Genomic DNA, 57,671 nt, shown 5'->3' on the forward strand with positions numbered 1-57,671 from the left:
GCGGCAAACCTTGGCCATGCACGACGGTGCGCATCATCAATCAACCAGGCAACTACTCCCCGCAAACCGCTGTCATAGACCTGATTCTCGCGTAAACAGCGCACCAACAACTCCAAAAAGAGATCACCCCAATGACTCCCAGACTCTTGCCATGGCTGGTCCTCGCCAGCAGCCTTACCGCCCTTTCCGTTCAGGCCAAACCCATGACCGACTACGACGTACTGGTGGGTGCCTACACCGCTGGCGCCAGCGAAGGCATTTACCGTTATGGCTTCAATACCCAGACCGGCCAGCTCGAAGCCAAGCCTCGACAGGTCATCAAAAGCGAAAACCCCTCTTGGCTGACGCTCTCCAAAGACCAGCGCCATCTGTTCGCGGTCAACGAAAACGGCCCCGGCCAAACCGACGTGGTCGGCAAGGTCAGCAGCTTTGCCATCGATCCCAAGACCCACGTCGTGTCATTCATCAACCAGATCGACAGCAAAGGCGAGGAGCCGACCCACTCCAATCTGAGCCTGGACGGGCGTTTCCTGTTCGTCGCCAATTACGCCGTGCACCCCGATCCAGGCGGCGTGCTGGCCGTGGTGCCCGTCGGCAAGGACGGCAAGCTTTCCCCCGTCGTTCAGACCGCCACCCACGAAGCCAGCAAGGTCAATCCTGAACGTCAGGCCTCGTCCCACGTTCATTCCGCTGTGCCGACCCCCGATGGCAAGTACCTGATCGCTATGGACCTGGGCGCCGACAAAATCTTCGTGTTCAACTACGACGACAAGAAAACCCAGCCTCTGCAACCGGCCAAAACGCCATTTGTGGAGCTGCCGCCGGGCAGTGGTCCGCGTCACTTGCTGTTCAGCAAGGATGGCAAACACGCCTGGCTGACCCTGGAAATGGGCGGTCAAGTCGCCGCGTTCGACTACCACGACGGCGTGTTCAAGCGCACGCAGTTGGTGGACCTGGCCAATAAAGACGGTCAGCAATACCGCGCTGGCGGCGGCCTGCATACTTCGCCGGACGGCAAGTTCCTCTACGTCGCCAATCGTGGCGATGCCAACGAGCTTTTGGTGTTCAGCATCAATTCGTCCAACGGTCAGCTGAAGGAAATCCAGCGTCGCTCGGTTGAAGGCAAGGAGCCACGGGAATTCAACTTTGACCCAAGCGGCCATTTCGTGCTGATCGCCAACCAGAAAAGCAACCAGATTGTTACCGTCCGAGTCGACCCGAAAACCGGGATGCTGGGTGACACCGTGCAGAAAGTCGACTTCGATTCCCCTTCGGATTTCCGCTTTCTCGGTTTTTGAAACGTCACAAGTGACACATTGACGCAGGCTGCAGCCCTTGAATTATAAGGGCTGAGGCCATCTATTAATTGAATTGATAAGGGCTAGTGGTAGAAAAGATTTTTTCTGAAAGCTCCTCGGGCGTAACTTTCATTCCACGGCCACGACGGTCAAGACTTGAAACGAAACAACACCGAGGTACGCATCATGAACTTCAATATCTTCTCCATCATCGCCGCGTCTGCCATCTCCGCCACCGTTGCATTGCCAGCCAGTGCCAGTGGCGAAGCCACAGACAGAAAAATCAGCTCGACCCAGAGCTACACCCCGAAATACCTGCAACAAAGCGCCAACTTCTACGCAGCTCTGGATCACAAGACCCAGCAATGAATAGAACTTTCGACGTAAATCCATTCCCCGTTAACGCAGTGCGCGGTCAATGCGTTATCGCTACCGGGGAATGGATTTGTAAGCGCCAGGTTTTAATTGCTGTCACCGCTCCGATTGAAAGAACGCTTTCGCGAGCAACTTCGCCGTATACAGGTTGATACGACCCACTGACCACTGCGTGTCAGGCCATGTATCAAATGTAGGCGAGCTTGCTCGCGAAAGCGTTGAATTTCCTCCCCTTGATCCCCGTCTGCTGAATAAGCGATGGGGATTTTTTTGCACTTCATTCTTTTGCAGGAGCGCGCTTGCCCGCGATTGCGTCGTGTCAGATGACGCATAGCCCAGATACATCAATCGCGGAAAAGAGCGCTCGTGCATCTTCGGCAGAAGTGGTCAATGCTTTGCCATGGCGTTCATGAACAACGTCGATTCCAGAAACCGCTTCAGCCATCCCCGCAATTTCGGATACGGGCTTTGCCAGAACCAGCCCGGGTCAACGAAGCAGAATTGCCGCACGAACGGCGCCAGGGCGGTGTCGGCCAGGGTCAGGTGATCAGCGAGCAAACACTCGCGTTCGCTCAGCAGCGCCTCCAGCTTGCGCAGAAACACCTCTCCTCGGGCACGATATTGCTGCTGCGTGAACTCGGGATAGCGCACTGCATATTTGTAGCGATCCAGATCGGTCTTGAACGTACTGTCGTTTTCCGCGATCAATTCGGTGATCTGCCGCTGGCCATCGGGATCAGCGGTCAGAGACCAGTCATCCGGGTCATGCTGCTCCAGCGCCCAGTGCATGATGTCCAGACTCTGTTCCAGCACTCGGTCGTCCAGCACCAGAACCGGCACTGTGCCTTTGGGTGAACACTCAAGCATTTCCGGCGGCTTGGCCTTGAGGCTGACTTCCACCGTTTCGACCTGTGCGCCGGAATAAGCCACGGCCATACGCGCGCGCATGGCGTAGGGGCAGCGGCGGAAGGAGTAGAGCAGAGCGGGCATCAGTTGACCTCCAGGGTGCTGAGGCCATTGCCTTGACGACGTACCTGAATCTGCACCGGAATCCGCTCGTGCATTTCCTGCACGTGGGAAATCACCCCGACCTTGCGCCCTTGGGCCTGCAAGCCGTCCAGCGCATCCATCGCCAGTTGCAGCGACTCAGGGTCGAGGCTGCCGAAGCCTTCGTCGATGAACAGCGACTCGATCTTCAGCGTGCTCGAGGCCATGGACGCCAGCCCCAGCGCCAGGGCCAGCGACACCAGGAACGTCTCGCCGCCGGACAGCGAATGCACCGAGCGCAGTTCGTCGCCCATTTCCGTATCCATCACCAGCAGGCCGAGCATGCTGCCGCCGCGCTTGAGGCGATAGCGGCGCACCAGTTGCTTGAGTTGGGCGTTGGCGTGATGCACCAGCAAATCGAGGTTGTAGGCCTGGGCGATCTTGCGGAATTTATCGCCTTCGGCCGAGCCGATCAGGGTCGCCAGTCGAGCCCAGCGCAGGTATTGGCCATGGGCCATCTGGATGCGTTCCTGCAGGTCGCTGTTGGCGTCGCGGCGGCGCTGATCTTCGCTGATTTGCGCCCGCAGGTCGGCGCACAGTTGGTCGTGGGTCGCCGACTGGGCCTGGGTGTCGCTCAATGCTGTGGCCAGTTGCTCGGCGTCGCTGATATCGCTGTGTTGCGCTTGATGTTGCTGCAGCTGGGCCTCGCGCTCCTGCACCAGCACTTTGGCCTGCTCGAGGGCTTTTTCACTGTGTTGCAGGCGCTGACGCAATTGGTTGACGCTGTCATCACTCAGGCCAAGCAGCGCGTCGAGGGCGGCATCGTCCAGTTCGCTGTGCTCGCTGCGCCACTGGCTGATCTGTCGATCCAGATCGGTCACTTCCTGTTGCAGCGCGCGCAAGCGCTGACGCTCACCCTCAAGCTCAGTCGCCAGTTTGATCAGCTCGCTGCGCGCCTTCTGCAAGGCCTCGGAAATGCTGGCCTGAGCCTGACGCGCTTGCTCCACAGCTTGCTCCAGCTGTTGCTGCCAATGCTCGGCGCTGTCGTGTTCGCCGAGGATTTCCCGCAAGCGCTGTTGCACCGCGAGCTGCTTTTGCTGGCTGCCTTCGAGGCGTTGTTGCAGCTGTTGATGCTGCTGTTGACGTCCCTGCTGGGCGATTTGTTCGCGCTCGATTTTCAGCGCACGTTCGCTGTGTTCCTGCCGCTCGTCTTTCTGTTGATCGAGTTGCTGGACGCGCAGCGCGATGTCGTTGTCCAGCTGCATGAAGCTTTCGGTGGCCGATTCTCGCCATAGCGCCAGGCTCTCGGCGGGCAGCAGCGGTTCGAATTCCTGCAGCGCGGTCTCGAACGCCTGGTTGTCCAGCGAGATATTGCGCTGTTGATCGTCCAGCAGTTTCATCGCCTGCTGGCTCGCCTCACGGGCGTCCTGCACCTGTTGCTGCAAGGATTCGGCGTCGCGCTGTACCTTCAGCAGGCGCGTCTGGCGTTGCTCGGTGCTGAGGATTTCCTGGGCCAGCTGATGCAGCCGCTCGCTGAGCCAGTCGCCGCGCAGGTGCTCGGGCTGTTCCAGCAAACGCGGATACAGCCCATGGGCTTCGAGATCCGGCGTGAGTTTTTGCAGCTGCTCGGCCAGTTGGTCCTGCTGCGGCTTGGACTGCTTGAGCTGGTTGTTCAGCTCGGCGACTTCGGCACGCAGCTCGGCAAGTTTCTCGCTCAGTTGGCTGACCTTCAGCCGCGCAGCGGTTTCTTCACCGTCGTCGTGTCCGGAGAGTGCTTCGAGCAAGGCGTCGGACTGGTGATACGGATGTTCCTCGCTGCCGCACACCGGGCATGGCTGCTGATCCACCAGTTGTTCGCGCAATTGCTCGACACTGGCGCTGCGGGCCAGACGCTGGCGTTGCAGCAACTGGACCGTCACTTTCAGCGCTTGTTCGGCAGCTTCGTGTTCGCCCTTGAGTTGCAGCCCCATGGCGATGCTTTGCGCGCGGCGTTCGGTGGCCCGTTGCTGCTGCGCCTGCACCTCCTGCAAGCGACTGGCGACGTCCTGATGCCGCTGCCACAGGCGCTCCAGTGAATCGCTGGCGCTGTGCTGCTGACGATTGTCCTGCAACAGCTGGCCGAGCCGTTCGATTTCCTGACTGACCGCGTCGGCCTTGACCTCGGCGTCGTCATACAGCGCCTGCAACGCACTGCGACGTTCGCTCAGGGCCTGTTCGGCGCGGGTCGAAGCCTGTTCCAGATCTGGCAGTTCTTCGCGACCTTTGTTCAGTCGCGAACTGACCAGCACCACCTGTTGCAGGCGCGGACGATAGGCCGTCCACGACTGGCTCAGGGCATCCAGCGCCGCGCTGTTTTGCAGTTGTTCGGCGATCGATTGCAGGCGTGTTTCGACCTGGCGTTGCTGCTGACCCAGTTGATCGAGCGCAGCCTGACCCTCGTTGCTGGCTTGCTCGGCGATGCGTGCCTGTTCGCTGACCTGCTGCCTTTCGTTGTTCAGGTGATTGAGCTGGATCTGTTGCTCGAACGCCTCGTTTAACCCTGGTCTGGCGTTCTGCTGGTTGTCCTGCGCCTGCTGCAGAGTGCTCTGCGCTGCGACGAGCTGGCCTTCCAGATCGGTCAAGCGGGCCTGGGTCTGCGTGTGTTGCTGAGTCTGCTCCTCGATGCGTGCAGCCAACGGCTTCAGTTGCCCGTCGAGCTTGTTGCGCTGGCCGAACAGATGCCGCTGCGGCGCCAAGCGTTCCAACTGGCCCAGCTGTCGACGTTCAGTGTCTTGCTGATCCCAGGTCTGCTGCGCGCTGCCGAGCTGTTCGCTGGCCGCCAGGTGGCTGTCGCGCAGACGATTCAATTCACTGAACCACTGCTGTTTCATCTCCAGTTGACGCAATTGCGCCTGTGCCAGCTTCAATTGTTGCTGCGCGTCGGCGAAGCGCTGTTCGAGCTCGGCGCGCTGATCAGGCTCAAGAGGCGTCAGGTGACCGGCCTGGGCGTTGAGGGCTTTGAGCGCCTCTTCCGCTTCCTTGCTCTTGCTGTAGGCGCGACGACCCAACTGGCTGTAGATCGCGGTGTCGGTGAGCTTTTCCAGCAGCTCGCTGCGTTCCTTGTCGTCGGCCTTGAGGAACGCACTGAACTCGCTCTGGGCCAACATCACGGCGCGGGTGAACTGTTCGAAATTCAGGCCCAGTCGCGCTTCGAGCAGGGTCTTGTATTCGGCTTTGTTCTGAGTGCTGAGGATCTGCTCGCTGTCCAGGTCGGTCAGCGTCTGGCGGCTGGCCTGGAGTTTTTTCGCGGCGTTGTCGCGGGCGCGGTTGGTTTCCCAGCGAGCACGATAACGGCGCTTGTCAATGCCGACGAAGTCCACTTCGGCATAGCCGCTGCCGGTGCCGCGACGCAGCAGGTTGCGCGGGTCATTGGTGCTGATATCGCCATCGACCTCCGGGACTCTGGACTGGCCGATGTTATTCAGCCTGGGGATCGCGCCGAACAGCGCAAGGCACAAGGCATCGAGCAGCGTGCTCTTACCCGCGCCGGTGGGGCCGGTGATCGCGAACAATCCAGCACTGGCCAGGGGTTCTGCGGTGAAATCCAGCTCGAAGGGACCTGCCAGGGAGGCAAGGTTTTTCAGGCGAATGGCGAGAATCTTCATGGCTGTTCGCCCTCCAGTTGCACGTCCTGCAAGAGGCTCGCGAAGTCCTGCATCGTTTGCTCGTCGACCTCCGTGCCGTAGTTGTCGAGCCAGGCGCGGCTGAACAGTTCCTGCGGGCTGAGTTGATCCAGCTCGATCAGGTCGCGATCATCTTCGTCATCGCGGCTGCCTTTGCCTGCGTATTCCGCGGCAATACGCACCAGACGCACGGCCTTGCCTTCCAGCGCGGCTTCAATCTGGTTGCGCAGGTCCGGCTGCGGCTCGTCCAGACGCACCCGGACTTCCAGCCAGGGCTGGCGGTCGACATCGGCCAGCAGATCGATGTCCGGCAGGTCCTTGAGTTGCAGTAACAGCTCCACAAACGGCGCCGGGCCGATCCGTTGCAGATTGACAGCGCGAGGGATCAACAGTGGTTTGACGCTGACCAGTTTGTCGCCTTCGCAATCGATTTCGAGGATCTGATGTTGGTAGCCGATTTCCGAAAACGACAACGGGATCGGCGAGCCGCTGTAGCGAATCCGTTCTTCGCCATTGACCTTCTGCGGCTTGTGCAGGTGGCCGAGGGCAACGTAAGTGATGGTCTGGCCGAACAGGCTGGCCGGCAGCGCTTCGGCATTGCCAATGATCAGGCTGCGCTCGGAGTCCTCGGAAACCGAGCCGCCGGCCATGTGCGCGTGGCTGATGGCGATCAGCGGCTGGCCTTTCTTGCGCTTCTGATTGGCCGCGGCAATGAGCATCTCGTGAACCTGGCCGATCCCGCGCAGGTAGTTGTCGCCCAGGGTCAGGCCGGTGACTTCGGCAGGGCGCAGGAACGGCAGCGCCAGGCACCAGCCGAGCACCTTGCCTTTGGCGTTGGTCAGCGGCAGCAACAGGCGCTCGACGTCGAGCACGCCGTCGTCCAGCCACAACACGCGGCCCAGGGCATGGGTGCGCAGACGGCGCATCAGCGGCGCAGGCAGTTCGATGCGCGAGCCGGAATCATGGTTGCCGGCGATCATGACGATGGTCAGTTGCGGGCTTTGATCGTGGGCGCTGACGATGAAGTCGTACAGCTGTTCCTGGGCTTTGACCGACGGGTTGACGGTGTCGAAGATGTCGCCGGCGATCAGCAGCACATCGGGTTTGCGCTCGGCCAGGCGGGCCAGCAGCCATTTGAGAAAACTCTCGTGTTCGAAGTCCCGCTCCTGGCCATGGAGGTTCTGGCCCAGATGCCAGTCGGAGGTGTGGAACAGACGCATTGGGATACCTTGGTTCTGAATAGGTGTATGGCCGAATGGGCGGTCTTACATGGCAAGTCACCTAGGACCACTGTGGGAATGAGCTTGCTCACCAAGACTGAGTTTCAGACGCTGAATATGTAGCGTCCTCCCGGGCCTCTTCAGCAAGCTCACTCCCCACGAGTCATCGGGGCGCCAATGGCTCCCGGCAGGCTGCGCATACAGTCGCCGCGCAGGAGTCCGGTTCACTTCGGATAAAGCGGCGGCAGGCTGTCCGCGCCATTCGGGTCTACGGGTTTTTCAACGGCGGGCAGTGCCCTGACTGCCTTCCATAAATCTTCGCCCAGCCACAACTTGCCGGTTTCGCTGTACAGCGCGCCGTTCAGGCCATCGAGGGCATCGGACAGCGGCACGAAGCGCGCAGCCATGTCGGCCAGGGTTTCCGGTTGCTGACGGGCCCAGGCATCCAGTGCCTGACGGGTGGCGTGAGGGTCGTTGGCAAGACTGGCACGTTTCAGGTCGTCGAGCACGGTGCGCGGGCTTGGCCCGGCCTGTGCCACGCGGGTCAGAGCCGGTTGCCAGCGGGCACGCCACCATAGACCGAAGCCCAGCAGCGTGGTGAAACTCAGCAGCACCGTACTCAATTGCCAGGGCCACACAGGCGGACCGAGCACCGTCAGGCCCGAGTCGTCACTCACCGGCATGTCCACGGACAGCGCCGGGTTGATGCTCACCTGCAAGGTTCGGGCGGGCAGGGCGCTGTGCTCCAAATGATCTTCCAGCGTGTTCCACCACACCAGATCCACAGCGGGAATCTCGATGGCGCCCGGACGATTGGGCACCAGGGCTTCGCGTTCTTCGCGGCTGCCCACCAGCCCGCGCTCATTGGCCTGATTGCTCAACTGAGGCTGGTCGGGATAGCGTCGCAGCGCACTGACTTCGGTCGCGGGCAGTGGCGGCAGTTGGGCACTGGACAGGCCCTCGGCCTTGACGACGAGAGTGCGGGTCAGCGAATCGCCGAGCTGCGTATGGGTCGGGTCCGGGCTCCAGTTTTCGCTCAGGCTGATGCTGCGCGCCGGCAGCCACGGGGTGTTGGCCGGGTAATTCGCCGGTTGCGGTTTGACGTTGAGGGGCAGGGGATCGGACATCACGCGCATCAGCTTGCCCGGTTTCGGGCTGGTGGCCACCGCGGGTTGATTGGTGGCGGCGACCTGGCTGACTTGCGGGATGTCCTGCACCATCGTCGCGCTGAACTCCTGCGCCGGGATGGTCATGTCGCCGCTCTGCTGCGGATACAGCGCATAACGCATCTCGATCACGCCATGCCGGATGCCGTTGATCTGCTTTTCATAGGTGCGGGTGTCGCCGAGCCTCTCGATGCGCGCATCCGGCACTTGCAGCGGCGTCAGGTTGCTGTCATCGAACAACGATACCGAATGGTAGATGCGAACGGTCAAAACCGCCTGGGCCTGCACGTATACGGTGTCCTGATCCAGGCTGGCCTCCATGAACACAGGCGCCAGTTTCTGTTCCTGAGACTGCGCGGACGGCTCGACTTCCACCACCTGCAGGGCAATTGGCTGGCTGATCAGATCGCCCAGTTTCAGCGACGGAATCTCGATCGAACCACTGTGGCGCGGCATCAGGGTGATCAGCCAGCGAGTGGTGGCGTGGACGTTGCCCTCAAGGGTGGTCAAGCTGTTGAGCTGGCGGGTGTCGCGGACTTCGAAATCCGCATCCAGGGCACTCATGTCCGGCTTGCCGAACAGGGTCGCGTCGTCGGATTCCAGGGTCAGCTCGATGGTTTCTCCGGTGTTCACGCGGGTGCGGTCGACGCTGGCCTGCAACGTCGAACTGGACGAGTCGGCCTGCGCCGCCAGGGCGAACAGGCACAGCAGCCACGCAATTACCACAGTGTGCACACGACTCATCGGGCTTTTTCCTGATGCTGCTGTTGTTCGTACCAGAATTTGCGTCGCAGCAGCTCGCCGGGCTCGTCCGGGATCTGACGCAACCATTGTTCGAGCGCCTGACGTTGTTCGCCGTTGATCTGACTGTCGGCGGGGCGCCTTGGTGCGCGGGTGGCTTCATCTTCATCCGGCGACGGGCCATGGGCGTCGCTGGCCCCCGACATCGACTGCGAATGGGTGTTGCTGTTTTCCTCGTCGCCCTGTGCCGACGGCTGCTGGCCCGACGGGTGCTGTTCGGCACTGCCGCTCTGAGGTTTGCCCGTGTCGTTGTCGCCTTCGGTCTTGCCTTCGCTGGCGTCTTCGGCTGCGGCCTGTTTGTTCTGTTCCTGCATTTGCTCGATCAGCGCCTTGTTCGCCGCGGCGGCGGGGAAGTCGGGTTGGCGCTCCAGGGCCTGCTCATAGGCATCGATGGCCGCTTCCAACTCACCGCTTCTGGCCAGCGCATTACCGCGATTGTAATGATCGGCGGCACTGTCGCCCTGGGCGAAACGCTGAGCGGCGCCGGCATAATCACCTGCTTCATAGAGCGCGATGCCTTGCCACTGGATGTCCTCGAAGTGCTGCGCGGCTTCGGCGGGGCGATGGTGCGCAAGCAGGTGCTGGCCTTGCTGATCGGGACGTTGGAACAGGTCCTTGAACTCGAAGGCGTAGCTGTGTTGGGGCACCAGCATCAGCAGCGGCAGGCACAACAGCCAGCCGCGACGACCGGCACAGGCGGCCAGTAACAGAAGCGGCAACAGCAACCAGTAACCTTGATCGGCCCAACTGTCGAGCTGCACGGTTTGGCCTTCACTGCGCAGGTCTCGCGGGCTGTCTAGCAGACCCAGTTCATGCAGGTCATCGTCGGCCAGGCGCAATTGGGTGAAATGGCCGCCGAGTTCCTCTGCGAAATCCTTGAGGCTGGCGCTGTCCAGACGCGGCACCAGAATGCCCCCCTGGGCGTCCTTCAGGAAGCCGCCTTTTTCCTGCGCCACGGGTGCGCCCTCGGCCGTGCCGACTCCGAGCATCAACAGCTGCGGCGGGTGGTCGGTCATGGCCTGGCGAATCCCCTGGCGCTCGGCGTCGGTCAGCGAAGAGCCGATCCACAGCAGACGCCCAAGGCCCAGGTCGCTCTGTTTGAGCAGATCGCGGGCCTTGCGCACCGCCAGATCGGCGCGCTGGCCGGCCTCCGGCATGATCGAAGGCTTGATCGCATCCAGCAGGTTCTTGCTGGTGCCCAGATCATCGGACAAGGGCACCAGCGTGTGGGCGCTGCCGGCATAGACGATGATCGCGGTCTGCGAGTCGCCACGCGCCTGCAACAGGTCCAGCAGCTTGCGCCGTGCCTGCTCCAGCCGTGACGGCGGGCTGTCGGCGGCGAGCATTTCCGGGGTCAGTTCAAGCAGCACCACCAGCGGGTCCACCGGTTTCTGACGGGTCTGTTCGACGCGTTGCCAGCTCGGGCCGAGCAACGCGAGCAGTGCCAACAGCCAGCCGAAGCTCAGGGCGATCCAAGGCAACTTGCTTTCCCGGCCACTGCCGCCGCTGAGCAATACGGAATGGAAGGCACCCGGCAGAATCATCTGCCAGCGACCGACGCGTTTCTGCCGATTCCAAAGGCGCCAGATCAACCAGCCGAGCAATGGCACAAGCAGCAGCCACCAGGGGCGCAACCAGTGGGGCCATGCGAATAGCGACGAGTTCATCGAGGCCTCCGCAAACGCTTGAACCACTGACGCCATTGCGGCCCTTGATGCAACGCAGGCTGGCGAGCGAGAAAGCGATATAGCGGGTTGTGCGGCCAGCGCTCATGAATCACCAGCAGCACGCTCAGCAGCAACGCCAGCGCCAGCGGCCAGTGATAGAGCGCCAGGACAGGGCGGGCCTGGGTCGGCTGCTGGGTTACCGGTTCAAGGGTGTCGAGGGCCTTGCCGATCTTTTCCAGCTGCGCACCGTCGCGGGCGCGGAAGTATTGGCCGCCGGTGATGTCGGCGATTTCCCGCAGCGCAGGCTCGTCCAGATCCAGGCTCGGGTTCAGGCCCAGAATGCTGGTAGCGCCCTTGTCCGGGTCAGCGCCGATGCCGATCGGATAGATCTTCACGCCTTCGCCCGCCGCGAGTCGTGCGGCAGTGGCAGGGTCGATCTGGCCGGCGTTGTTGGCGCCGTCGGTCACCAGAATCAACACCCGACTCTGTGCTGGGCGCAGCCGCAGCCGCTTGAGCGCAAGGCCGATGGCATCGCCGATGGCCGTATTTTTACCGGCAATGCCGATCCGCGCTTCATCCAGCCAGACGCGTACGGTCCTGCGGTCGAAGGTCAGCGGTGCCTGCATGTAGGCTTGGCTGCCGAAGAGAATCAGGCCGACACGATCGCCCTTGCGGTGTTCGAGAAAATCGCCGAGCAGCTGTTTGACCAGGGTCAAGCGGCTCACTTCATCGCTTTGCCAGACCATGTCCGGGTAATCCATCGACCCGGAAACGTCCACGGCCACCAGCAGATCCCGCCCGCTGGCGGCGACCGGCAAGGGCTCACCGAGCCATTGCGGGCGGGCCGCCGCCACCAGCAGCAACAGCCACAACACCACGAACGGCAGTTGCCGACGCCAGCCAGGCAGGTGCGCGCGGGCGCGACGACCGGCCAGACCTTCCAGTTCGTTGAGGAAGCTGACCTTGAGCGCGGCCTCGCCACTGTCGGCCACCGGCAGCACGAAGCGCAGCAGCCAAGGCAGTGGCAGCAACGCGAAGACCCACGGCCAGGCGAGCTCAAACATGTTTGCGAATCCAGGTTTCGACCGACTGCGTCAGACCATTGATGGCCTTGTCGTCGAGTTTGCATTCGGGTTTGTAGGCGCCTTCGACAAGGATCATCCAACGCGTGAGGCCGGCCGCCGGGCAGCGGTTGTCGAGAAACGCCAGCCATTTGCGGCCGTTGAGGGTGTGGCTCTGGCTGTAGGGGTAGTCGTTACGGCACAGGCGTTTGAGCAGGCCGTTGATCTGTTGCAGCCAGGCACCGGCCGGGGCGCCGTCGTAGGGTTTGGGCAGCTGCGCCAGTTCGATCAGCGCCGACTGACGCAGCGGGTCCAGCGGCAGCTCCGTCGCTTCGTCCGGCGCGCGTCTGGGCAGCAGCACCCGAGCGCGCCACAGGCCGTAACCCAGCACTGGCAGCAGCGCCAGCAGCAGCCACCAGCCTGGCGCGGGCGGCCAGAGGCTTATCGGCGCGGGCAGGATCATCGGCTGCAGCTGATCCAGCAGGCTCATTTGTGTTTCACCGGTTGCTGCGCGTTCAGGTAGTCGCGCAGTTGCTCGACCATTTCCTGTTGGGTGCTCAGCGGTATCATCAGCACGCGCAGCTTCTTGGCCAGCAACTCCCAGCGCGCCTGACGCGCTTGGCCCTGGGCGCGGTAAGTCTGGCGCAGATCGGGGTTCAGGGTGTCCAGTTCCAGCTGCGCGCCGCGATCATTGAATCTGAGCAACCCCGCCGCAGGCAGCGCGTGATCCAGCGGATCGGATAGCGGCAGCAGCAACAAGTCGCAATGACGCGAAAGCAGGGCCAACTGCTGCTCGGCGGAGTCGGAAAGGGCGCGCTCGTCGCAGAGGATGAACACCAGGCTGCCCGGGCGCAGCACTTCTCGGGCGCGGCGCAGGGCCACGCCAAAGGTGTCGCGATCGGCCACGGCTTCGCTGTGCAGCGACTGATTGACCCGCACGAGGCGGTTGAGCAATTGCAACAGGCTCTGTTTGCTGCGTCGTGGCTTGATTTCGTAGTGCTCGTTGTCACCGAACACCAGCCCGCCGACCCGGTCGTTGTGTCCCAGGGCTGCCCAGCCGACAAGGGCTGCGGCCTGCGCGGCCAGCACCGACTTGAACATCAGGCCCGAGCCGAAGAACAGGCGGCGGCTTTGCTCGACCATGATGAAAATCGGCCGTTCGCGCTCTTCATGAAACAGTTTGGTGTGCGGCTCCTGGGTCCGCGCGGTGACACGCCAGTCGATGGTGCGCACATCGTCGCCAGCCTGATAGACCCGCACCTGATCGAAGTCCACACCACGACCGCGCAGCTTGGAGTGGTGCAGGCCGATCAGCGGGCTGCGCCGACCGGGGGAGGAAAACAGCTGCACTTCCCGCACGCGATGGCGCATCTCGATCAGCTCGGTAAGGCTGATACGGATGCCCGGTTGGGAAATCAGATAGGGTTGCATGGGGTCAGGCGACGGCAACGACGTCGAGAATGCGCTGGATCACGCGGTCCTGATCGATGCCCGCGGCCTCGGCTTCGAACGACAGAATGATGCGATGACGCAGCACGTCGAAGACCATGGCCTGAATGTCTTCGGGGCTGACGAAGTCACGGCCGGCCAGCCAGGCATGGGCGCGGGCGCAGCGGTCCAGGGAAATCGAACCCCGTGGGCTGGCGCCGTAGCCGATCCACTCGGCCAACTCGGCGTCGAACTTGGCCGGGGTGCGGGTGGCCATCACCAGTTGCACCAGGTATTCCTCCACGGCGTCGGCCATGTACAGCCCGAGGATTTCCTTGCGCGCGGCAAAAATGGCCTGCTGGGTGACGCGCCGTTCGGGCTTGGTTTCGCCATTCAGCGCTTCGCCACGGGCCTGTTGCAGGATCTTGCGTTCGACGTTGGCGTCTGGAAAGCCGATTTTTACGTGCATCAGGAAGCGGTCGAGCTGGGCCTCCGGCAGCGGATAGGTGCCTTCCTGTTCGATGGGGTTCTGCGTCGCCATCACCAGAAACAGCGGCGACAGATCGTAAGTGCTGCGCCCCACGCTGACCTGGCGCTCGGCCATGGCCTCCAACAACGCCGATTGCACTTTGGCCGGGGCGCGGTTGATTTCGTCCGCCAGCACCAGATTGTGGAAGATCGGACCCTGTTGGAACACGAAACTGCCGGTTTCAGGCCGATAGATCTCGGTGCCGGTGATGTCGGCGGGCAAGAGGTCGGGAGTGAACTGAATGCGGTGGAATTGCGCTTCAATGCCTTCGGCCAGTTCCTTGATCGCCTTGGTCTTGGCCAGGCCCGGCGCGCCTTCGACCAGCATGTGGCCGTCGGCAAGCAGTGCGATCAGCAGGCGCTCGACCAGTTTCTCCTGCCCGAGAATCTGTGTTGAAAGAAAGGTTCGCAGCGCGATCAACGCTTCACGATGTTCCATCGATGACGGTTTCCTGGCAGGGTAGGCGCGGCGCCAAAACGGCGCTGAAGCTGGGGGCGTTACTTTAATGCATCCGAGGGGCGGCGACTAACGGGGCAAGGGGTTTTTTCCAGCGTTTGGCGGGCTTTGCCGGGAAAAAACCAGAATTGGCTGACAAGTTGTGGATTTTCCGACTGTTACATGGGGCGCAGCTGCTGCAGTCAGGCTTGTCGGCGGCAGCGATCTCATTAACGCCACCGCCTGCAAGCCTACTGTCACCTTGCAAAGCGTCGTCGTCAGCCGATCTCGCTGACGTACGTCCCGACATCCTTGAGGATGATGCGCAGGGTCGCGTCCAGCTCTGCCAGTTCACTGGCTGCTGTGCTGTGGCTGATTTCGTAAGTGGTGTCGCCGCGGAACGGCTTGGCATCGGCGGCGCAGATTTCCACGAGCAGGCGCGTCGCAGAGAGGGTCACTTTCAGGTTGCCGTCGACATGAATGGTGTCGTCGCGGAAGGTGATGTCGACTTCGTCCTCGTCCGGGAAGCGCGCCAGCAAGAACAGATCGCCGTTGCTGGCGTGGCAACACGCCAGCGCCATGTCATCTTCTTCCTCGTCACAGGGGTTGTAGATGAAGCTGTCGGTGGTCATGTGCATGGCGCAATTCCTTGGTGGCGTGGCTCGGGGCAGGGTCGGATTTTGCCAGTCCTGGGAAAATTTTGCCTGCCTCACGAGCCATACCGTGCCAGCACTGCACAAACCCTACTGCCGGACACGCACCTCCGTGGGCGTGAGCTTGCTCACGAAGGCGGACTTCCAGACCCCCGCATCTGCTGTCGATGTACTGGCCCTTTCGTGAGCAAGCTCACTACCACTGTCCTGGCTTTCGATCCCGCCGCCACATCACTGTCCAAACGCCATATCCAGACTCCGGGAAACATTCGGCTACAAGCCGATGTCCGAATATGTCGCAGCATCGCAAGCAGGCCCATGGCTGCTGTCGTTAAGCTGCGCAGCAGATGAACGGACGTGAAGCCGAGCCTGCCTGGGCAGACGCCTCACCGCTCGTCATCCGGGTCACGCGAATGTGACGACGCACACACGACGAGCGTTACTACAAGGGCATGTGTGAACGTCCTGCGTCCTTTCACGATCTGCCGACTATCATCGAACAGACGCAAACGTGGCACACACACATGCAGCACGACCCCGAAACACGCATCTCTCCTATATAAAAGCCAAGCCAAGCGGAGTACCACAGATGGCGTTCTTCACCGCAGCCAGCAAGTCCGACTTTCAGCACCAACTGCGAGCGGCACTGGCTCAGCACATCAGTGAACAGGCACTGCCACAAGTGGCGCTGTTCGCCGACCAATTCTTCGGCATCATTTCCCTCGATGAACTGACTCAGCGCAGGCTTTCCGATCTTGCCGGTTGCACCCTGTCGGCCTGGCGCCTGCTCGAGCGTTTCGAACACAGCGCGCCGCAGGTGCGGGTCTACAACCCTGATTACGAGCGTCATGGCTGGCAATCTACCCATACCGCCGTTGAAGTGCTGCACCACGACCTGCCGTTTCTGGTGGACTCGGTTCGCACCGAGCTGAACCGCCGCGGTTACAGCATTCACACTCTGCAAACCACCGTATTGAGTGTGCGTCGCGACGAGAAAGGCCAGCTGGTCGAGCTGCTGCCAAAAGGCGCCAGCGACGAGGGCGTGCTGCAAGAATCGCTGATGTATCTGGAAATCGACCGCTGTGCCAATGCTGCCGAGCTGAACGTGCTGGCTCGTGAGCTGGAACAGGTGTTGGGTGAAGTGCGTGTCGCGGTTGAAGACTTCGAACCGATGAAGGCCAAGCTGCATGAGCTGCTGGCGGGTGTCGACGCTGTCGAATACGACGTCGATCCGGACGAAAAGGCCGAGGTCAAGGTCTTCCTCGAATGGCTGGTGGACAACCACTTCACCTTCTTGGGCTACGAAGAGTTCACCGTCGATGCTGGCGCTGATGGCGGCCAGCTGAACTACGATCAGTCTTCATTCCTGGGCCTGACCAAATTGCTGCGTGCAGGACTTTCCGCCGAAGACCTGCACATCGAAGGCTATGCAGTGAATTACCTGCAGGAGCCGACCCTGTTATCGTTCGCCAAGGCCGCACACCCGAGTCGCGTGCACCGACCGGCGTACCCGGACTACGTGTCGATCCGCCAGATCGATGCCAGCGGCAAAGTCATCAAGGAATCCCGCTTCATGGGCCTGTACACCTCTTCGGTGTATGGCGAAAGCGTGCGGGCGATTCCGTACATCCGCCGCAAGGTGGCCGAAGTCGAGCGCCGATCCGGTTTCGACGCCAAGGCGCACCTGGGCAAGGAACTGGCGCAAGTCGTTGAGGTCCTGCCCCGCGACGACCTGTTCCAGACCCCCGTGGACGAGCTGTTCACCACCGTCATGTCCATCGTGCAGATCCAGGAGCGCAACAAGATTCGCGTGTTTCTGCGCAAGGACCCGTACGGCCGTTTCTGCTACTGCCTGGCCTACGTGCCGCGCGACGTCTACTCCACCGAAGTCCGCCAGAAGATCCAGCAAGTGCTGATGGAGCGCCTGAAGGCCAGCGACTGCGAGTTCTGGACCTTCTTCTCCGAGTCGGTGCTGGCCCGTGTGCAGCTCATCCTGCGCGTGGATCCGAAAGTCAATCTCGACATCGACCCGCAGCAACTGGAAAACGAAGTCATCCAGGCCTGCCGTTCATGGAAAGACGATTACGCCAGTCTGGTCGTCGAAAGCTTCGGCGAGGCCCAGGGCACAAATGTGTTGGCCGATTTCCCGAAAGGCTTCCCGGCCGGTTACCGCGAGCGTTTCGCTGCACACTCGGCTGTGGTCGACATGCAACACGTGCTGAGCCTGTCCGAAGCCAATCCGCTGGTCATGAGCTTTTATCAGCCGCTGTCCGGCGACAAGGCGCAGCTGCACTGCAAGCTGTATCACGCCGATACGCCCCTGGCGCTGTCCGACGTGCTGCCGATCCTGGAAAACCTCGGTCTGCGTGTTCTGGGTGAGTTCCCGTATCGCCTGCGTCATACCAATGGCCGCGAGTTCTGGATTCACGATTTCGCCTTCACTTACGGCGAAGGCCTGAAACTCGACCTGCAACAGCTCAACGACACCCTGCAGGACGCTTTCGTCCACATCGTGCGTGGCGAGGCCGAAAACGATGCGTTCAACCGTCTGGTCCTGACTGCCGGTCTGCCGTGGCGTGATGTCGCGTTGCTGCGTGCCTATGCGCGTTACCTGAAACAGATCCGTCTGGGCTTCGATCTGGGCTACATCGCCAGCACCCTGAACAACCACGCCGACATCGCCCGTGAACTGACCCGCTTGTTCAAGACCCGCTTCTATCTGGCGCGCAAGCTGTCCGGCGGTGATCTGGACGACATGCAACAGCGTCTGGAGCAGGCGATTCTGTCGGCGCTGGACGAGGTTCAGGTACTCAACGAAGACCGCATCCTGCGTCGCTACCTTGATCTGATCAAGGCGACCATGCGTACCAACTTCTACCAGACCGACGCCAACGGCCAGAGCAAGAGCTACTTCAGCTTCAAGTTCAATCCGCGTCTGATTCCTGAGTTGCCCAAGCCGGTGCCGAAGTTCGAAATCTTCGTCTACTCGCCCCGTGTCGAAGGCGTCCACCTGCGCTTTGGCAATGTCGCCCGCGGCGGTTTGCGCTGGTCCGATCGTGAAGAAGACTTCCGTACCGAGGTGCTGGGCCTGGTGAAAGCCCAGCAGGTGAAGAACTCGGTCATCGTGCCAGTCGGTGCGAAGGGTGGCTTCCTGCCCCGTCGTCTGCCGACCACCGGTACCCGCGACGAGATCCAGGCTGAGGCGATCGCCTGCTACCGCATCTTTATTTCCGGCCTGCTGGACATCACCGACAACCTCAAAGAGGGCGCGCTGGTGCCACCGGCCAACGTCGTGCGCCATGACGACGATGACCCCTATCTGGTGGTTGCAGCGGACAAGGGCACTGCGACCTTCTCCGACATCGCCAACGGCATCGCTATCGACTACGGCTTCTGGCTTGGTGATGCGTTCGCCTCTGGCGGTTCGGCCGGTTACGACCACAAGAAGATGGGCATCACCGCCAAAGGCGCGTGGGTCGGCGTACAGCGTCACTTCCGCGAGCGCGGCATCAACGTTCAGCAGGACAGCATCAGCGTGATCGGCGTCGGTGACATGGCAGGTGACGTATTCGGCAACGGCCTGTTGATGTCCGACAAGCTGCAACTGGTGGCGGCGTTCAACCACCTGCACATCTTCATCGACCCGAATCCGGATCCGGCCAGCAGCTTCGCCGAGCGTCAGCGTCTGTTCGACCTGCCGCGTTCGGCCTGGACCGACTACGACACCAGCATCATGTCCGAAGGCGGCGGCATCTTCCCGCGCAGCTTGAAGAGCATCACCATCACGCCACAGATGAAAGCGCGCTTCGACATCAGCGCCGACAAACTGACCCCGACCGAACTCATGCACGCGCTGCTCAAGGCGCCGGTTGATCTGTTGTGGAATGGCGGTATCGGCACCTACGTCAAGGCCAGCTCCGAAAGCCACGCCGACGTCGGTGACAAGGCCAACGACGCCCTGCGCGTGAATGGCGATCAGTTGCGTTGCAAGGTGGTGGGCGAGGGCGGCAACCTCGGCATGACGCAGCTCGGTCGCGTCGAATTCGGTCTGCTGGGTGGCGCGACCAACACCGACTTCATCGACAACGCCGGTGGCGTCGACTGCTCCGACCACGAAGTGAACATCAAGATCCTGCTCAATGAAGTGGTGCAGGCCGGCGACATGACCGAGAAGCAGCGCAACCTGCTGCTCGAAAGCATGACCGACGAAGTGGGCAACCTGGTACTTGGCAACAACTACAAGCAAACCCAGGCGCTGTCGCTGGCGGCCCGTCGTGCGTACGAACGCATTGCCGAATACAAGCGTCTGATGAGCGACCTGGAATCCCGTGGCAAGCTGGACCGCGCCATTGAATTCCTCCCGGCCGAAGATCAACTGGCCGAGCGTATCTCCGAGAAGCAAGGCCTGACCCGCGCTGAACTGTCGGTGCTGATCTCCTACAGCAAGATCGACCTCAAGGAAGCGCTGCTTGAATCCCGCGTGCCGGACGACGATTACCTGGCGCGCGACATGGAAACCGCATTCCCGCCTTCGCTGGGTGCGAAGTTCTCGGAATCGATGCGTCGTCACCGTTTGAAGCGCGAAATCGTCAGCACTCAGATTGCCAACGATCTGGTGAACCACATGGGCATTACCTTCGTGCAGCGCCTCAAGGAGTCGACTGGCATGAGTGCGGCCAACGTGGCGGGTGCGTACGTGATCGTGCGTGACATCTTCCACCTGCCGCACTGGTTCCGTCAGATCGAGGCGCTGGACTACAAGGTTCCGGCCGAAATCCAGCTCGCGCTGATGGATGAACTGATGCGTCTGGGCCGTCGTGCGACCCGCTGGTTCCTGCGCAGCCGTCGCAACGAACTGGACGCGGCACGTGACGTCGCGCACTTCGGTCCACACATTGCGGCGCTGGGTCTGAAACTGGACGAGTTGCTGGAGGGCCCGACCCGTGAGGTCTGGCAGGCGCGTTATCAGGAGTATGTCGAAGCGGGCGTCCCTGAGTTGCTGGCGCGGATGGTTGCGGGTACCACGCACTTGTACACGCTGCTGCCGATCATCGAAGCGTCTGACGTTACCGGTCAGAATGCGGCGGATGTGGCGAAGGTGTATTTCGCAGTGGGTAGCTCGTTGGATGTCACCTGGTATCTGCAGCAGATCAGTGCGCTGCCGGTTGAGAACAACTGGCAGGCCCTGGCCCGTGAGGCGTTCCGTGATGATATCGACTGGCAGCAACGGGCGATCACTGTTTCTGTATTGCAGATGGCCAATGGGCCTGCGGATGTCGAGGAGCGGTTGAACCTGTGGCTGGAGCAGCATCTGCCGATGGTTGAGCGCTGGCGCGCGATGTTGGTGGAGCTGCGTGCGGCGAGTGGTAATGATTATGCGATGTATGCCGTTGCCAACCGTGAGCTGCTGGATCTGGCCATGAGCGGGCAGACTGCTGTGGTTTGATGAGTTTGACTGAGCGGTAAAGAAGAAGCCCTGCGTCGAGAGATGCGGGGCTTTTTTATGGGTGTTGGGGGCGCTGGGTTTTGTGTGTATATCCCGTATCTGGGGTGCCGCTTATTCACCGTTCCGCCCTTACGGCGGGTCACTTTTCTTTCGGGAAAAGTAACCAAAACCATTTGCTCCTGGCTTGGCTCCTCCTTCGTCGGAGTACCCTCACTCCGGCGACGCTCCGTGGGCCCGCCGCCTGCGTTCGGCCTGCACCCAAGTCGCTGGCGGTGTCTGGGCTATCGCGTGGGAAAAGCAGAGCAAGGTAAAGCAAAGCAAAGCAGAAGCGAAACACGTGGGCGCTTTGCGCTCTGGCTCATTGCCTCGCTCTGGGTGGGAAGGGCAGATGGGGCGCTCTGTGTCCGTTGACGTGAAGCGTCAATCGTTGCGCTACCAAGGATCCAAGGGCGTGGGTCATTGTCATCGCAGCCGGGCCATGCCGATGGCGTCGACGTATACGCCGTCACGCACTGCGTAGTTGCGCAGGCGTCCTTCTGTTTCGAAGCCGAATTTGCGGTATAGACCCTGTGCGGCGTCATTGTCGGCGAACACGGTCAGCTCGACCCTGTGCAGGTTCATCCAGTTGTCCGCCACCTCAAGTACAGCCGCCATCAACCTTGATCCAACCCCTTTGCCTTGCCAATCCACCGCAACGCCCATGCCGATAGCGCCTACGTGGCGTTGTCGGATTCGCGAATACTGCTCCAGGCCAATGTTGCCGATCACTTTGTCATCGTGCAGGGCGACCAGTTTGACTGCCCGCTCATCACTCGTCGCCAGCCGCTTGCGCCAGACATCGATTGATTGATGGGGCATTTGCAGCACCTGACGGCAGACCTCAGGGTCGTTATACAGTGCGGTGACGCCTTCGATATGAGCTTCGGTGAAGCGTTGGATGACAATCTGAGTAGAAGTGGGATTCACTGTATTCGTCCTTTGAAAACAGATGGCGTGCCAGTTTAAGCGGCAGTTCGTCGGCGTGGCTATCACCTGCAGAACAACAAGCATGGCGAATCCACCAGAGCGCGCGCTTTACTGGCGAACGGGGATGCCAGACAACTCATCCATGACTGACCCACCGCGTTCGCTGCCGTCGTAACCTCCAGCGTCCTCCACAGATACAACCGTGTACCAGGGGGTTGCACACCCACACAACCCGCGTAGGAGTCCGGCTTGCAGCGGCAAAGATCTCACCGACGTTAGCGTCGCCAAGCTGTGTTACAGCCTTACGCGATAGTCAAGACGCCGCCGAACGCGACGGAGTCGGGCCAAACCAATCGCCCCCCAAAAGCCCATAAAAAAACCCCACCGAAGTGGGGTTCTTTCAACGCAGTGTCTCGATCTTACGCTTGAACTACCGGAATATTGGCGTTCGCTGCGGACTCACGGAACTCGGCGATCTGGTCGAAGCTCAGGTACCGGTAAACATCGGCAGACATGCTGTCGATCTTGCCCGCGTACTCCATGTACTCCTCAACCGTCGGCAGACGACCCAGGATCGATGCCACGGACGCCAGCTCAGCCGAAGCCAGGTACACGTTCGCGCCATCACCCAGACGGTTCGGGAAGTTACGCGTCGAGGTCGACACCACGGTCGCGTTCGGCTCGACACGTGCCTGGTTACCCATGCACAACGAGCAGCCCGGCATTTCCATGCGCGCGCCGGCCTTGCCGTAGATCCCGTAGTAGCCTTCCTCGGTCAGCTGGTGAGCGTCCATCTTGGTCGGCGGCGACAGCCACAGACGGGTTGGAAGCTGGCCCTTGACCTGATCCAGCAACTTGCCCGCAGCGCGGAAGTGACCGATGTTGGTCATGCACGAACCGATGAACACTTCGTCGATCTTCTCGCCAGCAACGCTGGACAGCAGACGGGCGTCGTCCGGGTCGTTCGGCGCGCAGAGCACAGGCTCCTTGACGTCGGCCAGGTCGATCTCGATGACTTCAGCGTATTCGGCGTCGGCATCGGCTTCCAGCAGCTCGGGGTTGGCAACCCAGGCTTCCATCGCCTGAGCGCGGCGTTCCAGCGTACGTGCGTCGCCGTAGCCTTGCGCGATCATCCAGCGCAGCAGGGTGATGTTGGACTTCAGGTACTCGGCGATCGACTCTTTCGACAGCTTGATGGTGCAACCAGCGGCCGAACGTTCTGCCGAGGCGTCGGACAGTTCGAAAGCCTGTTCGACGGTCAGGGTTTCCAGACCTTCGATTTCCAGGATGCGACCGGAGAAGGCGTTTTTCTTGCCTTTCTTCTCGACCGTCAGCAGGCCTTTCTGGATCGCGTAGTAAGGAATGGCATGAACCAGGTCACGCAGGGTGACGCCCGGTTGCAGCTTGCCTTTGAAACGAACCAGGATCGACTCCGGCATGTCCAGCGGCATGACGCCGGTGGCTGCGGCGAACGCGACCAGACCGGAACCGGCCGGGAACGAGATACCGATCGGGAAGCGGGTGTGCGAGTCGCCACCGGTACCGACGGTGTCCGGCAGCAGCATGCGGTTCAGCCAGCTGTGGATGATGCCGTCGCCCGGACGCAGCGAAACGCCGCCACGGGTCATGATGAAGTCAGGCAGGGTGTGGTGAGTCTTGACGTCGATCGGCTTTGGATAAGCAGCTGTGTGGCAGAAGGACTGCATCACCAGATCGGCGGAGAAACCCAGGCAAGCCAGGTCTTTGAGTTCATCACGGGTCATTGGACCTGTGGTGTCCTGAGACCCTACGGTGGTCATCTTCGGTTCGCAGTAGGTGCCCGGACGGATACCGTCGGTGCCGCATGCCTTGCCGACCATTTTCTGGGCCAGGGTGAAACCCTTGGTGCTGGCAGCCGGTACTTCAGGCAGCTTGAACAGCGTCGAAGGTGGCAGACCCAGTTCAGCGCGTGCCTTGCTGGTCAGGCCACGGCCAACGATCAGCGGGATACGGCCGCCGGCGCGGACTTCGTCCAACAGCACTGGGGTCTTCAGTTCAAAAGTGGTGATCACTTCGTCGCTGTCGTGCTTGGTGACTTTGCCTTCGTATGGGTAAACGTCGATCACGTCGCCCATGTTGATGTTCGACACATCGAATTCGATTGGCAGTGCGCCCGCGTCTTCCATGGTGTTGTAGAAGATCGGAGCGATCTTGCTGCCGAAGCAGAAGCCGCCAGCGCGCTTGTTCGGCACATAAGGAATGTCGTCGCCGAAGAACCACAGCACCGAGTTGGTTGCCGATTTACGCGAGGAACCGGTACCGACCACGTCACCGACGTAGGCGATAGGGAAGCCCTGACCGCGCATTTCTTCGATCTGCTTCATCGGACCGATGGCGCCTTGTACATCAGGAACGATGCCGTCGCGGGCCATTTTCAGCATGGCCAGGGCGTGCAGCGGGATGTCAGGACGGGACCAGGCATCCGGCGCAGGCGACAGGTCGTCGGTGTTGGTTTCGCCGGTGACCTTGAAGACGCGCAGGCTGATCTTCTCGGCCAGGGTCGCACGCTTCTGGAACCACTCGCCATCGGCCCAGGACTGCAGCACGGCTTGAGCGTGTGCGTTGCCGCTCTTGGCTTTTTCAGCAACGTCGTGGAAGGCGTCGAACATCAGCAGGGTGTGCTTCAGTTGCTCTGCGGCGACCGGTGCCAGGTCGGCATCGTCCAGCAGATCAACCATGGTCACGATGTTGTAGCCGCCTTGCATGGTGCCGAGCAGTTCTACGGCGCGCTTCTTGTCCAGCAGAGGGGAAGAGATTTCGCCCTTGGCCAGAGCGGAAAGGAAAGCGGCTTTGACGTAGGCAGCTTCGTCAACTCCAGGTGGAACGCGATTGGTGATCAGATCAAGCAGGACAGCTTCTTCGCCAGCCGGTGGGTTCTTCAGCAGCTCGACCAGGCCTGCGGTTTGTTCGGCGTTAAGCGGCTGGGGCACGATACCCTGGGCGGCACGCTCTTCGATGTGTTTACGGTAGGCTTCAAGCACAGTATTACCCTCATCAGTGGTCCCAAATGGGTGTCCGGGACGCTCATCCAGAAAAAGTCCGCAGCCGTGCGCTTTAAAAACTTTTTGGGTCTTTGGGCAGGCAGCTGACGATCTCCAACAGAAGCTGTTTTCAAAGTTTTACGCCTGCATGAGCGGTTTGGGAGGAGGGGACGCAGGGCGAACCTGCGTCAAACCGACTGCGGGGTAGGCTCGATACGATAAGTGGCTGCGTTCAGTCATGCTGCGTTGAAAACACCCGCACAATGCTCATTTAGGTTCCCTAAACTCTGCTTGCTCGGGTGTTTTTGCCTTGCCTGACTTTCGCTCGCCGACTTCTCGTAGCAAGCCCTGACTGTGCTCGTGACGCTTTGAAAACAGCTTCCAACGGACATTGGCGCCTTAAAAGGCCCGGTGATTCTACGGCAAAAAAAAGGTAAAGGTAAGTTAGCCCCTACATCTTCAAGGGTGTACCCCGTTAGACAAAGGGCTAACATGCGGGCTTGTTTCGTCCGCTGCCGTGTTTCCCGCCATGCCCAATCACATCATCAAGACGCCCTGCGTGGGCTTGTGTTCCACCGTTTACGGCGATCTCGTGTGCCGCGGTTGCAAGCGCTTCCACCATGAAGTGATTCACTGGAACGGCTACAACGAGGACGAGAAGCGCGCTGTCTGGTTGCGTCTTGAACAGCTGCTGGTGCAGGTGATGACGGCAAAGGTCGAGGTATTCGATGCAGAGAAGCTGCGCCAACAGCTGGAACAACGCAAGATCCGTTTCGTGCCGCAGCAGTCGGAATATTGCTGGGCCTACCAGTTGATCGCGCGAGGCGCGCGGGTGATCAACAATCTGGAAGCGTACGGGATGGTGCTGCTCCCCGAATTCCGTGACTGGGGCCTGCCAGAATTGCGCGATGCCATTGATCGGGAATTTTTCCTGTTGTCCGAAGCGCACTACGAGCGTTACATCGCGCCGGGTTTTCTGCAGGACGCCCTGCAGCCATCGCCACCCTGATCAGGCGCCGGCGAGCGCCATCAGACTCTCGTTCAGCGAATGGCTTCTTAAAATGTTGTAGGAGACCTCGCTTCTGTCTCATTCAACGTTCCCTGACTTCGCGACCTGGCCAATTCTTCTTCCAGGTGCGCCAGTATTTCCTCGCTCTTGAGCACCAGCACATCGCTTTCCAGCGAATCGAGCACCACTTCGGCAGTATTGCCGATCAATGCGCCAGAAATCCCGGTGCGGCCTACCGTGCCGATGATTGTCACCGCCGCCTGCAAATGATGGGCGGTGAACGGAATCAACACATCCGCCGCGCCTTCGGCGATATGCAGGTGCCCGTCATCGATGCTGAATGCGCGCTGAAACGCCTTGCACTGCTCGCGATATTTGCCCTCGGTGCTTGAAGACAATTGATAGACGGGGTCCGCCGCCGACAGCATCGGCGAAGGGTGCGCGGCGATGACATGCAGCTCGCCTTCGGCTATTTCGGCGATGTTGTATCCGTACTGAATGATGCTGTCGTGCAGGGCCGTGTGCTCGCTGTCCGGGTTGCCCACATCGACCGCTGCGAGAATCGCTCCGCCTTTCCATGGCCGATGGGTCTTCACCATCAGCACCGGACAGGGACAGTAGCGCAACAGTTTCCAGTCCGCAGGCGTCAGCAGGGCTTTTTTCAGGGTGCTGTCGGGGAAGTGCTGTTTGATCACCAAGTCAGCGCCCAGAGCCTGTTGCGCTTTGACAATCGTCTGGTGGGTGGTCTCATGCCAGTCCTGTTCGGTTGTCACCTTGATGTCCTTGGCCTCCAGCACGTGTCGAAGGTCGGTCAGCAACTCGCTGTGGTCGAGTTTCCTGTCGCACACCAGCAGGTGCAGGCTAGCCCCTATGGCGCGCGCGAGCAGGCAGGCGCGCGGCAGGGCGAGATTGGCCACCTTGTCGGTTTCGGCGCTGGGTTCGATGACCACCACAATCCTGCGAATCGATTGCATGAGCTGATCTCCCTGGAGGACTTCATGACACGTTCGGCCTTGCACACATGGGGCGGTTGCCTCATTGAATATAGTTGCCCGGGGTAAAATGGCCGCAATGAACTGCCTGCCGGGAAATGTCACGTTGATCGGGGTCATGGGTTTTACCGATCAAGAGGCTGGCTCTGCGCCCGGAGGCCCGTATAATGCTGCGCCTTGCCCAGCCAGCCATTCGTGAACCTCATGCAGATTTATCCGCAAATCGACGCCTTCCTGCTTTGCCCAACCCCGGATGCTTGGGTCCAGGCGGCCTTGCAGAACCTGGATATTCTGCTGATCGACCACGCGAACAATGAAAAGAAAGCCGCCGGGGCGGCGTTTCAATTTATGTTCCAGTACAACGACAAGTTCGACCTGCTGGCCAAGATGTCGCGTCTGGCCCGTGAAGAGCTGCGTCATTTCGAGCAGGTGATCGGCATCATCAAGAAGCGCAACATCCCGATGGCCAACATCAGTTCGGCGCGCTATGCCGGCTCGTTGCGCAAGCGGGTACGCAATCACAATCCCTATCGCCTGACCGATGCGCTGATCGTCGGCGCGATTGTCGAAGCCCGGTCGTGCGAGCGGTTTGCGGCGCTGGTTCCACATCTGGACCCCGACCTGTCGAAGTTCTACGCCAGCCTGCTCAAATCCGAGGCCCGGCATTTTCAGGATTACCTCAAGCTCGCCTTTCTCTATGGCGACGAAGCGGATGTCGCCGCCAAGATCGAAGAAATCCGTCTGGCCGAGCGCGAGCTGATCGAAAGCCCCGATGAAGATTTCCGGTTCCACAGTGGCGTGCCTGCCTAAAGAGCTGCTTGGCTGCTGCGCACCGTTGTAGCTGTCCGCCGGCGGTGGCCTTTTATACGACCCTCAGCTGGCAAGCCAGGCGGCTGCAGAGGGTTCATACATTCCGCTCGTTGGCTCATGCCTATCCGGCCAGCACACTCGCCTGATAGTCCGCATTGTAAATATTGTTTCATTGTGTGTTTGCTGCCTAGGCAGTAATATCCTCAGCCACTTACTGCCTAGGCAGATAATTGGTGACGATCTATGGCGCATTTCACTCCCGAAAATTTCAATGACAGCCTGCTGGGCATGCTACTGGGCCGTACCGAACAGCTGAAGAACCGCATCCTTGACAAGCGTCTTGAGCCACAGGGCTTGACTGCGCAGCAGTTCAAGGTGCTGATCATGATCGCCAGGTTCTGCGCGGAAACACCGGCCGACCTGTGCCGTATGCTCTCGTTGGACAGCGGTTCGATGACCCGCATGCTCGATCGTCTGGAACAAAAGGAGTTGCTGACCCGCGCACGGTCTGAATCGGATCGTCGTCAGGTGCGTCTTGCGTTGACCGAAGCCGGTCAGGCGCTGTCGGACCTGTTGCCGCTGATCGGCGCCGAGGCGATGAATGAGATGGTTGGCGTGCTCGAAGATAGCGAGCTGGTCACGCTGGAGAAGATCCTCACCAAGATTCTGGTTGCCTCGGCGGACCCCATCACGCTCGCCCGGATTGCAGGACAATGAACATTCGACCCAAGCAGGGCTCGGCCCTGCGCACTTCGTCAAGCCTGGTGTTTGTCGCGCTGGTCATGGCTGGCTGCGCCAACTCCAAAGGCCTGAACACCGAGGGCGTCGGTATCGATGCCAACAGTCTGCAGGCCGCGCAAAGCCTCAAGGGTATCAACCTGTCGTCAGCCGCCTGGCCGAAACGCGACTGGTGGACCAGCCTCGGCGATCCACAACTCAACGACCTGATCACCGAAGCATTGCGTGACAGTCCTGACATGCAGGTTGCTGCCGCCCGGACGCATCAGGCCACCGCTGCGGCCTATGCTGCCAACGCCGATCGCATGCCGACCGTTGATGCCGACGCCAGTGTCGGCCGCTCGCGTCTGGCAAAAGATCAGGATCCGACAGGCGAGGGTGGCCGTTACAGCACCTTGCGCAGCCTGGGTGCCAGCTTCAATTACAACTTCGACCTGTGGGGCGGCCAGCGTGCGGCCTGGGAGGCGGCGTTGGGGCAGGCCCGTGCCTATGAGATCGACCAGCGTGCGGCGCAGTTGACCCTCGCGGCAGATGTTGCCCGCGCCTACAGCGACCTCGGGCAGGCCTATGTCGTTCGTGATCTGGCGGCCGACGACCTCAAGCGTAACCGGCAGCTGCTGGAACTGGGCGCCCGGCGCTTCAAGTCCGGTATCGACAGCGAATACCAGTATCAGCAGACCGAGAGCCTGGAAGCCGGCTCTCGCGAAGCGCTGATCGACGCGGACAAGCGCCTGCGCACGGCCAAGATCACTCTCGCGGTGCTGATGGGCAAAGGCCCGGATCGCGGCGAAGAACTGGCCCGGCCTAATTTGCTCAAGCCTGCCGCGGTCGCCTTGCCTTCGGTGGTGCCAGCCGAGTTGCTTGGTCGTCGCCCGGACCTGGTGGCGGCGCGCTGGCGGGTCGAGGCGGCCAACAAGGACATCGCGGCCAGCAAGAGCAACTTCTATCCGAACCTGAACCTCAGTGCTTCGGCAGGCGTGGATTCATTGCTGGGTGACGCGATGTTCGGTTCAGCCAGCCGCTTCTTCAACGTTGGGCCGACCGTTTCGCTGCCGATCTTCGATGGCGGCCGTCGTCGCGCCGATCTCGACGCCCGCGATGCCGACTACGACGTGGCGGTCGCGCAGTACAACAAAAGCCTGGTTCGTGCCCTGGGTGACGTCAGCGACAACATTGGCCAGCTGCACTCCATCGGCGGTCAGATCGATGCGCGGCAGCAGGCCACCGATGTCATCCAGAAATCCTACAACACCGTCGTTCAGCGCTATTCCTCGGGGATCGGCAACTACCTCGATGTGTTGACCGTCGAGCAGCAATTGCTGCAGTCGCAACGCCAACTGGCTGATCTCAACGCGGAACGAATCGATCTTTCGATCCAGTTGATGCAGGCCCTGGGGGGAGGCTTCGAAGAGAGCAAGCCCGGCGATAACGCCGCCCCGGCCGTCCCGTCAACTGCTTCGCTGACTCATTAAGGTAATCGTCATGGCCACTGCCACTACCGAAAACAACGCTGCAAACGAACAAAAGGACGCTCAGGGCGCAGACCCCGGGCAACAGGACGGCAAGCAACAGGATGCCAAACAGGACGACAAATCAGGCAAGCCGCAAAAGAACCCGCGCAAACGCAAGCTGCTGCTGATCGGCCTGGCGGTGATCGTGATTCTCGCGGGCCTGGGTGTCTGGGCCTGGTATGAAATATGGGGTCAATGGAGCGAGAGCACCGACGACGCCTACGTCAACGGCAACGTGGTGGAAATCACGCCTCAAGTGACGGGCACGGTCGTCAGCATCGGTGCCGACGATGGTGACCTGGTTCGCGAGGGCCAGGTGCTGGTGCAGTTCGACCCCAACGACGCCGAGGTCTCGCAGCAGAGTGCCGAGGCCAATCTGGGCAAGGTAGTGCGTCAGGTGCGCGGCCTGTACAGCAACGTCGATGGCATCAAGGCGCAACTGGCAGCGCAACGCGCTGAAGTGCAAAGGGCTCAGGACAACTTCAACCGTCGGCGCAATCTGGCGGCGGGCGGGGCGATTTCCCAGGAAGAGCTGTCCCACGCCAAGGATGACCTGACCAGCGCGCAGAATGCGCTGACTAACATCCAGCAGCAACTGGTGACCAGTACGGCATTGGTAGACGACACTCAGGTGTCCTCGCACCCGGACGTGAAGGCGGCTGCCGCTCAGTTGCGTCAGGCCTATCTGTCCAGCGCGCGCAGCACCCTGATTGCGCCGGTGACCGGCTACGTCGCCAAGCGCACTGTGCAGCTTGGGCAACGTGTGCAGCCAGGGACCGCGCTGATGGCCGTGATTCCGCTGGATCAACTGTGGATCGACGCCAACTTCAAGGAAACCCAGCTGGGCAAGATGCGCATCGGTCAGCCGGTGGACATCGAAGCCGACCTGTACGGCAGCGACGTGAAATACAGCGGCACCGTCGACAGCGTCGGCGCCGGGACCGGCAGTGCGTTCGCCTTGTTGCCGGCGCAGAACGCCACCGGTAACTGGATCAAGATCGTGCAGCGGATTCCGGTGCGGATTCACATCAATGCCGATGAACTGGCCGAGCACCCGCTGCGCATCGGGCTGTCCACGGTGGTCGACGTCAACCTGCATGACCAAAGCGGTCCGGTACTGGCGCAACAACCGCCCAAGCAGGCTTCGTACACCACTGACGTCTACACCAAGCAGTTGGCCGAGGCTGATGCCTTGATCAACCGTGTGATTCACGAAAACAGCGCATCTGGCCCAAGCAAGACGGCACAGCGCTGATTCGCCAATCCATAGGCTCCGGTCTCGAGGCCGGAGCCATTTCAGAGTGTCAAAGGATTCGCGATGAGTAACAACGCTCCCGCTTCTTTTACGCCGCCCAGCCTTTTGTTGAGCACCATCGGCCTGTCGCTGGCGACGTTCATGCAAGTGCTGGACACCACCATTGCCAACGTCGCCTTGCCGACGATTTCCGGCAACCTGGGGGTAAGCTCGGATCAGGGCACCTGGGTCATCACCTCGTTTGCGGTGAGTAACGCCATCGCATTGCCGCTGACGGGTTGGCTGAGTCGGCGCTTGGGTGAAGTGAAGCTATTTATATGGGCCACGCTGCTGTTTGTGGTCGCCTCGTTTCTGTGTGGTATTTCCACGTCGATGCCTGAACTCGTAGGTTTTCGGGTGGTGCAGGGGCTGGTCGCCGGGCCGCTTTACCCGATGGCACAGACGCTGCTCATTGCGGTCTACCCGCCGGCGAAAAGGGGGATGGCCCTTGCACTGCTGGCGATGGTCACGGTGGCAGCCCCCATCGCCGGACCTATTCTCGGCGGCTGGATTACCGACAGTTACACATGGCCCTGGATCTTCTTCATCAACGTGCCCATCGGTGTATTCGCCGCGATTGTGGTGCGCACGCAATTGGCGGCGCGGCCTGTCAACATCACCCGGCAGCCAATGGACTATATAGGGCTCATGACCTTGATCATCGGCGTGGGCGCGTTGCAGGTCGTGCTCGACAAGGGTAATGACCTGGACTGGTTCTCTTCCAACTTCATCATTATTGGCGCGGTGATTTCGGCGATCAGTCTGGCGGCGTTCGTGATATGGGAACTGACCGACGAACACCCGGTGGTCAATCTGCGGCTGTTTTCCTTCCGCAATTTCAGGGTCGGCACCATTTGTCTGGTGCTGGGCTATTCCGGTTTTTTCGGGATCAATCTGATCCTGCCGCAGTGGCTGCAGACACAGATGGGGTACACCGCGACTTACGCAGGTCTGGCAGTGGCCCCTCTGGGCATATTGCCGGTGCTGCTGTCGCCGTTCGTGGGCAAATACGCCCCCAAATTCGACCTGCGTCTGCTGGCAGGGCTGGCATTTTTCGGGATTGGCTTGAGCTGCTTCATGCGCTCGAACTTCACCAGTCAGGTGGATTTCGAGCACGTCGCGATGGTGCAGCTATTCATGGGTGCGGGGATCGCGCTGTTCTTCATGCCGACTCTGAGCATTTTGCTGTCGGACCTGCCGCCGTCGCAGATTGCCGATGGGTCAGGCCTTGCAACCTTCCTGCGTAACCTGGGCGGCAGTTTTGCGGCATCGCTGACCACCTGGATCTGGATTCGTCGGGCCAACATGCACCACGCTTACCTCAGCGAAAGCGTGAGCACCTATGAGCCAGCTACGCGCCACGCGTTGGAGACAATGGGCGGTGCGAGCAATCAGGCCTATGCGCAGCTCGACAGCATGGTCACCAGCCAGGCCTACATGCTGTCAACGGTGGAATATTTCTACATGATGGGCTGGTTGTTCTTCGCGCTGATTCTGGTGATCTGGATGGCCAAACCGCCGTTTTCGGCCAAGCCCGGACCAGGAGCAGGGCATTAAGACAGCAGATCCACAGCTGGCGCGGTAAATGTGGGAGTGAACTTGCTCACGACGACTGAGTGTCAGTCAACATTGAACTGGCTGACATGCCGCATTCGTGAGCAAGCTCACTCCCACAGCTTTCGAGCTGTACGATCTACCGGGTTCAGCTGTTGCTTTCGCCGTGCCCGATCGCCGACGGCTCGTCTTGCACAAATCCGAACGAAGTCAGTCGAAAGCCCTGTTCATCGACCTGCAACGCCCAACCCTCGCGGTCCCAGTCCCCGAGTACGATCCGCTGCGCGGTGTCGTCGCCGATTTGCAGTTTGTGGATGGCAGGGCGGTGGGTGTGGCCGTGGATCAGGGTTTTCACGCCGAACTCGGACATGATCCGCGGCACTTCTTCGGGGGTCACATCGACGATGTCGTTGGCTTTCAGGCGGGTCTGCGCGCGGCTTTCGCTGCGTAACTTGCGCGCCAGCTTGTGCCGGGTGTTCAAGGGCAGGTGACGCAGAACCCATAAAGTCAGTGGATTGCGCAGCAAGCGACGCATGCGCATATAGGCTTCATCGCGGGTACACAGGCTGTCGCCGTGCATCAGCAACACCGGTTCCCCGTTGAACTTCACGACACTTGGATCGCGAAGCAGGGTGCAGCCAGCCGCCTTGCAAAAGGCCTGGCCAATCATGAAGTCGCGATTGCCGTGCATCAGGAATACCCGCGTGCCACTGTCGCTCAAGGCGCGCAGGGCTTCGCAGATCGAGCGCTGGAAGGGCGACATCGCGTCATCGCCGATCCAGGCTTCGAAAAAATCCCCGAGGATATACAGCGACTCGGCGCCACGGGCCCGGTCACTCAGCAGATCCAGAAACGCCCGGGTGATATCCGGGCGTTCTTCTTCCAGATGCAGATCGGAGATCAGCAGTATCACTCAATGATCTCTGCTTTCTCGATGATCACATCTTCAGCCGGTACGTCCTGGTGGCCAGCCTTGGAGGTCGTGGCAACGCCTTTGATCTTGTCAACGATCTCCGAACCTTCAACCACTTCACCGAACACTGCATAGCCCCAGCCTTGCACGGTCTTGGCGCTGTGGTTGAGGAAGCTGTTGTCAGCGACGTTGATGAAGAACTGTGCCGATGCCGAATGCGGTTCCATGGTGCGAGCCATGGCAACGCTGTACTTCTTGTTCGGCAGGCCGTTGTCGGCCTCATTCTGGATGCTTGGGCGCTTGTCTTTCTTTTCCTTCATACCTGGCTCAAAACCGCCGCCCTGGATCATGAAGTTACCGATGACGCGGTGGAATACGGTGTTGCTGTAGTGGCCGGCGTTCACGTATTCAATGAAGTTGGCGACAGTGATCGGTGCTTTTTCAGCGTTCAATTGCAGGACGATGTCGCCGTGGTTGGTGGTCAGTTTTACTTTGGACATGTTCTCGGTCGCTCTCTTGGAATTCGTGGTTGGTCGTGTCGATCGCGGCTTACAGCACAGGAACTGGTTGCAAGTACCGCTGATTTCACCCGGGCGCGCAGTTTACAGAGGCTGCTCGCGCAACGGGAAGTTGCATTGAAGTCATTGCCGCGAAGACCCGCGATGTATCTCGGCAGTTTTGTCACTGCACGCTGTCAGGGGCTTGACAGGTTCGGCTATGATAGGCGCTTTGATTTATTCGGCCTACCCTGGTCAAGACTGTTAGGTTTTCAAGGATCCTATGAGCAAGCCCACTCAAGACGCCGCTGCGAATTCAAAGGCAGGCCCTGCAATTCCCACCAACTTCCTGCGCCCGATCGTGCAGGCAGACCTGGATTCGGGCAAGCACACCAAGATCGTGACCCGTTTCCCGCCGGAGCCGAACGGCTACCTGCACATCGGTCATGCCAAGTCGATCTGCGTCAATTTTGGTCTGGCTCAGGAGTTCGGTGGCGTCACGCATCTGCGGTTCGACGACACCAACCCGGCCAAGGAAGACCAGGAATACATCGACGCCATCGAAAACGACGTCAAATGGCTGGGCTTTCAGTGGTCCGGGGAAGTGCGCTATGCCTCGCAGTATTTCGATCAGTTGCACGACTGGGCTGTCGAGCTGATCAAGGCGGGCAAGGCCTACGTCGACGACCTGACCCCCGAGCAGGCCCGTGAATACCGCGGTACCTTGACCGAGCCGGGCAAGAACAGCCCATTTCGTGAGCGTAGCGTCGAAGAAAACCTCGACCTGTTCGCCCGCATGAAGGCCGGTGAGTTCGAAGACGGCGCCCGCGTGCTGCGTGCCAAGATCGACATGGCCTCGCCGAACATGAACCTGCGCGACCCGATCCTGTACCGCATCCGCCACGCTCATCATCACCAGACCGGCGACAAGTGGTGCATCTACCCGATCTACGACTTCACCCACGGTCAGTCGGACGCCATCGAAGGCATCACCCACTCGATCTGCACCCTGGAGTTCGAAAGCCATCGTCCGCTGTATGAATGGTTCCTCGACAATCTGCCGGTGCCGTGCAAGCCGCGCCAGTACGAGTTTTCGCGCCTGAACCTGAACTACACCATCACCAGCAAGCGCAAGCTCAAGCAACTGGTCGATGAGAAGCACGTCAACGGTTGGGACGACCCGCGCATGTCGACCCTGTCGGGCTTTCGCCGTCGCGGCTACACCCCGGCGTCGATCCGCAATTTCTGCGAAATGATCGGCACCAACCGTTCCGACGGCGTGGTCGACTTCGGCATGCTCGAATTCAGCATCCGTCAGGACCTGGATCACAACGCCCCGCGCGCGATGTGCGTACTGCGTCCGCTCAAGGTCGTGATCACCAATTATCCGGAAGACAAGGTCGATCACCTCGAGCTGCCGCGTCATCCACAGAAAGAAGAGCTCGGCGTGCGCAAGCTGCCGTTCTCCCGTGAGATCTACATTGATCGCGATGATTTCATGGAAGAGCCACCGAAGGGCTACAAGCGTCTGGAGCCGAACGGCGAAGTGCGTCTGCGTGGCAGCTACGTGATCCGTGCCGAGGAAGCGATCAAGGACGCCGACGGCAACATCGTCGAGCTGCGTTGCTCCTACGATCCGGACACCCTGGGCAAAAACCCCGAAGGGCGCAAGGTCAAAGGCGTGGTTCACTGGGTACCGGCCGCTGAAAGCATCGAGTGCGAAGTGCGTCTGTATGATCGCCTGTTCCGGTCTGCGCACCCGGAAAAGGCAGAAGAGGCCAAGACCTTCCTGGACAACATCAACCCAGGCTCCTTGCAGGTCCTGACCGGTTGTCGGGCTGAACCTTCTTTGGGTGAAGCTGCGCCGGAAGACCGTTTCCAGTTCGAACGCGAAGGTTATTTCTGCGCGGATCTGAAGGACTCGAAACCCGGTCGACCGGTGTTCAACCGGACCGTCACTCTCCGCGATTCGTGGAGTTAAGGTAGGAAACGTGCTCTCTATTTACAACACGCTCACCAAGAGCAAAGAAGTCTTCAAGCCACTGGATGGCAACAAGGTGCGTATGTACGTCTGCGGCATGACCGTGTACGACTACTGCCATCTGGGTCACGGCCGCAGCATGGTCGCCTTTGATCTGGTGACCCGCTGGCTGCGTTTCAGCGGCTACGACCTGATCTATGTGCGTAACATCACCGACATCGAAGACAAGATCATCAACCGAGCTCACAAGAATGGTGAGCCTTTCGATGCCCTGACCGCGCGCATGATCGATGCGATGCACGAGGACGAAGCGCGCCTGAATATTCTCAAGCCGGATATGGAGCCACGTGCCACAGACCACATCCCCGGCATGCTGAGCATGATTCAGACGTTGATCGACAAGGGGTACGCTTACGCACCCGGTAATGGCGACGTGTACTACCGCGTCGCCAAATTCATGGGTTACGGCAAGCTGTCGCGCAAGAAGATCGAAGATTTGCGCATCGGTGCGCGGATCGAGGTCGACGAAGCCAAGGACGATCCGCTCGACTTCGTGCTGTGGAAAGGCGTCAAGCCGGGCGAGCCGAGCTGGGAGTCGCCATGGGGTCCGGGGCGTCCGGGCTGGCATATCGAGTGCTCGGTGATGTCCACCTGCTGCCTGGGGGAGACCTTCGATATTCATGGCGGCGGCAGCGATCTGGAATTCCCACACCACGAAAACGAAATCGCCCAGAGCGAAGCGGCCACTGGCAAAACCTACGCCAATGCCTGGATGCATTGCGGCATGATCCGCATCAATGGCGAGAAGATGTCCAAGTCCTTGAACAACTTCTTCACCATTCGCGACGTGCTGGATAAATACCATCCGGAAGTAGTGCGTTATCTGCTGGTGTCGAGCCACTACCGCAGCGCGATCAATTATTCGGAAGACAGCCTGAAAGAGTCCAAGGGCGCGCTGGAACGTTTCTACCATGCGCTCAAAGGGCTGCCAGCCGTCGAGCCTGCAGGTGGCGAAGCGCTCGTCGAGCGGTTCTGCGCAGCGATGAACGATGACTTCGGTACGCCGGAAGCCTGTGCGGTGCTGTTCGAGATGGTGCGCGAGATCAACCGCCTGCGTGACAGTGATGTTGCGGCAGCGGCCGGTCTGGCGGCGCGTTTGAAGCAATTGGCCAGCGTGCTGGGCGTGTTGCAGCTCGAAGCCGACGACTTCCTGCGCGCAGGCGCTGAAGGTCGTGTCGATGCCGCAGAAGTGGAAGCGCTGATCGCGGCGCGTCTGCAAGCCCGTACCGACAAGAATTGGGCCGAGTCCGATCGCATCCGCGACCAGCTAACCGCCTTGGGCGTGGTGCTGGAAGATGGTAAAGGTGGGACAACCTGGCGGTTGGCGGATTGATTCAATTCAGGGTTGCTCATCAACCCTGGGCATGCGGTGTATCTGGTACACCGCCTTCGCCACTGTCGTAACCTCCAGAAGCTCCCACAGGTTCAGCGTCGATCACAAATCTGATCAACCACGCAAAACCTGTGGGAGCTGCAGGAGCTGTGCGACAGCCGCGAATGCGGAGGGTCAGAAACAGATGAGTCACATGACGCACTGCCCAGCCGCCCTTCAAACATGCTGATCCTGCTCCCGGAGTCGCTTGTACAACGTATTACGACTCACCCCCAGCCGCTTGGCCAACTGCGAAATATTCCCCCCGGCCGCCTGCAATAACTCATTCAATTCTTCCGGCGTATCCAACGCAGCCTTGCGATGGGGCGCGGTGTCGGACCTTGTGCGGCCGTTCTCCATCTCCAGATCGGCAAAGAAATCTTCCGGTAGGTGCTCGATGGAAATCGGCTGATCGTCGGCCAAGGCCAGCGCCACCTGAATCACGTTGCTCAACTGGCGTAAGTTACCCGGCCACGGATGCCGTTCGAACAACGTCAGGACTGAAGCATCGAATCCCGCTGTCTGCTGAGGTTCGCGGTGCTGTTGCCAGATCGCCTGTACCAGTTCGGCCTTGTCGGTGCGCTCACGTAGCGGTGGCAGTTCCAGATTCAGGCCGCTGATGCGGTAATACAAATCCTGCCTGAAGCGCCCGCTTTGCACCTGTTCGCGCAACGAACAGTGAGTCGCTGAAATGACCCGGATATCCACCGGGTACAGCTCGCTACTGCCTAACGGCTGCACGCAGCGCTCCTGCAACACCCGCAGCAGCCGCGCTTGAACGGGCAGCGGCATGTCGCCGATTTCGTCGAGGAACAAGGTGCCTTTGTCAGCCTTGCGGATCAGGCCGATGCTGCCTTTATGGTGCGCGCCGGTAAACGCGCCTTTTTCGTAACCGAACAGCTCGGCTTCGACCAACTCAGAAGGGATTGCCGCGCAGTTCACCGCGATAAACGGCCGATCCGCCCGCGAACTGGCTTGATGCAGATTCTTGACGAACACCTCTTTGCCCGCGCCGGTCTCGCCGAGGATCAACAGCGGGACGTTCTTCTCCAATAGACGCTGGGCCTGAAGCACAGCCTTGGCGACTTTCTCATCACCAAAACCCGCGGTCGTGGCTTGGTTGATGTCGGCTTTCTTCGCAGGGGACACGGTCCGGAATGTCAGCACCGCCGCTTTCGGCCGTTTGATCAGGCAGTGAAAGCGGTTATGTCCCGAGGCCTGAAGCGGGAAGGGCTGACCTTCCTGTTGATCGAGCAGGTGCGCGATTGGCGCCTTGAACAGGTTCTCGATATTCACCTGCAACAGACTCACACCCAGCAGATTATCGGCGCGGCGGTTGGCGCAGAGGATGCGGCCACTCTCATCGAACACCAGCAGCCCGGCCCACTGGCTGTCGAGGTTGTTCAGCCCGGTGTTGAAGGTCAGTTGAAAGTAGCCGTTCTGGAATTGGTCGAGGATCAGCCGGTTTTCGATGGTCTGGCTCATCATCTTCACCATCCCCAACGTGTGCGACGGTGGCAGGAAGCTGTCGCTGGACACATCGAGCACCGCGACCATCCGCCGGGACGCATCGAAGATCGGCGCCGCCGACCCGGTCATGAAGCGGTTGGCCTTGAGAAAGTGTTCATCGTGTTCAATGTGAACAGCCTGTTCACAGGCCAGCGCGGTGCCGATGGCGTTGGTGCCGACGCCTCGTTCCAGCCAACTGGCGCCTGCGACAAAACCCTTTTGCTGAGCCGGTTCGACGAAGCGCTTGGTGCCCCAGGAGTTGAGCACCTGACCTTGCTGATCGGCCAGCAGGATCAAGCAATTGGAGTTGCTGAGAATGTTTTCGTAGAAGGGCAGCACCTGTTGATGGGTGGTCTGCACCAGCGCGTGATGGCGCTCCAGCAAGTGTGAAACCTGCTGGTCAGGCAAGCGGCCAAAGGCCGGGCTGGACTGATGGTCAAGGCCGAACTCACGGCAGCGGGCCCAGGAGTCCTGAATGATGGTGTCGTGAGCGATGGGTGCGGCGGGTGTGGCCATGGGCATGTGTCCGTGCGCGAGCTTTTATTGTTTTTGAGATACGGCTTTGGCAGAGCATCCGTGCTCGAATCGTTCACCCATTGTTGTTCAGGATTGTTCAAAGTCAATGTTCATTTTGTTCAAGTGTTCAGTCTTTCCTGTTCATTTATGTTCATCAACGAATATGGGGTTGCTCCAAATTTAGCTCTGAGCGCTCTAATCTGCGGCTTTTGACTCGCTGTTCGCTAGCGAATGTCGATTGGCACGATTGTCGCTATCCAACAATCGGTCGCTAAACAACCCGACCAAGTGTTACACCCCGAACAAAACAAATAAAAAGGGCACGCCATGTCTCTCACGCTTGAGCACGTCAGCCGCGCGGTCGACGGTCAGATCTGGATCGACGATGCTTCGCTGAGCTTCGAACCCGGCTCATTCAACGTATTGTTGGGGCGCACCTTATCAGGCAAGACCAGCCTCATGCGCTTGATGGCCGGTCTGGACAAGCCTGACAGCGGCCGAGTACTGATGAATGGCAAAGACGTCACCCAGATTGCGGTGCGTCATCGCAACGTCTCCATGGTTTACCAGCAGTTCATCAACTACCCGAGCATGACCGTCTTCGACAACATCGCCTCGCCGCTGCGCCAGGCCAGGATGTCGAAGGACGAAATCGAAAGCCGCGTGCGGGAAACCGCAAAGATGCTGCGGATCGAAAAATTCCTTACCCGCTACCCCCTTGAACTGTCCGGCGGCCAACAGCAACGCACGGCCATGGCCCGTGCGCTGGTCAAGGACGCCGAACTGATCCTGTTCGATGAGCCACTGGTCAACCTCGACTACAAACTGCGCGAAGAGCTGCGTCAGGAAATGCGTCAGTTGTTCGAGACCCGCAACACCATCGCGGTGTACGCGACCACCGAGCCCAACGAAGCGCTGGCTCTGGGCGGGACTACGACGATCCTCCACGAAGGCCGGCTGATTCAGAGCGGCAGGACCCCCGAGGTCTATCACCAGCCAAAAACCGTGCTCGCTGCCGAGTTGTTCTCCGAGCCGCCGATCAACCTGATGCCGGGGCGCATCGAAGGCAACGAAGTGAGTTTCGCCAACTTCGTGCATTTCCCGCTCAACGTCGACCTGCGCAAAATCGGCGATGGTGACTACGGGTTCGGGGTGCGTCCCAGCCACCTGAGCCTGGTGCCGTCCAATGACGACGATCTGGAACTGGCGGTAACCGTGGAGCTGGCCGAAATCAGCGGTTCGGAAACCTTCCTGCATGTGCGCAACGAGCACTTCTCGCTGGTGCTGCATCTGCCGGGCGTTCACGAGTACGACGTCGATACGCCGATCCGCGTGTACATCCCTACCCATAAATTGTTCGTATTCGATCAGCAGGGCGGCCTTATCCAGGCCCCGGGCCTGCGCATGGCGAGGGTTGCCTGATGGCCGAGATACGCTTGCAACAACTCGCGCACAGCTACAGCGCAAGCCCCAGTGGCCCTGAAGATTACGCGATCCGCGAGATGACCCACATCTGGGAGCAGGGCGGGGCATATGCCTTGCTCGGGCCATCCGGGTGCGGCAAATCGACTCTGCTCAACATCATTTCCGGCTTGCTCAGTCCGTCCGAAGGCAGGGTGATGTTCGACTCCACGGTGGTCAACGACCTGTCGCCGGAGCAGCGCAACATCGCTCAGGTTTTCCAGTTTCCGGTGGTCTACGACACCATGACGGTGTTCGACAATCTGGCCTTTCCGCTGCGCAATCAGGGCATGGCCGAGGCGAAGGTTCAGGCCAAGGTGCAGGAAATTGCCGATGTTCTCGACCTGCAACCGCTGCTGAAAAAGAAAGCCAAAAACCTCACCGCCGACGAGAAACAGAAGGTTTCCATGGGGCGCGGGTTGGTGCGCGACGACGTGTCGGCGATTCTGTTCGACGAACCGCTGACCGTGATCGATCCACACCTGAAGTGGAAACTGCGGCGCAAGCTCAAGCAGATCCACGAGCAGTTCAACATCACCATGGTCTATGTCACCCACGATCAGCTCGAGGCCTCGACTTTCGCCGACAAGATCGCGGTGATGTACGGTGGCCAGATCGTGCAGTTCGGCACCCCGCGCGAATTGTTCGAGAAACCCCATCACACCTTCGTGGGCTACTTCATCGGCAGCCCCGGCATGAACCTGATCGAGGTCAAGCCCGAGGCGGGCGGCGTCGGTTTCGGCGGGATCCATCTGCCGTTGCCCGAAGCCTTGCAACAGCGCCTGGCGGCGACGCAGTGGAGCACGCTCAAGGTCGGGATTCGGCCGGAATTCGTGCATGTCTGGGACGGCCCGTTCGACGATGCCATGTGCGCCGACGTGACCTATGTCGAGGACCTGGGCACTTACAAGATTCTTACCCTGAATCTGGCGGGGCAGTCGCTCAAGGTGCGTCTGCAGGAAGACAAACCGGTGCCGCAGGGTCAGGCCTGGATCAGTTTCCCGGCCCAGTGGCTGATGCTCTACGCCGATGAATTTTTGCTGGAAGCCGCCGCGAATCAAGTACCGGCCAGCGAGGTGCCCCATGAGTAAAGTGCAGAACAACAAGGCCTGGTGGCTGGTGCTGCCGGTGTTTCTGCTGGTGGCATTCAGCGCAATCATTCCGATGATGACCGTGGTCAACTATTCGGTGCAGGACATCTTCGACCAGTCCAGCCGTTATTTCGTCGGCGCCGACTGGTTCAGACAGGTGTTGCAGGACCCTCGCCTGCATGACTCGCTGCTGCGTCAGTTCATTTACTCGTTCTGCGTGCTGCTGATCGAGATTCCACTGGGTATCGGCATCGCCCTGACCATGCCGACCAAGGGGCGTTGGTCGTCGCTGTGCCTGATCGTGATGACCATCCCGCTGCTGATTCCATGGAACGTGGTCGGCACTATCTGGCAGATTTTCGGCCGTGGCGACATCGGCCTGCTGGGTTACGCGCTGAACAATTTCTTTCACATCAACTACAACTACGCGGCCAATGCCTCGGACGCCTGGGTGACGGTGCTGGTCATCGACGTTTGGCACTGGACCTCGCTGGTGGCGCTGCTCTGCTACTCCGGTCTGCGGGCGATTCCGGACGTGTACTACCAGGCGGCGCGAATCGACCGGGCATCGAACTGGGCCGTGTTCCGACATATCCAGTTGCCGAAGATGAAGAGCGTGCTGCTGATCGCGGTGATGCTGCGCTTCATGGATAGCTTCATGATCTACACCGAGCCGTTCGTGCTGACCGGCGGCGGGCCGGGCAACTCGACGACCTTCCTCAGCCAGACCCTGACCACCATGGCGCTCGGCCAGTTCGACCTGGGTCCGGCGGCAGCATTCTCGCTGGTGTATTTCCTGATCATTCTGTTGGTCTCTTGGGTGTTCTACACCGCGATGACCCACGGCGAAAAGAACTGAGGAGCGGCCCATGAGCAAGCGCGAAAAACTGCCGTTGAAGAAAATGCAGTTAAGAAAAGTGGTGCCGCTGTGGATCTACCTGCTGTTTCTGCTGGTGCCGATCTACTGGCTGGTGAACATGTCGTTCAAGACCAACACCGAAATTCTCGGCGGCCTGACGCTGTTTCCGCAGGATTTTACCGTCGCCAACTACAGGGTGATCTTCACCGATGAGAGCTGGTACAGCGGCTACATCAACTCGCTGTACTACGTTTGCCTGAATACCGTGATATCGCTGAGTGTGGCATTGCCCGCCGCTTACGCGTTTTCCCGCTATCGTTTTCTCGGCGACAAGCACCTGTTCTTCTGGTTGCTGACCAACCGCATGGCGCCGCCGGCAGTGTTCCTGCTGCCGTTTTTCCAGCTCTACTCGTCCATCGGTCTGTTCGACACCCACATTGCGGTGGCGTTGGCGCACTGCCTGTTCAACGTGCCTTTGGCGGTGTGGATTCTCGAAGGCTTCATGTCCGGGGTGCCGAAGGAAATCGACGAAACGGCCTACATCGACGGTTACAGCTTTCCCAAGTTCTTCGGCAAGATTTTCATCCCGCTGATTGGCTCGGGTATCGGTGTGACGGCGTTCTTCTGCTTCATGTTTTCCTGGGTCGAGCTGTTGCTGGCGCGGACTCTGACATCGGTCAACGCAAAACCGATTGCCGCGGTCATGACCCGCACGGTGTCGGCATCGGGGATCGATTGGGGCGTGCTTGCGGCAGCGGGGGTGTTGACCATCCTGCCGGGCATGCTGGTGATCTGGTTCGTTCGCAATCACGTGGTCAAGGGTTTTGCCCTTGGTCGTGTCTGAGGAGTCGAAAAATGGAGTGGATGTCCTGGACACTGCCGACCGCCATTTTCTTTGCGTCCATCGCCACCATTTTGGTTGCGATGACCGTCTGGGAGCTGCGCTCGGCGAGCATCGAACGTCGCGGTTTTCTACCGATTGCCACCACTCGTGGCGACCGGCTATTCATCGGTCTTCTCGGCAGCGCCTACCTGCATCTGCTGGTGATCGGCGCGACTGACTGGAACATCTGGGTCGCCTCCGGGCTGTCCCTGGTTTGGCTGTTGGTGGTAATGCGGTGGGGGTGAGAAAGAGCGGCGAGAGACTGTAGGAGCACACATGCCTGCGATGGCAGGGTGCCAGACAACGCTTTATGGCAGGCCACGCGTTATCGCGGGCAAGCGCGCCCCTACCAGTAGCAATGCAGACGGTTTTGAAACGCGGGACTACATAAGAATCAACACTGGAGGTGTCTATGTTCAATAAGAAAAACAAGCTGCGACATAGTGTTACGGTAGCGACCATGGTGATGCTCAGCGGTTTGAGCGTCTCGGCCTGGGCCGATCAGTACGAGGACGCCGCGAAGAAGTGGGCGGCCAGCGAGTTCAAGCCGACGACCCTGTCCGACGCTGACCAACTCAAGGAACTGGAGTGGTTCATCAAGGCTGCCGAACCGTTTCGCGGCATGGACATCAAGGTGGTTTCGGAAACCTTGACCACCCATGAGTACGAGTCCAAGACCCTGGCCAAGGCCTTCACCGAAATCACCGGCATCAAGGTTACTCACGACCTCCTGCAGGAAGGTGACGTCATCGAGAAGCTGCAGACCGCCATGCAGTCCGACAAGAGCATCTACGACGGCTGGGTTAACGACTCCGACCTGATCGGTACACACTTCCGCTACGGCAAGGCGCTGTCTCTGACAGACCTGATGGCCAGCCCGGAAGGCGCCAAGGTCACATCGCCTACCCTGGACCTCAAGGACTTCATCGGCACCTCCTTCACCACCGCGCCGGACGGCAAGCTGTATCAGCTACCTGACCAACAATTCGCCAACCTCTATTGGTTCCGCGCCGACTGGTTCGAGCGTCCTGACCTGAAGAAAAAGTTCAAGGACAAATACGGCTATGAGCTGGGCGTCCCTGTGAACTGGTCGGCGTATGAAGATATCGCCAAGTTTTTCAGCGAAGACGTCAAGGAAATCGACGGCAAGAAGGTCTATGGCCACATGGACTATGGCAAGAAAGACCCGTCCCTGGGCTGGCGCTTCACCGACGCCTGGTTCTCCATGGCCGGCAGCGGCGACAAGGGTCTGCCGAACGGTCTGCCGGTGGACGAGTGGGGTATCCGCGTCGAGGATTGCCACCCGGTTGGCTCCAGCATCACTCGCGGTGGCGACACCAATGGCCCGGCCGCTGTTTACGCGACTCAGAAATACATCGACTGGCTCAAGGCCTATGCGCCGCCGGAAGCCGCGGGCATGACCTTCTCCGAGTCCGGTCCGGTTCCGTCTCAGGGGAATGTCGCGCAGCAGATTTTCTGGTATACAGCTTTCACTGCGGACATGACCAAGCCGGGTCTGCCGGTGATGAACGCCGATGGCACGACGAAATGGCGGATGGCGCCGTCACCAAAGGGCCCATACTGGAAAGATGGCATGAAGCTGGGCTATCAGGACGTGGGTTCGTGGACGTTCCTCAAAGCTTCCGACGAGAAAAGACGCAACGCGGCCTGGCTTTACGCACAGTTCGTGACCTCCAAATCGGTCTCGCTGAAGAAAACCATCGTCGGCCTGACGCCGATTCGCGAGTCGGACATCAACTCCAAAGAGATGACCGCGCTGGCGCCGAAGCTGGGTGGTCTGGTGGAGTTCTATCGCAGCCCGGCGCGCCTGCAATGGTCGCCGACCGGCACCAACGTTCCGGATTACCCGAAACTGGCACAGCTGTGGTGGAGTCACGTGGCTGAGGCGGTAACCGGCGAGAAGACTGCGCAAGCGGCGTTGGACGGTCTGGCCAAGGATCAGGACGCGATCATGACCCGAATCGAGCGTTCCAAGGTCCAGGAAGCCAGCGGTTGCGCACCGAAGATGAACCCGGAAACCTCGGCTGAGGAGTGGTACAGCAAGGCTGAACAAAGCGGCGGCAAGTTCCTCGCACCGCAGCGCAAACTGGCCAACGAGAAACCGAAGGGCGAAACCATCGCGTATTCCGATCTTTTGAAAAGCTGGGAGGCTGCGAAGAAATAAGGCGAGTGATAGGCAGCCGGTCCGCCGCTCTTCCGCCACGCGGCGTGCCGGCCCAGCGATTTCAAGTACGCCACCGTTTGTAGGCGCGCGCTTGCCCGCGATAGCGTTTGATCAGACTGCATGGCGGTATCTGATCTACCGGGATCGCAGGCGCGTTCCTACAAAGTCAAGTTGAGGCTCAACAGAAAACGGCACCCTCGGGTGCCGTTTTCATTTGTCTGCTGCGGCGATCAGTCGTGCAGCGTTTCCGCGGCGTACAGCGTGTTCTCCAACAGGCAGGCCCGGGTCATCGGGCCTACACCGCCTGGCACCGGGGTGATCCAGCCAGCGCGGGGCAGGGCGGTCTCGTAGACCACGTCGCCCACCAGCTTGCCGTCGTCCTGGCGGTTGATGCCGACGTCGATGACGATCGCGCCTTCCTTGATCCACTCGCCCTTGACCAGTCCTGGCTTGCCCGCCGCCACGATCACCAGATCGGCACGGCCGACGTGACCTGCCAAATCCTGGGTGAAGCGGTGCGTGACGGTGACGGTACAACCCGCCAGCAACAGCTCCATGGCCATCGGCCGACCGACGATGTTGGAGGCGCCCACCACCACTGCATCCTTGCCGTACAGGTCGACGCCGGTGCTTTCCAGCAGGGTCATGATGCCTTTCGGGGTGCACGGGCGCAGCAGCGGAATGCGCTGGGCCAGGCGGCCGACGTTATAAGGATGGAAACCGTCGACATCCTTGTCTGGACGAATGCGCTCCAGCAGGCTGGACGACTCGAGATGCTCGGGCAGAGGCAATTGCAGCAGGATGCCATCGATGGCCGGATCGTCGTTGAGGCTGTCGATCAGATCGGTCAGTTCGGTCTGGGTGGTTTCGCTGGGCAAGTCGTAGGCCCGGGAGATGAAACCGACCTCTTCGCAGTCTTTGCGTTTGTGCGAGACGTAAACCTGAGAGGCGGGGTCGCTGCCGACCAGAATCACCGCGAGGCCCGGCGTGCGCAGCCCTTGCTCGCGACGTTCAGCGACTCGTTGGGCGATCTGCTGGCGCAGGTTGGCTGCGATCGCTTTGCCGTCTATTAGTTTTGCAGTCATTACGCGTGATTAACCATCGGAAGGGAGGGAAAAAGAGCGCGCATTCTCGCATGACCAGACGCAAGGGCAAAGGCGATTGGTCCGCTTAATAAGCTAAGCCCTTTAATTAACTGAATTTTTTAGAAAAAGGTGTTGACGACCTTGGAGGCCGTCTATAAGATTCGTCGCACTTGTCGGGCACAACCCCACACAGGATAAGCCGGAAGCGGTTAGTCAGGTCGAAAGGTTGATTAAGTCAGGTAGAGTTCAGATCGGCTCAGCGTGATTGAAAGCTCTTAATTTGTAGTCGCAAGAATGCAAATTAACCAAGCGCCCGTAGCTCAGCTGGATAGAGCATCCGCCTTCTAAGCGGATGGTCGCAGGTTCGAGTCCTGCCGGGTGCGCCATTAAGGCAGCTTTGGCACAAGTAGTTACAACGCAATATGGTGGGCGTAGCTCAGTTGGTAGAGCACAGGATTGTGACTCCTGTTGTCGTGGGTTCGATCCCCATCGTCCACCCCATATTCGAAAAGGCGCCAGATTCATAGTCTGGCGCCTTTGCTTTAAGCGCTTCAAACGCGGATGTGGTGGAATTGGTAGACACACTGGATTTAGGTTCCAGCGCCGCAAGGTGTGAGAGTTCGAGTCTCTCCGTCCGCACCAACTACAAACCTTGAGAAGTGCCTCGGGCATTCGCAGGGATCGAAAAGCCGCCTAGTGCGGCTTTTTTTATTTATTGGTTTCATGCGGGTAGAGGTTCGTCGAGTTACGGATGGCGGACTTTTCCGGAGTGTTTCCAGGGATGGGATCGATATTCGGTCGTGCCTCGCTTCCTTTATATAGGGGCTCGCAAGGCGTGTTCCAGACCGCTTGCGAAGGTCTGAATCTTCTTCCCCTCTTCTCTGGTTGCATCCCACTGTATTTACCCTTCTTCGGTAGGGTGACTTCTTGAGTTTGACCCACTAGAATGCTTGCCCTTGATTCTGGGGTCGGAAACGGCCGGCTAACGTCTGTGCAACGAGGAATATCCATGCAAGTTTCTGTTGAAAATACTTCCGCTCTCGAGCGCCGCATGACCATTGGCGTGCCAGCTGAGCGCATCGAGACCGAAGTCAACAAGCGTCTGCAGCAGACCGCACGTAAAGCCAAGATCCCGGGCTTCCGCCCTGGCAAAGTGCCTATGAGCGTGATCCGCCAGCGTTACGAAGATGGTGCTCGTCAGGAAGCACTGGGCGACCTGATCCAGGCGACCTTCTACGAAGCCGTCGTAGAGCAAAAGCTGAACCCGGCTGGCGCACCTTCCGTCGAGCCAAAAACCTTCGAAAAAGGCAAGGACCTCGAATACATCGCGACTTTCGAAGTGTTCCCTGAATTCTCCGTTGCCGGCTTCGAGTCCGTTTCCGTCGAGCGTCTTTCCGCTGACGTCGCTGATTCCGATCTGGACAACATGCTGGAAATCCTGCGCAAGCAGAACGTCCGTTTCGAAGTGGCCGATCGTGCCGCTGCGAACGAAGACCAGCTGAACATCGACTTCGTCGGCAAGATCGACGGTGAAGCATTCGCAGGCGGTTCGGCTACCGGCACTCAACTGGTACTGGGCTCGGGTCGCATGATCCCTGGCTTCGAAGATGGTCTGGTTGGTGCAAAGGCGGGTGAAGAGCGTGTTCTGAACCTGACCTTCCCGGAGGACTATCAGAACCTGGAGCTGGCTGGCAAGACCGCCGAGTTCACCGTCACCGTCAACACCGTGTCGGCACCAACCCTGCCAGAGCTGAACGAAGCTTTCTTCAATCAGTTCGGCATCAAGGAAACCGGTATCGAAGGCTTCCGTACCGAAGTTCGCAAGAACATGGAGCGCGAGCTGCGTCAGGCCATCAAGTCCAAGGTCAAGAATCAGGTAATGGACGGTCTGCTGGCCGCCAACCCGATCGACGTGCCAAAAGCGCTGCTGGAAAACGAAGTGAACCGTCTGCGCGTTCAGGCCGTTCAACAGTTCGGCGGCAACATCAAGCCTGACCAGCTGCCAGCCGAGTTGTTCGAAGAGCAGGCCAAGCGCCGTGTCGAGCTGGGCCTGATCGTCGCTGAAGTGGTCAAGCAGTTCGACCTCAAGCCTGACGAAGCCCGCGTTCGCGAGCTGATCCAGGAAATGGCTTCCGCTTATCAGGAGCCAGAGCAGGTCGTCGCCTGGTACTACAAGAACGAACAGCAGATGAACGAAGTGCGTTCGGTTGTGCTTGAAGAACAAGTTGTGGATACTGTTTTGCAGAAAGCGAGCGTGACCGATAAAGCGGTCTCGTACGAAGAAGCGGTCAAGCCGGTTGAAGCTCCACAAGCCGACTGATTTCCTTCTCTCGTTCGAAAACACCATAAGCCAGCCTTCGCGCTGGCTTATGCGTATTCAAGACATGACTATTTGGGAGTGAATGCGAGACATGTCCCGCAATTCTTATATTCAGCAGAACTCTGACATCCAGGCCGCTGGCGGCCTGGTCCCGATGGTTATCGAGCAGTCCGCCCGTGGCGAACGCGCCTATGACATCTACTCCCGCCTGCTCAAGGAACGCGTCATTTTCCTCGTCGGTCCGGTCGAAGACTACATGGCCAACCTGATCTCGGCGCAGCTGCTCTTCCTTGAAGCGGAAAACCCGGACAAGGACATCCATCTCTACATCAACTCTCCAGGCGGTTCGGTGACTGCTGGCATGGCGATCTACGACACCATGCAGTTCATCAAGCCGGACGTTTCGACCACCGTAATGGGTCAGGCCTGCAGCATGGGTGCATTCCTGCTGGCGGGCGGTGCCAAGGGCAAGCGTTTTGCCCTGCCCAATTCCCGCGTGATGATTCACCAGCCACTGGGCGGTTTTCAGGGGCAGGCGTCGGACATCGACATTCACGCCAAGGAAATCCTGTACATTCGCCAGCGTCTGAACGAGCTGCTGGCGTACCATACCGGTCAGTCGCTGGAAGCCATCGAGCGCGACACCAACCGCGACAACTTCATGAGCGCCGAACGCGCTGCTGAATACGGTCTGGTAGACGCGGTGCTCGACAAACGTCAAATGATCAAATGATTGCTTGATAGGCAGTAATCCCAGGTGGTCGGGAGCTCCGTACCACCTGCGGACTTGAAAAAGCCCGCAATTGCCTTCATCTTGTGTTGCAAGCCTACCGGATTGGATCGATCGAATGACTGACACCCGCAACGGCGAGGACAACGGCAAACTGCTTTATTGCTCCTTCTGCGGCAAAAGCCAGCATGAAGTACGCAAGTTGATTGCCGGCCCCTCGGTATTTATCTGTGACGAGTGCGTCGACCTGTGCAATGACATCATCCGCGAGGAGGTGCAGGAAGCACAGGCAGAAAGCAGCGCGCATAAATTACCATCGCCGAAAGAAATCAGCGGCATCCTTGACCAGTACGTCATCGGTCAGGAGCGTGCCAAGAAGGTTCTCGCAGTAGCGGTGTACAACCACTACAAACGCCTGAACCAGCGCGACAAGAAGAATGACGATGTTGAACTGGGCAAGAGCAACATCCTGCTGATTGGCCCTACGGGCTCCGGCAAGACCTTGCTGGCCGAAACGCTGGCACGTCTGCTCAACGTACCGTTCACCATCGCCGACGCCACCACCCTGACCGAAGCCGGTTACGTGGGTGAGGACGTGGAAAACATCATCCAGAAGCTGTTGCAGAAATGCGATTACGATGTCGAGAAAGCCCAAATGGGTATTGTCTACATCGACGAAATCGACAAGATTTCGCGCAAATCCGACAACCCTTCGATCACTCGGGACGTTTCCGGCGAGGGCGTACAACAAGCCTTGCTGAAACTGATCGAGGGTACCGTCGCTTCCGTACCGCCGCAGGGCGGGCGCAAGCACCCTCAGCAGGAATTCCTGCAAGTGGACACGCGTAACATCCTGTTCATCTGTGGCGGTGCGTTCTCTGGCCTTGAAAAAGTCATCCAGAATCGCTCCACCAAGGGTGGCATCGGTTTCAACGCCGAAGTTCGCAGCAAAGAAGAGGGCAAGAAGGTTGGCGAGTCCCTGCGTGAAGTCGAGCCTGACGATTTGGTCAAGTTCGGTCTGATCCCGGAATTCGTGGGCCGTCTGCCAGTACTGGCGACCCTTGACGAGCTGGACGAAGCTGCCCTGATGCAGATTCTGACCGAGCCGAAGAACGCCCTAACCAAGCAATACGCCAAGCTGTTCGAAATGGAAGGTGTGGACCTCGAATTCCGCACTGACGCACTCAAGTCGGTTGCCCGTCGCGCGCTGGAGCGCAAGACCGGTGCCCGTGGTCTGCGGTCCATCCTCGAAGGTGTTCTGCTCGACACCATGTATGAAATCCCGTCGCAAACCGACGTGAGCAAAGTGGTGATCGACGAGAGCGTGATCGAAGGCACGTCCAAGCCGCTGTTGATCTACGAAAACAGCGAGCCACCTGCCAAGGCGGCTCCCGACGCGTAAGCCTTACGGCCTCGCACCGGGCGACTGGAAAACGAAAGGGGCCCTCGGGCCCTTTTCGCGTTTCAAAGGCTCTTTCGCATTAACTCGAACCGGCGCTTGTTTTTTTGGGTAGCTACCCCCATCTTGGTTTTCAGCTCATTTCTATCTGTCCATGGCCATAAGGCCGCCGTAGAGGCGAAATCATGAAGACGACCATTGAATTGCCTCTTTTGCCATTGCGCGATGTTGTGGTGTATCCGCATATGGTTATCCCACTGTTCGTGGGGCGCGAGAAGTCCATTGAGGCCCTAGAGGCTGCGATGACCGGTGACAAGCAGATCTTGCTGCTCGCGCAAAGAAACCCTGCAGACGATGATCCTGGTGAAGACGCTCTTTATAACGTGGGTACGATTGCAACCGTATTGCAGCTGCTGAAGCTGCCGGACGGTACTGTCAAAGTGCTCGTCGAAGGCGAACAGCGCGGTTCTGTCGAGCGCTTCATCGAGGTCGATGGCCATTGCCGCGCCGAAGTCGCGTTGATCGACGAAATCGACGCGCCTGATCGTGAATCCGAAGTGTTCGTGCGCAGCCTGCTGGCGCAGTTCGAGCAATATGTGCAGTTGGGCAAGAAAGTCCCGGCTGAAGTCCTGTCTTCGCTCAACAGCATCGATGAGCCGGGCCGCCTGGTCGACACCATGGCCGCGCACATGGCGCTGAAGATCGAGCAGAAGCAGGAAATCCTCGAAATCATCGACTTGGGCGCTCGCGTTGAACACGTGCTGGCCCTGCTGGATGCCGAAATCGACCTGCTGCAGGTCGAAAAGCGCATTCGCGGTCGCGTGAAGAAACAAATGGAGCGCAGCCAGCGCGAGTACTACCTGAATGAGCAGATGAAGGCTATTCAGAAAGAGCTCGGCGACAGCGAAGAAGGCCACAACGAAATCGAGGAGCTGAAGAAGCGCATCGACGCCGCTGGCCTGCCAAAAGACGCCATGACCAAGGCCACTGCCGAGCTGAACAAGCTCAAGCAGATGTCTCCGATGTCCGCTGAAGCCACGGTGGTGCGCTCGTACATCGACTGGTTGGTTCAGGTGCCGTGGAAGGCCCAGAGCAAGGTTCGTCTGGATCTGGCGCGTGCCGAAGACATTCTCGACGCAGACCACTACGGCCTGGAAGAAGTCAAAGAGCGGATCCTCGAATACCTCGCCGTGCAAAAGCGCGTGAAGAAGATTCGCGGTCCGGTGCTGTGCCTGGTTGGTCCTCCTGGTGTGGGTAAGACCTCGCTGGCCGAGTCGATCGCCCATGCCACCAACCGCAAATTCGTGCGCATGGCTCTGGGTGGTGTGCGCGATGAAGCGGAAATTCGTGGTCACCGCCGCACCTACATCGGTTCGATGCCGGGTCGTCTGATCCAGAAAATGACCAAGGTCGGCGTGCGCAACCCGCTCTTCCTGCTCGACGAAATCGACAAGATGGGCAGTGACATGCGTGGCGATCCGGCTTCGGCATTGCTCGAGGTGCTCGATCCTGAGCAGAACCACAATTTCAACGACCACTATCTGGAGGTCGATTACGACCTGTCGGATGTGATGTTCCTCTGCACCGCCAACTCGATGAACATTCCCGCGGCCCTGCTGGACCGTATGGAAGTGATCCGTCTGCCGGGCTACACCGAAGACGAGAAGATCAATATCGCCACCAAGTACCTCTCGCCCAAGCAAATCGCTGCCAACGGCCTGAAGAAAGGTGAAGTCGAGTTCGAAGAAGAGGCCATACGCGACATTATCCGGTACTACACCCGTGAAGCGGGTGTGCGTAGCCTGGAGCGTCAGATTGCCAAGGTCTGCCGCAAAGCGGTCAAAGAGCACGCTGGCGAGAAGCGTTTCTCCGTGGTGGTCACCGCCGCCATGCTGGAAAATTTCCTGGGTGTGCGCAAATTCCGCTACGGTCTGGCCGAACAGCAGGATCAGATCGGTCAGGTGACCGGGCTGGCGTGGACGCAGGTTGGTGGCGAATTGCTGACCATCGAAGCGGCCGTGGTGCCGGGCAAAGGTCAGTTGATCAAAACCGGTTCGTTGGGCGATGTGATGGTCGAATCGATCACTGCAGCTTTGACGGTTGTGCGCAGCCGCGCGAAGAGCCTGGGCATCCCTCTGGACTTCCACGAGAAGCGCGACACCCATATCCATATGCCGGAAGGGGCAACGCCGAAAGACGGCCCCAGCGCGGGCGTAGGCATGTGCACGGCGCTGGTTTCGGCGCTGACGCAGATTCCGGTGCGTGCGGACGTGGCAATGACCGGTGAAATCACTCTGCGTGGCCAGGTTCTGGCGATTGGCGGTCTGAAGGAAAAACTGCTGGCAGCCCACCGTGGTGGAATTAAAACGGTGATCATTCCGGAAGAGAACGTACGCGATTTGAAGGAAATTCCTGACAACATTAAGCAGGACCTGCAGATCAAACCTGTTAAATGGATTGACGAAGTCTTGCAAATTGCGCTGCAATACGCGCCGGAGCCCTTGCCGGATGTGGCTCCGGAAATGGTTGCAAAGGATGAAAAACGCGAGTCTGACTCTAAGGAAAGAATTAGCACGCATTAGTCTGGGGGGCTTTCTTGACAGCTTTTTAGAGCCCTTGTTATAAAGCGGCTCTTTCCAGCTTCAGAAGGCCATTCAGCGTTTGTCTGGAATCACCAAAAAACTTAGAAAATATACTCAATATAGATATAAGGGGACTTAGAGTGAACAAGTCGGAACTGATTGATGCTATCGCCGCATCCGCTGACATCCCGAAAGCTGCTGCTGGCCGTGCGCTGGACGCAGTAATCGAATCCGTCACTGGCGCTCTGAAGGCCGGCGACTCTGTTGTACTGGTTGGTTTCGGCACTTTCTCCGTAGCCGATCGTCCTGCTCGTACCGGCCGTAACCCACAGACCGGTAAGACTCTGGAAATCCCGGCAGCCAAAAAACCAGGCTTCAAAGCCGGTAAAGCTCTGAAAGAAGCAGTCAACTAAGCTTCTTTTTTATCTTTGCCCGCCCAAGACAGCGTTACCTCTGTTCTGGGCGTGAAGCGGCAAGTGCGGTTGGTCAAGCGCTGGCCTGTCACCTCAGGAGACCCTGCCCGCTTCGCTCGTTTTGCCAGGCTGTGCCAGTTTTGCCAAGCTACTAAAGTTACGAGAAGGCGCATCCTCGGATGCGCCTTTCTTCTATCCGGATTTCACCATCGCTCCGCTCCGTGTGTCGCAGCTTTGTGAGTTGAGTAAAACCCTCTGGGGGACGCATGCTGCAGAATATCAGGGACAATTCACAAGGCTGGATTGCCAAAACCATCATTGGCGTTGTCATGGCGCTGATGGCGTTGACGGGTTTCGACGCCATTTTCAGGGCTACTAGTCACAGCCAGGATGCTGCCAAGGTCAACGGCGACGAAATCACTCAGGCAGAACTGGGTCAGGCCGTTGAAATGCAGCGTCGCCAGTTGATGCAACAGCTGGGCAAGGATTTCGATCCGGCGATGCTCAATGAAAAGATGCTGCGTGATTCAGCGCTCAAGGGCCTGATCGATCGCAAGCTGCTGTTGCAGGGTGCGGCAGACGCCAAATTCGGCTTCTCCGAAGCTTCGCTGGATCAGCAGATCCTGCTGACGCCTGAATTCCAGGTGGATGGTAAATTCAATGCCGATCGTTTCGATCAGGTGGTTCGTCAGCTGGGTTACAGCCGCATGCAGTTCCGGCAGATCCTCGGTCAGGAAATGCTGATCGGCCAGATCCGCGCGGGCATCGGCGGCAGCGCTTTCGTGACCGACGCTCAGGTCGATGCATTTGCCCGTCTGGAAAAACAGACCCGCGACTTCGCGACCCTGACACTGCCAGCCGATCCGTCCAATGTGAAAGTCACCGACGACGAGATCAAGGCGCACTACGATCAGCACGCCAAGGAATTCCTCAGCCCGGAACAGGTTGTCCTGGACTACATCGAGCTGAAGAAGTCCTCGTTCTTCGACAAGGTGTCGGTGAAGGATGAAGACTTGCAGGCGGCGTATCAGAAAGAAATCGCCAACCTGGCCGAGCAGCGACGTGCCGCGCATATCCTGATCGAAGTCAACGACAAGACCACCGATGCCCAAGCCAAGGCGAAGATCGACGAGATCCAGCAGCGCGTGGCCAAAGGCGAAGACTTCGCAGCGTTGGCCAAGGAGCTGTCGCAAGACCCGGGGTCCTCGAGCAAGGGTGGCGATCTGGGCTATGCCGGCAAGGGTGTTTACGATCCGGCCTTCGAAGACGCGCTGTATGCGTTGAACAAGGATCAGGTATCGGCACCTGTGCGCAGTCAGTTCGGTTGGCACTTGATCAAGCTGCTGGGCGTCGAGGCGCCGTCGGTTCCGACGCTCGCCAGTCTGAAGGAAAAGCTGACCCACGAACTGAAATCAGCGCAGGTAGAGCAGAAATACGTCGATGCCAGCAAGAAACTGGAAGATGCTGCGTTTGAGGCGTCCGATCTGTCTCAGCCTGCGCAGGATCTGGGTCTGAAGGTTCAGACCACCGCGCCGTTCGGTCGTGAAGGCGGGGAAGGCATCGCTGCCAACCGTGCCGTGATCCAGGCGGCGTTCAGCCCTGAGGTGATGGAGGAGGGCTCCAACAGCTCGGCGCTGGAGCTCGATCCTGAGACTGTGGTAGTGGTGCATGTGAAGGAACACCGTCAGCCTGAACAATTGCCTCTGGAAGCGGTTTCCGATGCGATCCGTGCGCAGTTGACCAAAGAGCACGCCAGCGATGCCGTCAAAGGCAAGGGTGAGGCGCTGCTGGCCGGTTTGCACGACGGCAAGGTTCCGTACACCGCGACCAAGCAGGAAGGCCAGAACTGGAAGGTGGTGGAAGCCGCTTCCCGTGGTCAAGAGGGTGTCGATCCTCAAGTGCTGCAGGCTGTGTTCCGTATGCCTAAACCGGAAGGCAAGGACAAGCCGGTTTATTCGAGCCTGACCGCGGCCGATGGCAGTTTTGTGGTGTTGCGGCTCAATGGTGTGAACCAGGCGGCTCCGGCGACCGATGCGGAGAAGACTCAGTATCGTCGCTTCCTCGCATCGCGTGAGGGGCGTCAGGACTTTGAGTCCTATCAGGCGCAGCTGCAGTCTGAGGCGAAGATCGAGAAATATTGATCCTCGCTGAAGGCTGAACCAAAAAGCCCCGGCTCTTGAGAGTCGGGGCTTTTTGGTTTTTGGGGGGGCGTACGGGGCGGCATGTAGATCCGCTATCTCGGGTGGCGCAGATATTGATTCCGCCCTTACGGCGGGTCAGTTTTTCCAAGAGCCGAAATGTCGGACCACGAAAAGTAACCCAAAAGGCCCTAGCAGAATTTAAGCTTCGGCGCTGTGCCTGTGGAAGCTTCTGGAGGTTGCGACATGGGCGGTCGCGGAGTGTCAGGAACATAACTGTAACGGGCCCACAGCGTTCGCGGCCGTCGTAACCTCCGACTTCTGCCACAGGGTTCGGCGGCGCACGGGGATTTTACGCATGCACCCAATCCTTGCCCGAAATAACGCATATACACCCAAAACTCAGCGCAAAAAAAACGGCAGGTCATCCAGCACATGGCTGCCTGACCCACCGCATTCGCCAGCAAGCTGGCTCCTACAGGTAGTGCTCTGGGGGCTACAGAATCAACCCTCCAGATCACCCATCGCCGTGGTGTTGAAGCCGCCGTCGACGTACATGATTTCACCGCTCACACCCGAAGCCAGGTCGGAGCAAAGGAACGCGCCTGCATTACCCACTTCGTCGATGGTCACGTTGCGGCGCAGAGGAGTCTGGGCTTCGTTGGCATCGAGCATCTTGCGGAAGTTCTTGATGCCGGAAGCGGCCAGAGTACGGATCGGGCCAGCCGATACGGCGTTGACGCGAGTGCCGTCCGGGCCGAGGCTGCGGGCCAGGTAACGCACACCGGCTTCCAGACTGGCCTTGGCCATGCCCATGACGTTGTAGTTGGGCATGGTGCGCTCGGCGCCCAGGTACGACAGGGTCAGCAGGCTGCCGTTGCGGCCCTTCATCAGTTCGCGACCGGCCTTGGCCAGCGCGACGAAGCTGTAGGCGCTGATGTCGTGAGCAATGCGGAAACCTTCACGGGTGGTGGCCTGGGTGAAGTCGCCATCCAGTTGGTCGCCCGGTGCGAAGCCAACGGAGTGCACGATACAGTCCAGGCCGTCCCACTTCT

General features: G+C 59.6%; 41 protein-coding genes and 3 tRNA genes (1 of these 44 only partly in view). 26 read left to right on the forward strand and 18 right to left on the reverse strand.

All coding sequences use genetic code 11. The features are described 5' to 3' along the window. Positions 1–131 precede the first annotated feature (131 nt). Both CE491_RS29275 and CE491_RS29280 read left to right on the forward strand, forming a co-directional pair. A complete protein-coding gene (locus tag CE491_RS29275; RefSeq protein WP_110951796.1) occupies positions 132–1,298 on the forward strand; it encodes a lactonase family protein in 1,167 nt (388 codons plus the stop codon). A 186-nt stretch (positions 1,299–1,484) separates the two neighbouring features. Then, positions 1,485–1,667: a hypothetical protein gene (locus CE491_RS29280; protein WP_110951950.1), complete on the forward strand. Its 183-nt coding sequence runs from the start codon at positions 1,485–1,487 to the stop codon at positions 1,665–1,667. A gap of 393 nt (positions 1,668–2,060) precedes the next feature. Here CE491_RS29280 and CE491_RS29285 read toward each other — a convergent pair whose 3' ends face one another. The 10 genes from CE491_RS29285 to CE491_RS29330 all read right to left on the reverse strand — a co-directional run bounded on the left by CE491_RS29285 (position 2,061) and on the right by CE491_RS29330 (position 15,267). After that, entirely contained in the window at positions 2,061–2,666 is a 606-nt protein-coding gene (locus tag CE491_RS29285; protein WP_199885296.1) for a glutathione S-transferase, read from the reverse strand. Further along, positions 2,663–6,304 carry an AAA family ATPase gene (locus CE491_RS29290; protein ID WP_110951798.1) on the reverse strand — a complete coding sequence of 1,214 codons (3,642 nt, stop codon included), beginning with the start codon at positions 6,302–6,304 and terminating at the stop codon, positions 2,663–2,665. The genes CE491_RS29285 and CE491_RS29290 overlap by 4 nt, the downstream gene beginning before the upstream one ends. Beyond that, positions 6,301–7,542 (reverse strand): exonuclease SbcCD subunit D C-terminal domain-containing protein, encoded by a 1,242-nt coding sequence (locus CE491_RS29295; protein WP_110951799.1) that lies wholly within the window; start codon positions 7,540–7,542, stop codon positions 6,301–6,303. Before CE491_RS29295 ends, CE491_RS29290 begins: the two co-directional genes overlap by 4 nt. Positions 7,543–7,766: 224 nt before the next feature. Continuing rightward, entirely contained in the window at positions 7,767–9,452 is a 1,686-nt protein-coding gene (locus CE491_RS29300) for a BatD family protein (RefSeq protein ID WP_110951800.1), read from the reverse strand. Next, positions 9,449–11,176 (reverse strand): VWA domain-containing protein, encoded by a 1,728-nt coding sequence (locus CE491_RS29305; protein ID WP_110951801.1) that lies wholly within the window; start codon positions 11,174–11,176, stop codon positions 9,449–9,451. The genes CE491_RS29300 and CE491_RS29305 overlap by 4 nt, the downstream gene beginning before the upstream one ends. Continuing rightward, positions 11,173–12,240 carry a vWA domain-containing protein gene (locus tag CE491_RS29310; protein ID WP_110951802.1) on the reverse strand — a complete coding sequence of 356 codons (1,068 nt, stop codon included), beginning with the start codon at positions 12,238–12,240 and terminating at the stop codon, positions 11,173–11,175. Before CE491_RS29310 ends, CE491_RS29305 begins: the two co-directional genes overlap by 4 nt. Further along, on the reverse strand, positions 12,233–12,727 hold the full coding sequence (locus CE491_RS29315; protein ID WP_110951803.1) for a DUF4381 domain-containing protein: 495 nt from the start codon (positions 12,725–12,727) through the stop codon (positions 12,233–12,235). The genes CE491_RS29310 and CE491_RS29315 overlap by 8 nt, the downstream gene beginning before the upstream one ends. Then, positions 12,724–13,668 carry a DUF58 domain-containing protein gene (locus CE491_RS29320; RefSeq protein WP_110951951.1) on the reverse strand — a complete coding sequence of 315 codons (945 nt, stop codon included), beginning with the start codon at positions 13,666–13,668 and terminating at the stop codon, positions 12,724–12,726. Before CE491_RS29320 ends, CE491_RS29315 begins: the two co-directional genes overlap by 4 nt. A 4-nt stretch (positions 13,669–13,672) precedes the next feature. Further along, positions 13,673–14,632, reverse strand: coding sequence for an AAA family ATPase (locus tag CE491_RS29325; RefSeq protein WP_062390247.1), 960 nt, complete (start codon positions 14,630–14,632; stop codon positions 13,673–13,675). Between the two features lie 275 nt (positions 14,633–14,907). Then, complete coding sequence (locus tag CE491_RS29330) at positions 14,908–15,267, reverse strand: hypothetical protein (protein ID WP_110951804.1); 360 nt, start codon at positions 15,265–15,267, stop codon at positions 14,908–14,910. 604 nt (positions 15,268–15,871) lie between these two features. On the opposite strand from CE491_RS29330, the gene CE491_RS29335 reads away from it, so the two are divergent. Continuing rightward, a complete protein-coding gene (locus CE491_RS29335) occupies positions 15,872–20,728 on the forward strand; it encodes an NAD-glutamate dehydrogenase (RefSeq protein ID WP_110951805.1) in 4,857 nt (1,618 codons plus the stop codon). A gap of 462 nt (positions 20,729–21,190) precedes the next feature. Here CE491_RS29335 and CE491_RS29340 read toward each other — a convergent pair whose 3' ends face one another. Both CE491_RS29340 and acnB read right to left on the reverse strand, forming a co-directional pair. Then, complete coding sequence (locus tag CE491_RS29340; RefSeq protein ID WP_110951806.1) at positions 21,191–21,694, reverse strand: GNAT family N-acetyltransferase; 504 nt, start codon at positions 21,692–21,694, stop codon at positions 21,191–21,193. Positions 21,695–22,113: 419 nt separating this feature from the next. Continuing rightward, on the reverse strand, positions 22,114–24,714 hold the full coding sequence (gene acnB / locus CE491_RS29345) for a bifunctional aconitate hydratase 2/2-methylisocitrate dehydratase (protein WP_110951807.1): 2,601 nt from the start codon (positions 24,712–24,714) through the stop codon (positions 22,114–22,116). A gap of 529 nt (positions 24,715–25,243) precedes the next feature. On the opposite strand from acnB, the gene CE491_RS29350 reads away from it, so the two are divergent. Next, positions 25,244–25,723: a DUF1289 domain-containing protein gene (locus CE491_RS29350; protein ID WP_110951808.1), complete on the forward strand. Its 480-nt coding sequence runs from the start codon at positions 25,244–25,246 to the stop codon at positions 25,721–25,723. Positions 25,724–25,770: 47 nt separating this feature from the next. Here the strand turns inward: CE491_RS29350 and CE491_RS29355 are convergent, their stop codons facing one another. Continuing rightward, positions 25,771–26,697 carry a universal stress protein gene (locus CE491_RS29355; protein WP_110951809.1) on the reverse strand — a complete coding sequence of 309 codons (927 nt, stop codon included), beginning with the start codon at positions 26,695–26,697 and terminating at the stop codon, positions 25,771–25,773. Between the two features lie 222 nt (positions 26,698–26,919). Here CE491_RS29355 and miaE point away from each other — a divergent pair, with 222 nt between their 5' ends. The 5 genes from miaE (at position 26,920) to CE491_RS29380 (ending at position 32,625) form a co-directional block, all read left to right on the forward strand. Continuing rightward, the gene (gene miaE / locus CE491_RS29360) at positions 26,920–27,525 is read left to right on the forward strand and encodes a tRNA-(ms[2]io[6]A)-hydroxylase (RefSeq protein WP_110951810.1); all 606 of its coding nucleotides are present in this window, start codon (positions 26,920–26,922) and stop codon (positions 27,523–27,525) included. Between the two features lie 243 nt (positions 27,526–27,768). Then, complete coding sequence (locus CE491_RS29365) at positions 27,769–28,242, forward strand: MarR family winged helix-turn-helix transcriptional regulator (RefSeq protein ID WP_110951811.1); 474 nt, start codon at positions 27,769–27,771, stop codon at positions 28,240–28,242. Next, entirely contained in the window at positions 28,239–29,735 is a 1,497-nt protein-coding gene (locus CE491_RS29370) for an efflux transporter outer membrane subunit (protein ID WP_110951812.1), read from the forward strand. The genes CE491_RS29365 and CE491_RS29370 overlap by 4 nt, the downstream gene beginning before the upstream one ends. Positions 29,736–29,745: 10 nt before the next feature. Continuing rightward, positions 29,746–31,029, forward strand: a complete 1,284-nt coding sequence (locus tag CE491_RS29375; protein ID WP_110951813.1) for an HlyD family efflux transporter periplasmic adaptor subunit — start codon at positions 29,746–29,748, stop codon at positions 31,027–31,029. 63 nt (positions 31,030–31,092) lie between these two features. Continuing rightward, positions 31,093–32,625: a DHA2 family efflux MFS transporter permease subunit gene (locus tag CE491_RS29380; protein ID WP_110951814.1), complete on the forward strand. Its 1,533-nt coding sequence runs from the start codon at positions 31,093–31,095 to the stop codon at positions 32,623–32,625. 145 nt (positions 32,626–32,770) lie between these two features. On the opposite strand, the gene lpxH is transcribed toward CE491_RS29380, so the two are convergent. Together lpxH and CE491_RS29390 are read right to left on the reverse strand one after the other, a co-directional pair. Then, the gene (gene lpxH / locus CE491_RS29385; protein ID WP_110951815.1) at positions 32,771–33,535 is read right to left on the reverse strand and encodes a UDP-2,3-diacylglucosamine diphosphatase; all 765 of its coding nucleotides are present in this window, start codon (positions 33,533–33,535) and stop codon (positions 32,771–32,773) included. Further along, a complete protein-coding gene (locus CE491_RS29390; protein WP_110951816.1) occupies positions 33,532–34,035 on the reverse strand; it encodes a peptidylprolyl isomerase in 504 nt (167 codons plus the stop codon). Before CE491_RS29390 ends, lpxH begins: the two co-directional genes overlap by 4 nt. Before the next feature lie 280 nt (positions 34,036–34,315). Between CE491_RS29390 and CE491_RS29395 the strand changes: the two genes are divergently transcribed. Beyond that, positions 34,316–36,013 (forward strand): glutamine--tRNA ligase/YqeY domain fusion protein, encoded by a 1,698-nt coding sequence (locus CE491_RS29395; protein WP_110951817.1) that lies wholly within the window; start codon positions 34,316–34,318, stop codon positions 36,011–36,013. Between the two features lie 10 nt (positions 36,014–36,023). Continuing rightward, a complete protein-coding gene (cysS, locus tag CE491_RS29400) occupies positions 36,024–37,406 on the forward strand; it encodes a cysteine--tRNA ligase (protein ID WP_110951818.1) in 1,383 nt (460 codons plus the stop codon). 216 nt (positions 37,407–37,622) lie between these two features. Here cysS and CE491_RS29405 read toward each other — a convergent pair whose 3' ends face one another. After that, on the reverse strand, positions 37,623–39,470 hold the full coding sequence (locus CE491_RS29405; protein ID WP_110951819.1) for a sigma-54-dependent Fis family transcriptional regulator: 1,848 nt from the start codon (positions 39,468–39,470) through the stop codon (positions 37,623–37,625). Positions 39,471–39,797: 327 nt separating this feature from the next. Here CE491_RS29405 and CE491_RS29410 point away from each other — a divergent pair, with 327 nt between their 5' ends. From CE491_RS29410 to CE491_RS29435, 6 genes are all read left to right on the forward strand, one after another. Beyond that, the gene (locus tag CE491_RS29410; RefSeq protein WP_110951820.1) at positions 39,798–40,892 is read left to right on the forward strand and encodes an ABC transporter ATP-binding protein; all 1,095 of its coding nucleotides are present in this window, start codon (positions 39,798–39,800) and stop codon (positions 40,890–40,892) included. After that, on the forward strand, positions 40,892–42,022 hold the full coding sequence (locus tag CE491_RS29415; protein ID WP_110951821.1) for an ABC transporter ATP-binding protein: 1,131 nt from the start codon (positions 40,892–40,894) through the stop codon (positions 42,020–42,022). Before CE491_RS29410 ends, CE491_RS29415 begins: the two co-directional genes overlap by 1 nt. Further along, complete coding sequence (locus CE491_RS29420; RefSeq protein WP_110951822.1) at positions 42,015–42,881, forward strand: carbohydrate ABC transporter permease; 867 nt, start codon at positions 42,015–42,017, stop codon at positions 42,879–42,881. Before CE491_RS29415 ends, CE491_RS29420 begins: the two co-directional genes overlap by 8 nt. Before the next feature lie 43 nt (positions 42,882–42,924). Then, positions 42,925–43,725: a carbohydrate ABC transporter permease gene (locus tag CE491_RS29425; RefSeq protein WP_110951952.1), complete on the forward strand. Its 801-nt coding sequence runs from the start codon at positions 42,925–42,927 to the stop codon at positions 43,723–43,725. An 11-nt stretch (positions 43,726–43,736) separates the two neighbouring features. Next, a complete protein-coding gene (locus tag CE491_RS29430; RefSeq protein ID WP_110951823.1) occupies positions 43,737–44,009 on the forward strand; it encodes a DUF2160 domain-containing protein in 273 nt (90 codons plus the stop codon). Between the two features lie 167 nt (positions 44,010–44,176). After that, entirely contained in the window at positions 44,177–45,949 is a 1,773-nt protein-coding gene (locus tag CE491_RS29435) for an ABC transporter substrate-binding protein (protein WP_110951824.1), read from the forward strand. A 230-nt stretch (positions 45,950–46,179) separates the two neighbouring features. Here the strand turns inward: CE491_RS29435 and folD are convergent, their stop codons facing one another. Further along, positions 46,180–47,034 carry a bifunctional methylenetetrahydrofolate dehydrogenase/methenyltetrahydrofolate cyclohydrolase FolD gene (folD, locus tag CE491_RS29440; protein ID WP_110951825.1) on the reverse strand — a complete coding sequence of 285 codons (855 nt, stop codon included), beginning with the start codon at positions 47,032–47,034 and terminating at the stop codon, positions 46,180–46,182. Between the two features lie 309 nt (positions 47,035–47,343). Between folD and CE491_RS29445 the strand changes: the two genes are divergently transcribed. The 9 genes from CE491_RS29445 (at position 47,344) to CE491_RS29485 (ending at position 56,619) form a co-directional block, all read left to right on the forward strand. Further along, a tRNA-Arg gene (locus CE491_RS29445) sits at positions 47,344–47,420 on the forward strand. 39 nt (positions 47,421–47,459) lie between these two features. Next, positions 47,460–47,535: transfer RNA gene (locus CE491_RS29450), tRNA-His, on the forward strand. A gap of 56 nt (positions 47,536–47,591) precedes the next feature. Next, positions 47,592–47,676 (forward strand) — tRNA-Leu (locus CE491_RS29455). Positions 47,677–48,043: 367 nt separating this feature from the next. Next, positions 48,044–49,354 (forward strand): trigger factor, encoded by a 1,311-nt coding sequence (tig, locus tag CE491_RS29460; protein WP_110951826.1) that lies wholly within the window; start codon positions 48,044–48,046, stop codon positions 49,352–49,354. 91 nt (positions 49,355–49,445) lie between these two features. Further along, on the forward strand, positions 49,446–50,087 hold the full coding sequence (clpP, locus tag CE491_RS29465; RefSeq protein WP_110951827.1) for an ATP-dependent Clp endopeptidase proteolytic subunit ClpP: 642 nt from the start codon (positions 49,446–49,448) through the stop codon (positions 50,085–50,087). Positions 50,088–50,202: 115 nt separating this feature from the next. After that, on the forward strand, positions 50,203–51,486 hold the full coding sequence (gene clpX / locus CE491_RS29470; RefSeq protein WP_081568662.1) for an ATP-dependent Clp protease ATP-binding subunit ClpX: 1,284 nt from the start codon (positions 50,203–50,205) through the stop codon (positions 51,484–51,486). Between the two features lie 182 nt (positions 51,487–51,668). Next, positions 51,669–54,065 carry an endopeptidase La gene (lon, locus tag CE491_RS29475; RefSeq protein ID WP_110951828.1) on the forward strand — a complete coding sequence of 799 codons (2,397 nt, stop codon included), beginning with the start codon at positions 51,669–51,671 and terminating at the stop codon, positions 54,063–54,065. Positions 54,066–54,205: 140 nt separating this feature from the next. Continuing rightward, entirely contained in the window at positions 54,206–54,478 is a 273-nt protein-coding gene (locus CE491_RS29480; RefSeq protein WP_110951829.1) for an HU family DNA-binding protein, read from the forward strand. Between the two features lie 266 nt (positions 54,479–54,744). Then, the gene (locus CE491_RS29485; RefSeq protein ID WP_110951830.1) at positions 54,745–56,619 is read left to right on the forward strand and encodes a SurA N-terminal domain-containing protein; all 1,875 of its coding nucleotides are present in this window, start codon (positions 54,745–54,747) and stop codon (positions 56,617–56,619) included. Positions 56,620–57,120: 501 nt separating this feature from the next. Here the strand turns inward: CE491_RS29485 and fabI are convergent. Further along, positions 57,121–57,671: the 3' portion of an enoyl-ACP reductase FabI gene (fabI, locus tag CE491_RS29490; RefSeq protein WP_110951831.1), read on the reverse strand. 244 nt of this gene lie beyond the right edge of the window; 551 of the gene's 795 nt are visible here — the last part of the coding sequence; its start codon lies beyond the right edge, outside the window; it ends in the stop codon at positions 57,121–57,123.

It is taken from the genome of Pseudomonas bohemica, from assembly GCF_002934685.1.
GTDB classification, from domain to species: domain Bacteria; phylum Pseudomonadota; class Gammaproteobacteria; order Pseudomonadales; family Pseudomonadaceae; genus Aquipseudomonas; species Aquipseudomonas bohemica.

What these genes read in the sequence shown, in the direction of transcription:
- CE491_RS29390 (WP_110951816.1), bottom strand. Translation starts at nt 34,035, where the DNA reads ATGTCCAAAGTAAAACTGACCACCAACCACGGCGACATCGTCCTGCAA.
- CE491_RS29355 (WP_110951809.1), bottom strand. Translation starts at nt 26,697, where the DNA reads ATGCAATCGATTCGCAGGATTGTGGTGGTCATCGAACCCAGCGCCGAA.
- CE491_RS29435 (WP_110951824.1), top strand. Translation starts at nt 44,177, where the DNA reads ATGTTCAATAAGAAAAACAAGCTGCGACATAGTGTTACGGTAGCGACC.
- clpP (WP_110951827.1), top strand. Translation starts at nt 49,446, where the DNA reads ATGTCCCGCAATTCTTATATTCAGCAGAACTCTGACATCCAGGCCGCT.
- CE491_RS29405 (WP_110951819.1), bottom strand. Translation starts at nt 39,470, where the DNA reads ATGGCCACACCCGCCGCACCCATCGCTCACGACACCATCATTCAGGAC.
- CE491_RS29375 (WP_110951813.1), top strand. Translation starts at nt 29,746, where the DNA reads ATGGCCACTGCCACTACCGAAAACAACGCTGCAAACGAACAAAAGGAC.
- CE491_RS29325 (WP_062390247.1), bottom strand. Translation starts at nt 14,632, where the DNA reads ATGGAACATCGTGAAGCGTTGATCGCGCTGCGAACCTTTCTTTCAACA.
- CE491_RS29310 (WP_110951802.1), bottom strand. Translation starts at nt 12,240, where the DNA reads ATGTTTGAGCTCGCCTGGCCGTGGGTCTTCGCGTTGCTGCCACTGCCT.
- miaE (WP_110951810.1), top strand. Translation starts at nt 26,920, where the DNA reads ATGCAGATTTATCCGCAAATCGACGCCTTCCTGCTTTGCCCAACCCCG.
- CE491_RS29410 (WP_110951820.1), top strand. Translation starts at nt 39,798, where the DNA reads ATGTCTCTCACGCTTGAGCACGTCAGCCGCGCGGTCGACGGTCAGATC.
- CE491_RS29290 (WP_110951798.1), bottom strand. Translation starts at nt 6,304, where the DNA reads ATGAAGATTCTCGCCATTCGCCTGAAAAACCTTGCCTCCCTGGCAGGT.
- CE491_RS29380 (WP_110951814.1), top strand. Translation starts at nt 31,093, where the DNA reads ATGAGTAACAACGCTCCCGCTTCTTTTACGCCGCCCAGCCTTTTGTTG.
- CE491_RS29485 (WP_110951830.1), top strand. Translation starts at nt 54,745, where the DNA reads ATGCTGCAGAATATCAGGGACAATTCACAAGGCTGGATTGCCAAAACC.
- CE491_RS29365 (WP_110951811.1), top strand. Translation starts at nt 27,769, where the DNA reads ATGGCGCATTTCACTCCCGAAAATTTCAATGACAGCCTGCTGGGCATG.
- CE491_RS29350 (WP_110951808.1), top strand. Translation starts at nt 25,244, where the DNA reads ATGCCCAATCACATCATCAAGACGCCCTGCGTGGGCTTGTGTTCCACC.
- clpX (WP_081568662.1), top strand. Translation starts at nt 50,203, where the DNA reads ATGACTGACACCCGCAACGGCGAGGACAACGGCAAACTGCTTTATTGC.
- CE491_RS29320 (WP_110951951.1), bottom strand. Translation starts at nt 13,668, where the DNA reads ATGCAACCCTATCTGATTTCCCAACCGGGCATCCGTATCAGCCTTACC.
- CE491_RS29280 (WP_110951950.1), top strand. Translation starts at nt 1,485, where the DNA reads ATGAACTTCAATATCTTCTCCATCATCGCCGCGTCTGCCATCTCCGCC.
- CE491_RS29315 (WP_110951803.1), bottom strand. Translation starts at nt 12,727, where the DNA reads ATGAGCCTGCTGGATCAGCTGCAGCCGATGATCCTGCCCGCGCCGATA.
- CE491_RS29430 (WP_110951823.1), top strand. Translation starts at nt 43,737, where the DNA reads ATGGAGTGGATGTCCTGGACACTGCCGACCGCCATTTTCTTTGCGTCC.
- CE491_RS29395 (WP_110951817.1), top strand. Translation starts at nt 34,316, where the DNA reads ATGAGCAAGCCCACTCAAGACGCCGCTGCGAATTCAAAGGCAGGCCCT.
- CE491_RS29370 (WP_110951812.1), top strand. Translation starts at nt 28,239, where the DNA reads ATGAACATTCGACCCAAGCAGGGCTCGGCCCTGCGCACTTCGTCAAGC.
- CE491_RS29330 (WP_110951804.1), bottom strand. Translation starts at nt 15,267, where the DNA reads ATGCACATGACCACCGACAGCTTCATCTACAACCCCTGTGACGAGGAA.
- CE491_RS29425 (WP_110951952.1), top strand. Translation starts at nt 42,925, where the DNA reads ATGCAGTTAAGAAAAGTGGTGCCGCTGTGGATCTACCTGCTGTTTCTG.
- CE491_RS29300 (WP_110951800.1), bottom strand. Translation starts at nt 9,452, where the DNA reads ATGAGTCGTGTGCACACTGTGGTAATTGCGTGGCTGCTGTGCCTGTTC.
- CE491_RS29415 (WP_110951821.1), top strand. Translation starts at nt 40,892, where the DNA reads ATGGCCGAGATACGCTTGCAACAACTCGCGCACAGCTACAGCGCAAGC.
- CE491_RS29420 (WP_110951822.1), top strand. Translation starts at nt 42,015, where the DNA reads ATGAGTAAAGTGCAGAACAACAAGGCCTGGTGGCTGGTGCTGCCGGTG.
- folD (WP_110951825.1), bottom strand. Translation starts at nt 47,034, where the DNA reads ATGACTGCAAAACTAATAGACGGCAAAGCGATCGCAGCCAACCTGCGC.
- lon (WP_110951828.1), top strand. Translation starts at nt 51,669, where the DNA reads ATGAAGACGACCATTGAATTGCCTCTTTTGCCATTGCGCGATGTTGTG.
- CE491_RS29275 (WP_110951796.1), top strand. Translation starts at nt 132, where the DNA reads ATGACTCCCAGACTCTTGCCATGGCTGGTCCTCGCCAGCAGCCTTACC.
- CE491_RS29295 (WP_110951799.1), bottom strand. Translation starts at nt 7,542, where the DNA reads ATGCGTCTGTTCCACACCTCCGACTGGCATCTGGGCCAGAACCTCCAT.
- CE491_RS29305 (WP_110951801.1), bottom strand. Translation starts at nt 11,176, where the DNA reads ATGAACTCGTCGCTATTCGCATGGCCCCACTGGTTGCGCCCCTGGTGG.
- tig (WP_110951826.1), top strand. Translation starts at nt 48,044, where the DNA reads ATGCAAGTTTCTGTTGAAAATACTTCCGCTCTCGAGCGCCGCATGACC.
- CE491_RS29335 (WP_110951805.1), top strand. Translation starts at nt 15,872, where the DNA reads ATGGCGTTCTTCACCGCAGCCAGCAAGTCCGACTTTCAGCACCAACTG.